We start from the raw sequence: 57,457 nt of genomic DNA, 5'->3' as shown, positions 1-57,457 counted from the left end.
AGGACGTTGGCGGCAATGTTGCCGCCCATCAGGCGCAGCGCCCATTTAAGGCCGACAGTGCCCTTGTTGCGCAGATAGAGCGGATTGGCGACCTGTGAGTAGCCGAAGCGTAGGCCCGAGGTACGGCCGCGCTTGTTGCCGAGATGGACGCCGCGGAGCGCAGGCGATTTCACGATCCGGCCGTGCGAAGCCAGACGCCGGCAGAAGTCGACGTCCTCTTGCCAGCCATAGAGCGGCAGCCGCTCGTCGAAGCGAGTGCGTTCGGCGGCGATCGCCGAAACGCGGAAGACCATGTTGCAGCCATAGGCGTTAAAGGCCGGCTGCGCGATATCGTCCGGCCGAGCGCCGGGATCCGCGTCGAGGATCGCTCTGGCATCGGCAATCGATATGCCCGGGCCATGAATGCCGTCGGCGAGAACCAGGCCGGTCGCCACGACGACATCCGCCTCGCGCTCGAACAGTCCTGCCGCCTCGGCGAGAAAATCGCTGCGCGGCAGGAAATCGTCGTCGAAAAAGACGATCAGGTCGGCGGTTTTCGCATGGTCGAGGATGGCGTTGCGCTGTGCGCTTGAGCCCTTGTTGCCGGCGACGATACGGATCTCCAAAGACAGCGCGCCGATGCCGGCTTCGTCGACGTCCTCCGCCGTGCTTGGGCAGATGAGGATGGCGTCCGGCAGCCGCGTCTGCCGCGTAAGGTGCAGCAGGGTTTCGGAGAGGACCTCGCGGCGGCCCGCGGTCGCTATGCCGACGACGATGTTCATGGGACGCTCTCCGCTCTTTTCGGCGCGATCTAACCGGAAATTCGTGCAGTTTTTCTTAGCGCCTATCTTCTAGGCGGCTAGGCTGCGCTGGGTCCCGGCGCCCGCATCATCAGCCGCAACTGGTTGAGCGCGAGCAGGCAGAGCAGGCCGCCGGAGACAATGCCGGCACCGATCGTGACGTAGCCGGTTTCACCGGAGAGGGAGAAGGCCAGAACGGCCGCACCAAGTCCTGCGGCGGCGAAGAGCACGGGTGGCCAGGAGAAGTCGAATGCGAGCGAGGACATCAGGCGGAGGCCGAGCAGAGCGGCGAGGACCGCGCCGACGGCGCTGCCCCAGGCGAGTGCCGCATCGTCTGCCCCCGCGAGCATCAGGGCTGCCAGTGCTCCAAGGCTCAGAAGCACGCAGTCGGCAACGGCGAGCAGCAGGATCAGCGCCAGACGTTGCCTTAGATGCAATGGCGTCGGCAGCATGATCTGCGTCAGTGTGCGAACAAGCGAAAGCACGATGATGGCCGGTGCGGTGGCGAGGAAACCTCGCTGCAGATCCGGGCTGACGACAAGCCAGGCAGCGGGCAGAAGGACGGCGAAGATGCCGGCTGCCATCATCAGCGCGAAGCTCGTCAGCAGCGCGTAATATCGCCCGAGTTGTCGGGCCAGGCCCGAGCCGTCGCCGGCGCGGTCATGCGCGGCGACGATCTCCGGATACTGGATCGCCTGGAGGGCTGAAACGATGAGCACGAATGGGCGTTGCAGCAGGTCGAGCGCGAGCAGGGCGCCGGCGGCGCCTGTCGCGCCGAGCGCCGAGGTGAGGATCGCCTTCAGCGCCAGGGGCGCGAACATGGCGGCGGTGGCGGCCCCGGCGGAGACGCTGCCATAGACAAGATGCTTGCGGAAACGGCCACCGTCGAGCGCGGCCGCCGGGCGCATGACCGCGCGGCGCGAGAGCAGGAATGCAAGCAACCCATAGGCAGCGTAGCCGGCGAAAAGACCGGTAACGGTCGAAAGGAAGCTTGGCGAAATCAGCGCTCCGGCCACGGTGCCCGCGGCAAGAATGGTGGCGCGGGATCCCTGCAGCACCGAGAAGGCGCGAAAGTCCTGACGGAAACGCAGCATGGTCAGGTGCAGGTCGCTGCCGCCTTGCGCAATCGAGACCAGACCGCCGACAAGCGCCACGACGGGCGGCACACCGAAGAGCAGGGACGTGCCCGCCGCGATCAGGCACAGGGCGGCGCAGGCCACGGCCTCGATCAGGATTGTGTGTCGTTCCGCCGCTTCGCTCTCCGCGTCTGGTCCCGGGTAGAAGCGTGTGCAGGCAAAGCGCACCCATTCGAAGGCGGCGATCGCCGCGAACTGGCAGATGGAGATAAACAGCGAGTAGCTGGCATAGTCGGCCGGCGCCAGCCAATGGGCGACGACGATCAGCAGCCCGAAGGCGATGACGGCCTGGTAGAAATAGGCGCCGAGCGCAACGATCTTCGCCATGGGGTTCTGCCCTTCCGTTTCGCGCTCGTGATAACGCAAAACCGCAAACAAAGTGTTTGCCGGACCGCCGCCTTCGTCCTCAGTCGAGGTCGACCGGATCGAAATCCCTCATGTCTTCCAGCAGTTCGATAAAGCCTTTGACCGCATGGGCGATCAAGACATCACCCCGTGCTGCCGTGGCGGCGGCGGCATTTCCGGCAACACCCGCTGCGTTGAGGTCGCGCATCTTCCAGCCGAAGGCATGCGGGCCGTAGGCGCGCAGATGCTTGAAGCGCTCTGCAAATTCCTCCTGGCGGGAGCGGAAATCGGACGCCTTCGCCATGTCGACCTTGTCCGGATGAAGCGCCAGCATGGCCGACGTCTCGATATCGCCGCCGTGGATGTCCAGCGCCTTGTCCTCCGGCCTGATCCAGCCGTCCGGTTGACCGAAACGGGTCCAGCTCGTTGCGACGGCCAGCATATTGAAGCGCATGCGCGCTTCGGTGGCGACGATCGTCATCAACGGCGAGTTGCCGCCATGGGCGTTCAGCATCGCGAATTTGCGGATGCCTTGCCTATGAAGAGCGCCGGCAATGCCGAGCCAGCGCTCGACCGCTTCGCCATAGGCAAGGGTTCGGCTGCCGGCCACATCCATGTGTTCGATCGAGTAGCCGACCGGTTCGGTCGGCAGGAAAGTCACGGGCAGGTCGGCGGGGAGCGCCGCGATCGTGCGGGAGACGATGCCCTCGGCAATCAGCGTGTCGGTTTCGAAGGGCAGGTGAGGGCCATGCTGTTCATGGGCGCCGAGCGGCAGCACGGCAATCCAGTCACGGCGGGCGCCCTCCGGAAGGTCGGCCGGATTGTCCTGCCATCGCGGTTCAGGCATCGACATTTCTCTTCGATCCTCCACGTCAATTGTCGTAAAATTGTTATTTGAGTCATACAGTTCGTAATCGCAAGCTGTATTGTTATAAGTGTTCGACGCAGAGATTCGGCAGGAGGTCCAATGGGCAAGAAGAACAAGGCCGAAAAGAAAGGCAAGAACGGCAAGAAGAAGGACGAGCTCCTGGCAGAGCCGCATGATCTTGCCGCTATCCTTGTCCAGGCTGCGCGGTCCATGCGCACCGTACTTTCCCGTAATTTGCTCGAAAGTGGTCTCTACGCCGGACAGGACGGCGTGATGCTGGCGCTGGCCGAAACCGACGGCATGACCGCGGGTGGCCTTGCCGCCAGGCTCGGGGTCAAGGCGCCGACCATGACCCGCACGATCGGCCGCATGGAGGCGCAGGGCTTCCTCGAGCGCCGGCCGGACGAGGACGATGCGCGGCTCACCAAGGTCTATCTCACCGAACCCGGCCGCAACCGTCTGCAGATCATCGCCGAAGCCGGCCAGCATTCGGAGAAGCTCGCGACACGCGGCCTGACGGAGAAGCAGGTGCGTACCCTGATGAAACTGCTGCGCGCAGTCGACAGCAATCTCCAGGCCGCCCGGGCCGCCGACTGACCCACCTTGTTCGCCGCATATTGCCGTGGCGATTTAAACAGTTTAAATAGGGATTTAAATTTATGGCACGCGTGCGTCCACTGAGACGTACGAAAGAGTGCCGCAAGGCATGCCGCAACAACCTCATTCGGATTGGATTGTGGGGTTGATGTGGCCGGGGGCGAAACAGGGCTTACAGGGGGCATCGTGGCGCAAAAGGTCAAGCTTTCGACGATCGCTGAAACACTTGGTCTATCGACGGCAACGGTATCCCTGGCCCTGCGCGACAGTCCTTTGGTCGCCACCGTCACTCGCGACAAGATCAAGGAACAGGCGCGCGCGCTCGGCTATATCTACAACCGCCGCGCCGCCAGTCTCAGAACATCCCGCTCAGGCATTATCGGCGTCGTCGTGCACGACATCATGAACCCGTTCTACGGGGAAATCCTGAAAGCGATCGAGGCCGAGCTCGACCGTGACAAGCAGACCTTCATTCTCTCCAACCACTATGACTCGGTCGAAAAGCAACGCGACTTCATCGAGACGCTGCTGCAGCTCGGCGGAGACGGCGTGATCATGTCGCCGGCGATCGGCACGCCATTGGAGGACATCCAGCTTGCCGAGGACAACGGCATGCCGGCAATCCTGATCGCCCGCTCGATCGAGGGCGTGGACGTGCCGATTTTCCGCGGCGACGACGCCTACGGCATCTCGCTTGCCACCAACCACCTGATCGGCCTCGGCCATCGCTGCATCGCCATGGTCGGTGGCACCGACCAGACCTCGACCGGGCGCGACCGCTATCAGGGCTATGTCAACGCGCTGCGCAAGGCCAATATCGAGGTCGATCCGGAACTGCGCATTCCCGGCCCCCGCACGAAGCAGGGCGGTTTCGAGGCGGCGGTGCATCTGCTCTCCCTGCCGCAAAAACCGACGGCGGTCGTGTGCTGGAACGATCTGGTGGCGATCGGCATGATGAACGGCATCGCCCGCGCCGGCCTCGTGCCCGGCGTCGATATTTCGGTTACCGGCTACGACGATCTCGAAGAAGCGTCGATCGCCACGCCGGCGCTCACCACCGTCTGGAACGGCCAGGCCGATGTCGGCCGCAGTGCTGCCCGCGCGCTCCTCGACAAGCTTTCCGGCAGCCACGAACCCGACGGCATCCATCTGATCAAGCCGGAAATGCGCATCCGCCAATCGACGGGCCCGTTGCGCGTCATCGCCTGAGACCCTCCCGACAGGAGTTGCCCATGTCCAAGAGCCGCACGCGCGTTCTCGTGCCCGGAAAGATGCATCAACGGGTGATCGATCGATTGGCCGGGCAGTTCGAAGTCGTCAGGATCGAGAGCGCCGATCCGGCATTGGTGACGCCGGATATGCAGGACGTGAAGGCGGTTGCCGTCACCGGCCGGCTGCCGGGAGCCCTGATGGACGCTCTGCCGCAGCTCGAGATCATCGCCAATTTCGGCGTCGGCTATGACGGCGTCGACGTCGCACATGCCGCCGCCAAGGGCATTGCCGTCAGCAATACACCGGATGTTCTGACCGAGGAGGTGGCCGATACTGCGATTGGCCTGCTGCTGAACACGCTCCGGCAATTGCCTCAGGCAGAACAATGGTTGCGCCAGGGACGCTGGAGCCGCGAGGGCGCGTTTCCTCTGTCGCCGCTGTCCCTGCGCGGCCGAAGCGTCGGTCTTTATGGCCTCGGACGCATCGGTCTTTCGATCGCCAGGCGGCTCGAAGCCTTCGATGTGTCGATTGCCTACCACACGCGCAGCCCGCGCGAAGGCCTGCCCTATGCCTACCATTCGACGCTCGTCGGCCTCGCGACGGCCGTCGATACGCTCATTGTCATCGTGCCCGGCACCGAGGCGACGCGGCGGACGGTGAATGCCGAGGTGCTTGCCGCGCTGGGCAGCAATGGCGTGCTGGTCAATGTCGGCCGAGGCTCGACGGTCGACGAACCGGCGCTGATCGCGGCGCTTCAGGGCGGGGTGATTGCCGGTGCCGGACTCGACGTCTTCGAGAACGAGCCACACGTGCCGGACGCGCTGATGGCGCTGCCGAACGTTTCGCTCCTGCCGCATGTGGCCTCGGCCTCGGTGTTCACACGCAACGCCATGGCCGATCTCGTCGTCGACAATATCGAAGCCTGGTTTGCGACCGGAAAGGCATTGACGCCGGTGCCGGAAACGCCGTTCACGCGACGCGCGGTGTGACACCCGCATCGTTGCCTCAGGCGGCGATAGGGAAACAGAAGCGTCAGGCGGCCAGGCGACCAGCGGCGTAGGCCCGCACGGCGTCGCCGAAGGCCTTGAACAGGCTGGCCGAGGGGGCGTCGGTGCGCACCCAATATTCCGGATGCCATTGCACGCCGACGGCAAAGGCCTTGGCGCCGATCACCGAAACCGCTTCAATCGTACCGTCGTCAGCGACCGCCTCGACTGCCAGGCGCGGAGCCGCGGCACCGATCGCCTGCCGGTGCAACGAGTTGACGCGGATGCGGCCGGCGCCAAGCACCGGAGCGAGGCAGCTTCCTTCCTTGACGATGACGTCCTGGCGGATGCCATAGGCAACGTCGAGTTCCTTCACGTCGGGCTTGCGGTGATCCCAGATCCCCGGCTGGTCTTGGATTTCGGTTGCCAGCGTGCCGCCGAGCGCGACGTTCAGTTCCTGAATGCCGCGACAGATAGCGAGCAGCGGCACGCCGCGCTCCAGCGCCCGGCGGATCAGCGGCAGGCTGGTCGCGTCGCGGCCGGGATCGAAGGGACCATCGGTGTTCTTGGCCTCCCGGCCATAGAGCGATGGATGAACGTTCGAACGGGCTCCGCTTGCAAGCACGCCGTCGACGCGGTCGAGGATTTCGTCGATGTCGTTCCCGGTTTCGAGCGCCGGAACGAGGAAGGGCATGACGCCGGCGCCTTCGACGGCGGCGCGCACATATTGATGGGCAACGACATGCCAGACATTGCCGTCGAATTCGCGGAAATCGCAGGGGATGGCAACGACAGGTTTCGACATCGTCAGGCTCCGTAACAGGCTCGAGAAAAGCCTTGCCGTCAGATGTGGATGAAAGTCAACTGGGAAGGTGACGAGCTGGATCGCTGCGCCGATCCAGGGCTGATCGCCAGGGAAACACCCTCTGAAAAGGGCAGGAAATCGCAGGTAATTCTTTAAGTTCGAGTAACCATTCCGCACGCAAGTTTGGGATCGTCCGTCATTATCGTAGAATTGCCAAAGTTGCAGCCGAGCCCTTTTATTGCGCGGATACTATGTTTGGTTGCAGAAACCGACTATTGTTCAGCGCGCTTCGCACTGTTGAGTTGAACTCTTGGGTCTTACCGGCGCGGACCGGCGATTTTTCTGGGATTCGATACTTTTTTCGGGGCGTTAGGCGAAATCATTCGTTAAGTCATCACCCTTAACAATCCGGTAAACCGGAGCTTGGTTCATGATGCGACCTGGACAGAGCGCTCTTCCGACTGACGTGTATCTGTCATCCGTGAGCTCGCTCTACGAACATCGCAAGACGTTGCTGATCGGCATGTTGTCGCATGTCGTGACGTTTCTGCTCGTCTATCTCAAGACCAGCGATCCCTTTTATCTTGCCTGTTCCGGCGTGATCTTCGTGCTCTGGGCGCTGCGCAATCTCGATATGGCGCGGTTCGACCGGCAGGATTTCTCCAATGCCGACCGGGCGATGGTGCGCAAATGGGAGAACCGCTACATCGTCGGCGGGGTCAGCGTCACGCTCACCTGCGGCATCGCCTGCGGTTACGCCATTGCCGTCAGCCGGGATTCCTTTTCCGAGCTTGCCACCATTTCGGTGACGCTGGCCTCGATGATCTCGCTCGTTGGGCGCAATTACGGCTCGGAGCGGGCCGTGCTTCTCCTGTCGTCGTCCGCGTGCCTGCCGATCGTGATCGGCCTGATCACGTTGCAGGACGTGTTCATGCTGGCGCTCGCCTTGCTGATCCTGCCGTTCATCCTTTCCACCTGGATGATGGCCAACAATGTGCGCGCCTTCCTCTATGAAAACGTGTTGGCGGCGCGCGAGATTGCGACCATTGCCGGCCAGTTCGACGCCGCGCTCAACAATATGACGCATGGTCTGTTCATGCTGGACGGCGACGGCCGCGTGGTGGTGGCCAACGAGCGTGCGAGCGAATTGCTGGCGCTTGGCGACAGGACCGAACTCAAGGACTGGCTGCTTGACGACGTAATCCGCCGCGGCGCGCGGCGCATGCGGCTCGATGCCGAAAAGACCAAGGCGATCTCGCGCCAGCTCGACCTTCTGGTCAAGGGCAAGCGCCCGCAGGTATTGATCCCGGTCAGCGAGGAACTGCATCTCGAGTTTTCGGCCAGCCGCCGCGACAATGGCGATATCGTGCTGATTTTCGAGGACGTGACGGCGCGCGTGCAGGCGGACAAGCAGATTCTGCACATGGTGCGTTTCGACAAGCTGACGGAACTGCCGAGCCGCGACTATTTCGCGGAACTGGTCGTGGCCGCAACCAGCGGCGACGAGATGGAGGACCGACTCGTCGGCCTGATGGTCCTCGACGTCACCGAGTTCAAGCATGTCAACGACATGCGCGGCCACATCATCGGCGACAAGCTGCTGCAGGCGATCGCCGGCCGGCTCAGGGCGCTCGCCGGCGACGATGCGATTGCGGCGCGGCTGATGGGCGACGAGTTCGTCGTGTTCTTTCCGAACAAGGCCGGCGTGGCCGATCTGGAAGAACGGATACGTGGGCTTCACACGGATCTGCGCGGCACTTACGTTGCCGGCGGCTTCACCTTCAACATGACCGTGAGCGCGGGCTTCGTCATCGCATCGAGCGTGGATTTGAAGCTCGAAGACCTGCAGATCAAGGCGGATCTCGCGCTTTCGGAAACCAAGCTGCGCAACCGGGGCGGCTGCACCGCGTTCGAAGCCGAGATGGACGCCCGCTATGTCGACCGCCAGAAGCTCAAGGCCGACCTGCGCGAGGCGATCAATGCGCGCAGCCTGACACTCTCCTACCAGCCGATGTTCGCGCCGGGCGGCGGTCGGGTCGAGTGCTGCGAAGCGCTGGCCCGCTGGACGCATCCGGAGCGCGGGCCGGTGCCGCCGAACGTCTTCATCCAGCTCGCCGAGGAATTGGGGCTGGTCACGGAGATCACGCGTTTCGTGCTCGATCAGGGCTGCCGGGATTGCATGGACTGGCCGAACGATGTGTCCGTCTCCGTCAACCTCTCGGTTCTCGACCTTCGCAGCAGCGAGATCGTCACGATGGTCACGGATGCCCTTCAGGCAACCGGCCTCGATGCTTCGCGGCTGCATCTGGAAGTGACTGAAAGCTGCCTGATGGACGAGCCCCTCAAGGTGCAGGCTATCCTGCGCGAGCTGCGTGGCCTCGGCATCACCATTGCCATCGACGATTTCGGCACCGGTTATTCGAGCCTCAGCTATCTCGATGTTCTCCCGGTCGACATCATCAAGATCGACCGCTCCTTCGTGCGCAACATCCGTGAGGATTCGCGCCGCTTCAAGCTCCTGCGCGGGACGGCAGATCTTGCCCGTGCCCTCGGCCTGCGCATTGTTGTCGAAGGCGTCGAGACGGCCGATCAGCTACAGCTCATCACCGAGCACAATTGTGCCGATTTGATACAGGGCTTTGTCTTCGCTGCCCCCATGCCGGCCTCTGCCATTGCGACGCTTTGCAAGAACGGTGTGCCAAAACGAGGCACGAAACCCAGCAGCAAGCGCATCGCCTGACGCTGCGCCCCCAGATTCCGTCCTGTTTTGACGCTGCTAATTCTGCAGCAAGTCGTTGATTAGAAAAGATAAATACATTCCCATTTTGGCGCGCATCGCTCCAAGTTGATCAATTTAATTTACGAATTTTTAGGGTTAACAAAAAGTTAACGGTGAACTGTTCCGTTTTGCGGTTGCCGCCCCATCTTCCGTCAATAGGTTAACGATTTGTTAACCATGAGGTTTGGAATATGGGTGAGACGGTTCACCAGGCGGAGCCTGGGCGTTTTTCGGAAAAGCTGATGCAATTGCTCGATCGTGTCGAATACCGGCGGGTCGAAACCGGCGAGGACATGGAGGACATCGCGCGGTTGCGCTACAAGGCCTACAAGTCCGTCAATCTGATGGAGTTGACGGGCTCGACGCTGATCGACGATCTCGACTTCGACAGCCACGCCTATGTCTTCGGCATCTATCTCGACGAGAGCCTCGTCAGCACAGTGCGCGTACATCACGTAACGCCGGCGCATCGGGCCAGCACATCGGGCCTGATCTTCGGCTCGGAGATCGACGCCTTCCTCGATGCCGGCATGGTCCTTGTCGATCCGGGCCGATTGGCCGTCGATCCCGACGTCATCGGCGACGAGATGCGGGCGCTTCCCTACCTGACGCTCCGCCCGGTCGCCATGGCCTGCGAATACTTTTCCGCCGACCGTTGCCTGACGGCCTGCCGGCCGCGCCATACCGCCTTCTACAAGCGCATTTTCGCCTCGGAGACCGTGGTCGCCAAGCGCGAGAATCTGGGGGTCTACAATGCCGACGGCGCCCTGCTCGTGGCGCAGGTGAGGGGGCAGCGGCCTTCGATCCTCGACCGGTACCCGATCTTCGATTCGGAGCCTTTCGAACGCCGCATGATGTTTGCCGATCGCAGCGAGGTGCCGTTCGCGCCGCTGACGATCCTGCCGACCGCGCGCATGGCGCAAACCGGCTATGGTCGCTCCTACCGAACTTCCGTCTTCCGCTGACAGTCTTCGATATCGACATCGGAAGGTGGGGCGCGCCCGTGTGCGTCGCCCTTGCTGCTGGCCGCGACATATCGCCCCATCAGATACTGCTAAAGGACGGGTTTTCGTTGCGCCCGGCCCAAGCATTGTGTAAGGGCAGCTATAAGGGTTTTCGCGACTTTTCGCGGGAGCCATGCTTCGATTAGGAGCGGCGATGACCAAGGGTCGCGCCGTGGCATTCAGGGAGAATTTGGACGATGGCTGAGCATCATTCTGGACCGGTCGATGTGGGAGCCCCGATGGACTATTCGGAGCACGAGAAAACCTACCGCATGTTCCTGAGCGCATCGAAGTACGGCACGCTGTTTTGCGTGGCGCTGCTGATTGCGATGGCTGCCGCATTCTTCACGACGATGGGCTTCTTCTCCTCGCTCGTGCTCTTCATTCTGCTCAACGTCGCAGGTTTCTTCTTCCTGCGTTAATCCGCGTCATCGGACTGATTGCCGAGGGGCTCGACGCTTCCTCGGCGACCGGGCGCGAGCCCGGACGAAGTTGCATGCCGTCGACTGGAGGCGTCGACGCTGCACGGCACTTCAAAATGCTGCAGCGACCTTGCGCACCCAATAGGATGCGCGGCGCTGCAAAGCTTGGAGATCTCCATGTCCCGGGCATTCGCTGCAACGGGACGTGTATCCTCACTGCGTGAGGGGGGAGTGGAAAGCAGACCCGCGATGCCGGGCGAGACTCGGGCGTCGATCGGCGGTCGGACCGCCTGCGGTTCGAACACTCGGGTGTCTGTTTCCAGAAAATATGTGCTTGGCACCCCAGTGCCTCGCATATGGGGGCGTGCAGGCTCGATTGGCCGCACGCTTTGCAGTCGGAGAGAATGCCCGCATTCCGGCCTTGGCTCGATTGCGGCCAAGGAGGGGGATTTGTGAGCGAGATTGTCTTTGTCGCCAAGGAAACGGACCCGAACGAGGGTCGCGTTGCCGCATCGCCGGACACAGTGAAGAAACTGAAAAGCCTGGGGTTCGACGTCGTCGTCGAGGCGGGCGCCGGATTGCTGTCGCGCATTCCGGACACTGAGTTCGAAAAGGTCGGGGCCCGGATCGGGGCGATTGCCGACGCCAAGACGGCCGACGTGGTGTTGAAGGTGCGCCGGCCGACGACTGCCGAAATCGGCGGCTACAAGTCGGGCGCCATCGTGCTGGCCATCATGGATCCCTATGGCAACGAGGCGGCGATCGCCGAGATGGCCAAGGCAGGCTTGACTGCTTTCGCGATGGAGTTGATGCCGCGCATCACTCGGGCGCAGTCGATGGACGTGCTCTCGAGCCAGGCGAACCTCGCCGGTTACCAGGCGGTGATCGACGCCGCTTGCGAATATGACCGGGCGCTGCCGATGATGATGACCGCGGCCGGCACCGTTCCTGCCGCCAAGGTCTTCGTCATGGGGGCGGGCGTTGCCGGCCTGCAGGCGATCGCGACGGCCCGCCGTCTCGGCGCCGTGGTTTCGGCGACGGACGTGCGTCCGGCCGCCAAGGAACAGGTCGCTTCGCTCGGCGCCAAGTTCATCGCCGTCGAGGACGAGGAGTTCAAGGCGGCCGAAACGGCTGGCGGCTACGCCAAGGAGATGTCCAAGGAGTATCAGGCCAAGCAGGCCGCACTCGTTGCCGAGCATATCGCCAAGCAGGACATCGTCATCACCACGGCACTGATCCCGGGGCGCCCGGCGCCGCGGCTCGTCACCCGTGAGATGCTGAAGAGCATGAAGCCCGGCTCGATCGCGGTCGACCTTGCGGTCGAGCGCGGCGGCAACGTCGAGGGCGCCGAGCCCGGCAAGGTCGCGCAGGTCGAGGACGTCAAGGTCATCGGCCATCTCAACGTGCCGGGCCGCATCGCGGCTTCCGCGTCCGGTCTCTACGCCAAGAACCTCGTCACCTTCCTGGAGACCATGGTCTCCAAGGAAACCAAGGCGCTCGCGCTCAACATGGAGGACGAGCTCGTCAAGGCGACGGCGCTCACCCATGGCGGTGAGGTCGTGCATCCGAACTTCGGCGCCAGCAAGGGGGACAAGTGATGGCGAATGAACTTCTCGACAAGGCGCTCGCCGATCTCGACCGGGCAGTGGAAGCGGTCCGCACCGCTGCGGAATACGTGCCCGAAACGGCCGGCGCCATCGCCCATGGTGCCACCGGCGGCGCGATCGATCCCTTCGTCTTTCGCTTGGCGATCTTCGTCCTGGCGATCTTCGTCGGCTACTACGTGGTGTGGTCGGTGACGCCGGCGCTGCACACGCCGCTGATGGCGGTCACCAACGCGATTTCCTCGGTCATCGTCGTTGGTGCTCTGCTTGCCGTCGGCATCTCGGCGTCGGGGCTTGCGACGGGCTTCGGCTTCGTGGCGCTGGTGCTTGCCGCCGTCAACATCTTCGGCGGCTTCCTCGTCACCCAGCGCATGCTGGCCATGTACAAGAAAAAAGACAAGTGAGGCGGGCCCGATGAACGCTAACTTCGCAGCCTTCCTCTACCTCGTCTCCGGCGTCCTGTTCATCATGGCGCTGCGCGGCCTCTCGCACCCGACCACCAGCCGCAAGGGCAATACCTACGGCATGATCGGCATGGGCATTGCGATCGTCACGACGCTGCTGCTCGCCAAGCCGAGCTTCGGCGGCCTGACGCTGATCGTGCTCGGCCTTGCCATCGGCGGCGGCGTCGGCGCGGTGATTGCGCGTCGCATCGCCATGACCTCGATGCCGCAGCTCGTCGCGGCCTTCCACTCGCTGGTCGGTCTCGCCGCCGTCATGGTGGCTGCTGCCGCCATGTACGCGCCGGAGAGCTTCGGTATCGGCACCGTCGGCGACATCCATGCGCAGGCGCTGGTCGAGATGTCGCTCGGCGTCGCGATCGGTGCGATCACCTTCACCGGTTCGGTCATCGCCTTCCTGAAGCTCGACGGGCGCATGTCCGGCAAGCCGATCATGCTTGCGGGACGCCACGTCATCAACGCCGGTCTCGCTACCGGGCTGATCGTGCTGGTGGTCTTGCTGGTGCTGACGCAGAGCACGACGGTCTTCTGGCTGATCGTTGCGCTTTCCCTGGCGCTTGGCGTGCTGATCATCATCCCGATCGGCGGCGCCGACATGCCGGTGGTCGTGTCGATGCTCAACTCCTATTCGGGTTGGGCCGCGGCCGGCATCGGCTTCACGCTCGGCAACCTGGCGCTGATCATCACCGGCGCGCTCGTCGGCTCCTCCGGTGCGATCCTGTCCTACATCATGTGCAAGGGCATGAACCGCTCGTTCATCTCCGTCATCCTCGGCGGCTTCGGCGGCGAGAACGGGGCCGCAGCCGCTGACGACGGCATCCAGCGCACGGTCAAGCAGGGCTCGGCCGACGACGCGGCCTTCCTGATGGCGAACGCCTCCAAGGTGATCATCGTGCCGGGCTACGGCATGGCGGTTGCCCAGGCGCAGCATGCGCTGCGTGAAATGGGCGACCAGTTGAAGGCGGCCGGCGTCGAGGTCAAATACGCGATCCATCCGGTCGCGGGGCGCATGCCCGGCCATATGAACGTGCTGCTCGCGGAAGCGAACGTCCCCTATGACGAAGTGTTCGAGCTCGAGGACATCAACTCCGAGTTCGCCCAGGCCGATGTCGCCTATGTCATCGGTGCCAACGACGTCACCAACCCGGCAGCCCGCGACGACAAGTCCTCGCCGATCTACGGCATGCCGATCCTCGACGTCGACAAGGCCAAGACCTGCCTCTTCGTCAAGCGCTCGCTCGGCTCCGGCTATGCCGGCATCGATAACACGCTGTTCTACAAGGATGGCACGATGATGCTGCTCGGCGACGCCAAGAAGGTGACGGAAGACATCGTCAAGGCATTGCACGCCTAAACGCGGTTTGCAGAAGCCGACAACGAAACGCCCGCCTTTCGGCGGGCGTTTTGCGTTGGAAGGTGTTTTGCTGCGCGTTCCAGAAGAATTGCCCTTGCTTATCTGGAATTGACTTAGCCGGCCGGTGCCAGCGTCAGGGCGTCGACGCCGATGGCGACGTTCAGGCCCTCCTGGACTTGGACATTGACCGGCTGCAGCATGAAGGCCTTATTGGTACCGCCGCCGATCACCTTGGCGCCGCCGCCGACAGCGAGGCTCGCATCGGCGCCGACCCCGTAATATTCGCCGGCAAGCGCGAATTCGCTGATCGGCGTTCCGGTCTTGGCAAAGACGTCCCAGACCATCGTGCTCTTGCCCGTCTTGCCGATGTCGACGCCGATCTTGCGGATCGTGCCGGCATAGACGGCCTTCGGTCCGCCATTGGTTGGCGTGAAGGTGCACATCAGGTTCTTGGTCGAGGTCACGATCAGGCCGGTACCGCCTTCCGAACCGCAGACGAGACGGCCGAGCGCGACATAGTTCTGTGCGGCGGCAGGGCCCGTGGCAAGCGCGGCCAGTGCCAGCGCAGTGACGAGGGTTCGTTTGATCATGGCGTGGTCTCCGTTCTTACTGCGCCGCGCGTGCCTCGGCGCGCTGGGGTCGCGGTAGCACTACGAATGGCTGGATGTTTTGTCCTTGGATCGGAGACGATCCAAGGAAACACGCAGCGACACCTCTGGCAAACGGATGATGGCCGGGAAGGTTCCGCTTGGCGGAGAGGCGAGGTGGCAGCGGCCCAAACGAAAACGCCCGCGAGATGTCGCGGGCGTTTCGAGAAACATGACGAGTGGGGGGCTCAGGAGGCCTTGACGCGCGCAAGGCCGGCGCGCGCCGGTTCATATTTCGGGTCAAGCTGCAATGCGTGCGCGTAGGACTTCGACGCCTTGACCTTGTCGCCCTTGCGCTCGTAGATCAGCGCCTGGTTGGCCCAGGACTCGGCAACCTTGCCGTTGAGGTTGATCGCGGTGTTGAAGTCCGAGAAGGCGTTGTCGTCGTCGCCCTGGGCGACATAGGAAATGCCGCGGCCGTTGTAGGGTTCCGGCGAGCTCGGCGACAGCGAGATCGCGGTCGAGAAGTCTTCGATCGCCTGGCCGTGCTGGTTGCGTGCCTGATAGATCAGGCCGCGATTGTGATAGGCACGGGGATCGGTCGTGTCGAGCTGGATCGCCTTGTTGAAATCATTGAAGGCGGAATCGAGCTGGCCGGCCTGGCGATAGAGATTGCCGCGGCCGATATAGGCGACGTCGTAGTTGGCGTTGAGCTGCAGCGCCATGTTGTAGTCGGCAAGTGCTGCCTGAGTGTTGCCCATGTTGCGATGGACGAGCGCCCGGTTGGCATAGGCCTGGTAGAAGCGCGGGTTGAGCTGGATCGCCTGGTCGAAATCGGCGATCGCCCGGCGGTATTCGCCGGCACGGCCGTAGGCTGAACCGCGGACGTTGTAGCCTTCCGGGTCGCTCGGGTTCGAGGCGATCACGCTCGAAAGCGAGGCGATATTTTCCTGCGAGCCCTGTTCGCGCTCGACCTTGTTGGTCATCGAGTCCGGGCCGTCGGTCGTGCAGCCTGCGAGAAGAAGGGCCGAACCGAGGAGCAGCATGGCGGCAAGCCTCGGCTTGCGCTGGTGGCGGCGAGACGCCTCATGGACAGTAAAACCGGAGACGTCCGCAGTCATGGCAGCAAGTGTCAAAGGTTGATCCCTCAAATCGACAAGGTCTCGAAAGCCATCGGCTTTCCGTTCCTTACAGCGCCGCGTGTCTTTCCAGGACGCGCCGAAGTCGCTGTAATACGTTGAGTTTCTGCATAATTTTGTCCTTAAATCGATGCCGATTTAAGGAATTATGCAGCAGAGCCGCTGAAACTCCCCGCGGGCTCCGCAGCCGGGCTTCATCGTGCCTCGGCAAGCCGTCCGGTCAAACGCTCCGGTCGGCCATCCGTCACCGGCAGCGTCGATCACGCTAACCTGTCGTCGGAAAAGATGTCCATACCAAAAAAAGGCGGTGGCGATATTTCGCCCCCGCCACGACTTACATCGGAAAGCGTCGAAAAAACGACAAATCAGCGGGCCAGGAGGCCTTCGCGCTGTGCACGCTTGCGTGCCAGCTTGCGGACGCGGCGAACGGCTTCAGCCTTTTCGCGGGCGCGCTTCTGGGACGGCTTTTCATAGTAATCGCGCATCTTCATTTCGCGGAAAATGCCTTCGCGCTGCATCTTCTTCTTGAGAGCGCGGAGCGCCTGATCGACATTGTTATCGCGGACAAGTACCTGCACGTGAAATCCCGTTCCTTTGGTTCGAGTTGTTTGTGACTCCGTCAGGTGCCGGAGGCAAAAGAATGACATTCGCTAAGCTGGAAGCTTTACGATTAGACGAGCGGATACCAGATCATCGGGCGAAAGTCCAGCGACGACATGAGGACGCGCTGAAAAATCCTCGGATGCGGGGGTCGCGTCCGTTTCCGCGCCGAAAGCAACCGATCCGGGGCCATGTCGCAACTGCGCGCAAGTCCACTCAATTGCGTCGCAAAAGAAACGTTGCGCAGGTCTCGGATTTGCGATTTCTAACGCCAATGAGATCGGGGTTCATGGAGTAGAGGCCGATGCGCAAATATTCAGTTTTCGCCGTGGCGCGCGAGGCGTTGCGCGGCCACAAGGGGTGGGGCCCGCACTGGGCGTCGCCGGAGCCGCGCAAGGAATATGATGTGATCATCATCGGCGGCGGCGGCCACGGCCTCGGCGCTGCCTATTACCTTGCCAAGGAACACGGCATCACCAATGTCGCGGTGCTCGAAAAGGGTTGGATCGGCGGCGGCAATACCGGCCGCAACACGACGATCATCCGGTCCAACTATCTCTATGAAGAGAGCATGGACATCTACGAGCATTCGCTGAAGCTCTGGGAGAACCTGTCGCAGGATCTGAACTACAACGTCATGTATTCGCCGCGCGGCGTCATGATGCTGTCGCACAACATCCACGACCAGCAGTCGTTCAAGCGCCACATCAATGCCAACCGTCTCTACGGCATCGATAACGAGTGGCTGACGCCGGAGCAGGCCAAGGCCTATTGCCCGCCGCTTGATATCGCCAAGACGGCGCGCTACCCGATCAATGGTGCAGCCCTCCAGCGCCGCGGCGGCACGGCACGCCACGATGCGGTTGCCTGGGGCTATGCGCGTGCGGCCTCCGACCGTGGCGTGCATATCATCCAGAACTGCGAAGTGACCGGCATCCGTCGCGACGAAACCGGCCGGGTCGTCGGCGTCGACACCAACCGCGGCTACATCGGCGCCAAGAAGGTCGGCATTTCCGCCGCCGGCCATACCTCGGTGCTGATGCAGATGGCGGATGTCCGCGTGCCGCTGCAGAGCCAGCCGCTGCAGGCGCTCGTCTCCGAGCCGCTGAAGCCGATCTTCCCCTGCGTCGTCATGTCGAACTCGGTGCACGCCTACATCTCGCAGTCCGACAAGGGCGAGTTCGTCATCGGCGCCGGTACCGACCAGTACAATTCCTATTCGCAGACCGGCGGCCTGCAGATCATCACCCATACGCTGGATGCGATCTGCGAGCTCTTTCCGATGTTCCGCCGCGTCAAGATGATGCGTCAGTGGGGCGGCATCGTCGACGTCACCCAGGACCGCTCGCCGATCCAGGGCGTCACGCCGGTACCCGGCCTGTTCCTGAACGCGGGCTGGGGTACGGGCGGCTTCAAGGCGACGCCGGGTTCGGCCAACCTCTTCGCCCATCTGATCGCAAGGGGCGAGCCGCATCGTCTGGCTGCCGGGCTGACGCTCGAGCGGTTCCGCACCGGCCGGCTCATCGACGAAGCGGCTGCCGCCGCTGTTGCGCACTGAGGATTTCGAGATGCTTCTGATCTATTGCCCCTATTGCGAGGAAGAGCGCTCCGAGCTCGAATTCCGCGGCGCCGGCGACGCCCATATCGCCCGCCCGGCCAATATCGCCGACATCACCGACGAGGAATTCGAGGAATACTTCTTCCTGCGTCAGAACCCGAAGGGTCTGATCTTCGAGCGCTGGCGCCATATCCATGGCTGCGGCCGTTTCTTCAACGCCGCCCGCGACACGGTCAGCGACCGCTTCTACACCACCTACAAGGCTGGCGAGCCGAAGCCTGACATCGCCGCCATTCTTCAGAGCGAGCAGGACAAGAACGGTCAAGATAAGGGAGCCGCGAAATGATGGGGGCCAATCGCATTCCAGGCGTCGGCCGCCTGACACCGGCACGCACCGCGCGCTTCACCTTCGACGGCCGCACGCTGACGGCGCTCGAGGGCGATACCGTCGCCTCCGCGCTTCTCGCCAACGGCATTCATCTGGTCGGCCGTTCGTTCAAGTATCACCGTCCGCGCGGCATTCTTTCGGCCGGTGCCGAGGAGCCGAATGCGCTGATCGACGTCGCGCGTGATGCCGCCCGTCGCCAGCCCAACGTGCGCGCCACGGTGCAGGAAGTCTTCGACGGCATGAAGGTGGAATCGCAGAACCGCTGGCCGTCGCTCGCCTTCGACGTCGGTGGCTTCAACGATCTGCTGTCGCCGTTCTTCGCCGCCGGCTTCTACTACAAGACCTTCATGTGGCCGAAGGCTGCCTGGCACGCGATCTACGAACCCTTCATTCGTCGTGCCGCCGGCCTCGGCGTCGCACCGACGGAAGCCGATCCGGATCATTATGCCAGCCGCTATGCCCATTGCGACGTGCTCGTCATCGGTGGCGGCGTCGCCGGCCTCTCGGCTGCACTCGCTGCCGCCAAGGCCGGTGCCAAGGTGATCATCTGCGACGAGCAGCCGGAAATGGGTGGCGCGCTTCGTTATGAAAGCGGCACGACGATCGACGGCAAGGACGGTTGGGACTGGGCGCAGGAGACCGCGAGGACGCTGGCCGAGATGGACAACGTCACCGTGCTTACCCGCACGACGGGCTTCGGCTACTACAACCATAATTTCGTCGGCCTCGTCGAACGCGTGACCGATCATCTGGCGGCCCTCGACAAGTCGCTGCCGCGCGAGCGGCTGTGGCAGGTGCGCGCCAAGAAGGTGATCCTCGCCAACGGCCAGATCGAGCGGCATATGGTATTCGCCAACAACGACCGTCCGGGCATCATGCTCGCTTCGGCCGGCCGCACCTATCTCAACCATTTCGGCGTCGCCGTCGGCTCGAAGGTCGGCGTCTACACCGCCCATGACTCGGCTTACGAAGCCGCCTTCGACCTGAAGCGCGCCGGCGTTTCGGTGGCGGCCATCGTTGACTGCCGCGAAAATCCGGGTGAGGCAGTGCTTGCCGAAGCGCGCAAACTCGGCATCGAAGTGCTGACCGGGCACTCCGTGATCAAGGCCGGCGGCAAGCTGCGGGTGAACTCGATCAGCGTCGCCCGCAATGGCGGCGGCTCGGCGCGCAAGATCGCCGTCGACGCGCTGCTGGTCTCGGCCGGCTGGACGCCGTCGGTGCACCTCTTCTCGCAATCGCGCGGCAAGGTGAAGTTCGATGCGGCGACGCAGCGCTTCCTGCCCGGCACCTACCTGCAGGATTGCCTTTCGATCGGCGCCTGCAATGGTACCGACGACCTTCAGGCAACGATCGACGAGGCGCTTGCCGCGGGCGAACTGACGGCCCGCGCCGCCGGTGCGGAAGGCGGAACGCAGGTGACGCTTTCCGGTGAAAACCGCTTCGGCTGGACCGGCGGCATGATCGGCGCTGCGGAAGGCGCAGGGCCGGACACGACGGTCAAGGCCTTCATCGACTTCCAGCACGACGTCTGCGCCAAGGACATTCGCCTGGCGGTGCGTGAAGGCATGCACTCGATCGAGCACATCAAGCGCTTCACCACCAACGGCATGGCGTCCGACCAGGGCAAGCTTTCCAACATGCATGGCCTGGCGATTGCCGCGGAAGCGCTCGGCAAGGACATCCCGCAGGTGGGTCTCACCACCTTCCGCCAGCCCTACACGCCGGTGACCTTCGGTGCGATCGTCAACCATTCGCGTGGGCCCCTCTTCGATCCGGCGCGCAAGACGCCGATGCATGCCTGGGAGGAGGCGCATGGCGCCGAGTTCGAGGATGTCGGCAACTGGAAGCGCGCCTGGTTCTACCCGCGCTCCGGCGAAGGCATGCACGAGGCGGTCGCGCGCGAATGCAAGACGGTGCGCGATGTCGCGGGTATCTTCGATGCCTCGACGCTTGGCAAGATCGAGGTCGTCGGCCCGGACGCCGCCCAGTTCCTCAATCTGATGTACACCAACGCCTGGGACAATCTGAAGCCCGGCCGCTGCCGTTACGGCATCATGCTGCGCGACGACGGCTTCGTTTATGACGACGGCGTGGTCGGCCGCATGGCGGAGGACCGCTTCCACGTGACGACGACGACCGGCGGTGCGCCGCGCGTCATGAACCACATGGAAGACTATCTGCAGACCGAGTTCCCGCATCTGAAGGTCTGGCTGACCTCGACGACCGAGCAATGGGCCGTCATCGCCGTGCAGGGTCCGAAGGCGCGCGAGATCATCGCGCCACTCGTCGAAGGCATCGACCTTTCCAACGAGGCCTTCCCGCATATGAGCGTTGCCGAGGGCAAGATCTGCGGCGTGCCGACCCGGCTCTTCCGCATGTCGTTCACCGGCGAGCTCGGCTTTGAAGTCAACGTGCCGGCCGATTACGGCCAGGCGGTCTGGGAAGCGATCTGGGCGCGGGCCGAACCGATGGGCGCCTGCGCCTATGGCACGGAAACCATGCACGTGCTGCGCGCCGAGAAGGGCTACATCATCGTCGGCCAGGACACCGACGGGACGCTGACGCCCGACGATGCCGGCCTCTCCTGGGCGGTCTCGAAGAAGAAACCCGACTTCGTCGGCATTCGCGGCCTGAAGCGGCCGGATCTCGTCAAGTCCGGGCGCAAGCAACTGGTCGGCCTTCTCACCAAGGATCCGAAGGTGGTTCTGGAGGAAGGCGCGCAGATTGTTGCCGATCCCAACCAGCCGAAGCCGATGACCATGCTCGGTCACGTAACGTCGTCGTACTGGTCGGAAAATTGCGGCCGCTCGATCGCGCTGGCCATGGTTGCCGGCGGCCGCGAGCGGCTCGGCCAGACGCTCTACGTGCCGATGACCGATCGCACCATCGCCGTCGAAGTGAGCGACATGGTGTTCTTTGACAAGGAAGGGGGCCGCCTCCATGGCTGACCAGGCAATTGCAAGCCGCAGGGCGGCGCTTACCTCGCGCGGCGGTTCGGCCGAGGCGATCCTGACGCCGACACCGGCGGCAACACGCATCTCGCTCAGGGCCGGCGCCGATGCGCTGCCGGCACTCTCGGCAGCGCTCGGCGTGACACTTCCGACGCGGCCGAAGACCTCGGCCTCGAGCGGCCAGCGCCATGCGCTGTGGATCGGTCCGGACGAGTGGCTGGTGATCGACGAGAGCGAGGCCGACCTGATGGCGGCCGCTGCCTCAAGCGGTACGCTGCACTCGGCGGTCGACATCTCGCACCGCAACGTTGCCGTCATCGTCAGCGGTCCGGGCGCGGATGTGGCGATCAACAGCGGCTGCCCGCAGGATCTGTCGCCGGCGATCTTTCCGGTCGGCGCCTGCTCGCGCACGATCTTCGGCAAGGCGGAGATCATCCTCTTCCGTACAGCCGAGGATCAGTTCCGTGTCGAGTGCTGGCGATCGTTCTCGCCCTTCGTCTTCGGGCTGCTTTCCGAAGGCGCTGCCGACGCGAGCCATTGAATGAAAAGGCCGGGAGGTGCTTACAAGCGCTTCCCGGCCTTCGATTTTTCAGGCGAAACGTAAGTACCAGTAGGGCGTTCCGGATCGGGCGATCCGGTCACGCTGCTCAGGCATCGGCGGGGCGGTCCTTGGGATCGAACTGGATGATCGTCTGCCAGGTGGCGGTGAGCGCCGGCTTGCGTTCGCCTTCGATCTCAACGCTGACGTCGTAGGTGATCATCAGCATGCTGGCGCCGCGGAAACGGGCATCGGCCATGGTGAAGTGGCCGCGCACCTTGGCGCCACTCTTCACCGGCGCGACGAAGCGCACCTTCTCGAAGCCGTAATTGATGCCCATCGTCTGTTCGCGGATCTTCGGCAGGCAATTGTAGTTCATCGCCGAGAGCAGCGAGAGCGACAGGAAGCCGTGCGCGATGGTGCCGCCGAACGGTGTCTCGGCGGCGGCGCGAACCGGGTCGACATGGATGTACTGATAGTCGCCGGTTGCCTCGGCAAATTTGTCGATCGTTTCCTGCGTGACCGTGATCCAGTCGGAAACGCCGACCTCCTTGCCGACGAGTTCCTTGATCTCAGAAAGTGAAATGTCCTGCAGCATGTGAACGCCTCGAAACAAGCCCCCGAGCGTTCTATAGGCTCGCCCGCTGCAACCTGCAAGTGGTGGAAAAGCTTTAGAAAACCTCGACGAGGACGGAGACCGAGCGCGGCGCGGCATGATCGGCCGGGAACGAGGACGTCAGCGCATCCTGCCACTTTCCGTCGATGCTGTCGGGCAGGCGGAAGGGATGCGGCGCATGGCTGCGATTGACGATCACGGCAAGGCGCGTCGCCCGCTTCTGGAGACGGTCGCGGGTGGTCAGCACCATCATCAGATTGTCCGTTGCCGGGTGTTCCCAGTCGCTGGTCGTCATCGGTTGCCCGTCGAGGCGCCGCCATTCGACATCGCCGTTCCCGGTCAGGAACGTGGTCTGATCGAACACGTCGAAGCGTCGGCGCATCGCCGACAGCGCCGCCGTGTGGGCGACGATCTCGTCATCCATCGCCGTCCAGTCGAGCCAGGTGATGGCGTTGTCCTGGCAATAGGCGTTGTTGTTGCCGCTCTGGCTTCGGCCGCCTTCGTCGCCGGCCGTCAGCATGATCGTTCCGCGTGAGGAAAACAGCGTGCCGATGAGCGCCATCACGTCATGGCGTCGGGCTGCCAGAATTTCCGGATCGTCTGTCGGGCCTTCGGCGCCATTGTTCCAGGAGTGGTTCTCGTTGTGGCCGTCGCGGTTCTCCTCGCCGTTGGCCTCGTTGTGCTTGCCGGCATAGGAAACGATATCGGCGAGCGTGAAGCCATCATGGGCGGCGATGAAATTGACCGTGCGCGTGCCGCTCTCGCCCCAGCGGGCGAAACTCTCCGACGAGCCGGCAAGTGCCGTAGCCAGAGCGCCGATCGCATGGCGGTCGCCGCGCCAGTAGATGCGGATGTCGTCGCGGGCCCGATCGTTCCATTCGAGGAAGGGAGAGGGGAAGTTGCCGAGCTGGTAACCGCCGGGGCCGACGTCCCACGGCTCGGCGATCAGCACACGGTCGGCAAGCAGCGGATCGGCTGATATCGCCTGGAAGAGCCTGGCATCGCGGTGGAAACCGCCCATATCGCGCCCGAGGATCGAGGCGAGATCGAAGCGGAAGCCATCGACACCGGCGGCACGAACGAAATGGCGCAGGCTGTCGAGGATCAGCGTCTCGACGGTCGGGTGGTCGCAGGCAATCGTATTGCCGCAGCCGGTGTCGTTGATGAGTTCCCCGGGCTGGTCGGTGACGTGACGGTAATAGGTGAGGTTGTCGAGGCCACGCATCGACAGCGTGGTGCCGAAGCGATCGCTTTCGCCGGAGTGGTTGAAGACCAGATCGAGGATGACGCCGATGCCTTCCTTGCGCAGCGTTTCGACCGTCTTGCGCAATTCCTTGATGCCGCCCGGCACCAGGCGCGGGTCGAGCGCCATCGGCGCGATCGGATTGTAGCCCCAGCCGTTCTTCAGCCCGAGCGGCGGCAGGTGGCGCTCGTCGATCCAGGCGACGATCGGCATCAATTCGACCGCAGAGACGCCGAGGCGCTTCAGATGTTCGATGATGGCGGGCTCGGCGAGCGCCGCCACGGTGCCGCGCTTCGCCTTCGGGACTTCCGGATGGAGAATGGTGAAGGGCTTGACGGCGATCTCGTAGATGAGGCCGCCGGCGCGAAAGAGCGGCGCCTTGGGCTTGACCGTCTTCACCTCTGTGACAACGGCCTTCGGCACCAGATCGGCGGTATCCTCGCCAAAAATCGTCAGGCGCGGATCGTGCCGGAAAGGCCGGTCGAGTTCGACGGCATAGGGGTCGACCAGCAGCTTGGCGGGATCGAACCAGAGACCGTGATCGGGCGAATAGACGCCGTCGGCGCGAAAGCCGTAGCGCGTGCCCTTAGGGGCGTCGGCAACCGTCAGGCTGTGGACGTCGCCGCTCCGCAGCATGGGTAACTGCCGCAATTGCCGGGCGCCGGTCTTGTCGAAAAGGCAGAGGTCGATGCGGGCGGCATTGCGCGACCAGACGGCAAACTGCGTGCCTTCTGCGGTGATCGTGGCACCGAGGGGTGGCAATCCGGTGGTCGGCATGAAGGCGGCCCTCTGTGTCGAAGGTGTGGCGGGATACCCCCTCCGCCCTGCCGGGCAGAAGGGGTATTCGGTCAACAGAAAGAAAAAGGGCCGCATGAAGCGGCCCGATCGTTCAGTATCTCAGGTAATGACGCTCGGCTCGGTGCGGCCGGTGCGCGTCTTGATCCCCGCGATCTCGTCGGCAACGGCGATGAGATCGGCGAGCGCTTCCTGCGTCTCGATGCCGTGACGTGCCGGATCCGGCTCGAAGCGCTCGATGTAGACGCGTAGCGTCGCGCCCGAAGTGCCGGTGCCGGAGAGGCGGAAGACGACGCGGGAGCCGCCCTCGAAGAGGATGCGGATGCCCTGGTTCTTGCTGACCGAATGGTCGACCGGATCGTTGTAGGCGAAGTCGTCGGCGGTTGCGACCTTGAGCGCGCCGAAGGACTTTCCGGGCAGGCCGGCAAGCTGGTCGCGCAGGTTGGCGATCAGGCCGTTGGCCGCGTCGGAATCGACCTCCTCGTAGTCATGGCGCGAGTAATAGTTGCGGCCGTAGGTCGCCCAGTGGTTCTTGACGATGTCGAGGGCGCTTTCCTTGCGCACAGCCAGGATGTTGAGCCAGAGCAAGACTGCCCAGAGGCCGTCCTTCTCGCGCACGTGGTTGGAACCGGTGCCGGCGCTTTCTTCGCCGCAGATCGTCGCCATGCCCTCGTCGAGCAGGTTGCCGAAGAATTTCCAGCCGGTCGGCGTCTCGTAGAGGCCGATGCCGAGCTTCTCGGCGACGCGGTCGGCCGCACCGCTGGTCGGCATGGAGCGGGCGATGCCGGCGAGGCCCTTGGCGTAACCGGGTGCCAGATGCGCGTTGGCGGCGAGCATCGCCAGGCTGTCCGAAGGGGTGATGAAGATGCCGCGGCCGATGATCAGGTTGCGGTCGCCGTCGCCATCCGACGCGGCACCGAAGTCCGGCGCGTCGGGCGCCATCATCGTTTCGTAGAGCGCGCGGGCATGAACCAGGTTCGGGTCCGGATGGTGGCCGCCGAAGTCCGGCAGCGGCATGAAGTTCATCACCGAGCCCTTGGGCGCGCCGAGGCGTTTCTCGATGATCTCCTTGGCATAGGGGCCTGTGACCGCGCTCATCGCGTCGAATACGACGCGGAAGCCGCCGCCGATCAGCTTGCGGATGGCCGCGAAATCGAACAGGCTCTCCATCAGTTCGGCATAGTCGGCGACGGGATCGATGACCGTCACGGTCATGCCTTCGATCTCCTGCGTGCCTTCGAGGTCGAGGTTGATGTCCCTGACGTCGGCGATCTTGTAGCTGTCGATCACCTTGCTGCGGGCAAAGATCGCGTCGGTGACCTTTTCCGGTGCCGGGCCGCCATTGCCGATATTGTACTTGATGCCGAAATCTTCGGTCGGGCCGCCGGGATTGTGGCTGGCCGAAAGGACGATGCCGCCGAAGGCCTTGTACTTGCGGATGACGTTGGAGGCAGCCGGCGTCGACAGGATGCCGCCGCGGCCGACGAGTACGCGGCCGAAGCCGTTGGCCGCCGCCATCTTGATGGCGATCTGGATGACTTCGCGGTTGTAGTAGCGGCCGTCGCCGCCGATCACCAGTGTTTCGCCCTGAAAGCCTTCGAGCGAATCGAAGATCGACTGGATGAAGTTCTCGGCATAGTTCTTCTGCTGGAAGACCGGGACCTTCTTGCGCAGCCCTGACGTGCCAGGCTTCTGGTCGCCATAGGGGGTTGTGGTAACCGTTCTTATCATGCTGACTTAACCTTTCCCGAGAAGACCGGAATATAAAGAGACGTAGCGCTCGGCACTTGTGGCCCACGAAACGTCCGATTTCATGCCCTGGGTCTGAATTCGCGCCCAGACCTTGGGCTCGTTGTATGCGCGCAATACGCGCCTCACCGCAAGTCGCAACCCGTCGGCGGTGACCGGGGTGAACTGGAAGCCGGTGGCGACCTTGGCCGAAAGCCCGGCCTCGTTGGCGTCGATGATCGTATCGGCCAGTCCGCCCGTGCGGGCGACGACCGGCACGCAGCCGTAGCGCAGGCCGTAGAGCTGGGTCAGGCCACAGGGTTCGAAGCGCGACGGAATGAGTATCGCGTCCGAGCCTGCCTGCATCAAATGCGACAGCGGCTCGTTGTAGCCGGTGACCATGCCGATATGGCCGCGGTGACGGGAGGCGGCCGCCAGAAGCGCACCCTCGAGCGCCGCATCGCCGGAGCCGAGCACGACGAGTTTGCCGCCCATCGCGACGATGTCATCCGCGACCTCGGCGACGAGGTCCATGCCCTTCTGCCAGGTGAGCCGGCTGACGACGCAGAAGATCGGACCGTTGCCCTTCTCGAGACCGAAGCGTTCTTCCAGCGCTCGACGATTGCCGACGCGCTGCTTCAAGGTCGTCGCGCTGAAATGCTGCGCAATATGCGGGTCGGTCTGCGGGTTCCATATGTCGGCGTCGATGCCGTTGACGATGCCGCTCAAGTCGGAAACGCGGCTTTTCAACAGACCCTCGAGGCCCATGCCGAATTCGGGGGTCAGGATCTCCTGGGCATAGGAGGGGCTGACGGTGGTGATCGCGCTTGCCGTCTGCATCCCGCCCTTCAGGAAGCCGACATCGCCATAATACTCGACGAATTGCATCGAGAAGGCTTCCGGAGGAAGAGCCAGCTCGGGGAAGACCGAGGCGCCGAACTGGCCTTGAAAGGCGATATTGTGGATGGTCATGACCGTCGGCGTCGCGGGGGCGCGGCCAAAATGCATGTAAACCGGCGTCAGCGCCGTCTGCCAGTCATGGGCGTGGACGACGTCGGGTTTCCAGCCGGGGACGACATCGCCGGCGGCGACCTCGGCCGCTGCAAGCGAGAGCGCGGCGAAGCGACGGAAGTTGTCGGCATAGTCGCGGCCGGTCGCGTCGACATAGGGACCGCCGTCTCGCTGGTAGAGCGCCGGCTGGTCGAGAACCAGGAGGTCCAGCCCATCGATCTCAGCCGCGAGGATCGTGGCCGGATCACCGAACAGGTTCTCGAGAGCGCCGACCTTCTTTTTTTTCTTCAGCTTCTGCAGCACGGCGGGATAGCCGGGCAGGAGGGTGCGGGTCTTGATGCCGTGCGGCGCAAGCGCTGTCGGGAGCGCGCCGGCGACATCGGCGAGCCCCCCGGTCTTGACCAGCGGATAGACTTCGGACGCAACGGACAGGACGTTCATGGAAGGCAGACCTACATCCCCAGCTTGTCGATCATCGTTTGCGTGATCAGGCAGACACCGTTTTCCGAGCGTCGGAAACGCTTGGCATCGAGCTCCGGATCGTCGCCGACCACGAGGCCCTCCGGGATCACGACACGGCTGTCGATGACCACGTTGCGCAGCGTCGCATGGCGACCGATCTTCACATCGGGAAGAACTACGGCATTCTCCAGACGGGAATATGAATTTACTCTGACGCCTGTGAATAACAGGCTGCGGTTGAGTGCTGCGCCTGAGATGATGCAGTCGCCGGAGATGAGCGACGAGGTCGCCGAGCCGCGGCGGTTTTCATCGTCATGCACGAACTTTGCCGGCGGCTTGATCTCCGCGAAGGTCCAGATCGGCCAGGTGCTGTCGTAGATGTCGAGTTCCGGCGTCACATGGGTCAGGTCGATATTGGCCTGCCAATAGGCGTCGATGGTGCCGACGTCGCGCCAATAGGCCTCGCGCTCGAAATCCGAACGCACGCAGGACTGGGTAAACCGGTGCGCGACCGCTTTGCCGTTGTCGACGATGTAGGGGATGATGTCCTTGCCGAAGTCGCGGCTCGATTTCGGATCGGCGGCGTCGCGGCGCAGAAGATCCATCAGGAACTTCGTGTGGAAGACATAGATGCCCATCGAGGCAAGCGCCATATCGGGATTGCCGGGAATGGCGGGCGGATCGGCCGGTTTCTCGACGAAGGCGATGATGCGATCCTTGTCGTCGACATGCATGACGCCGAAGCCGGTCGCCTCCATGCGCGGCACTTCGAGGCAGCCGATGGTGACGTCGGCGCCGGAATCGACGTGCTGCTGCAGCATCAATTCATAGTCCATCTTGTAGATGTGGTCGCCGGCGAGAATGACCATGTATTCGACGCCGTGGTCTTCGATGATGTCGATGTTCTGATAGACGGCGTCGGCGGTGCCTTCGTACCATTGCGTCTCGGAAACGCGCTGGCTGGCGGGCAGGATGTCGAAGCTTTCGTTTCGTTCCGGACGGAAGAAGTTCCAGCCGCGCTGCAGGTGGCGAATCAGCGAGTGCGCCTTGTACTGGGTGGCGACGCCGATACGGCGGATACCGGAATTCAGCGCGTTCGAAAGCGCGAAGTCGATGATACGGGCCTTGCCGCCGAAATAGACCGCCGGCTTCGCCCGTCGGTCGGTCAGCTCCTTCAGGCGACTGCCGCGACCGCCAGCGAGAACATAGGCCATGGCATCACGTGCCAGAGGTTGCGTACGCTTTTCCACCATTTGTCCTCCCCAATCATTGACTTCCGGGGTCGTCACGGCGGCTTTTGGTGACGCCTTGCGACCCTCGAATCTTACAGTCTCATGCCGCCTGCCGATTTCGGCTGGCGGACCGAATGAAATCTACTCCTGCTCCAGCATCAGTGTCGCCAGGGGCGGCAGCGTGATGTTGGCCATTATCGCTCCCGTGGTACTCTTCTCGGCGTAGACGGCGCCGCCGTTGCCCTTGCCGCTTCCTCCGTAGATTTCCGCGTCGGTATTGAGGATCTCCTTCCAGCGACCCTGGACCGGCAGCGGGATGGCGTAGCTCTCCCGGTAGACGGGCGTAAAATTGGTGATGACGGCGACGAGCTTTTCACCGGGCGCCTTGCGCAGCCAGGCAAAGACCGAATTGTCGCGGTCGTCGGCAAGCAGCCACTCGAAGCCATCGCCTTCGCAATCGCGCGCATGCAGGGCCGGCTTGGCGCGATAGGTGCCGTTGAGGTCACGCACCAGCCGGCGCATGCCTTCGTGCAGGTGGTATTCGAGCAGGTTCCAGTCGAGCGCGCGGTCCTCGGACCACTCGCGCCACTGCGCGAATTCCTGGCCCATGAACAAAAGCTTCTTGCCGGGATAGCCCCACATGAAGGCGTAATAGGCCCGGAGATTGGCGAACTTCTGCCAGTCGTCGCCGGCCATCTTGGCGATCAGCGAGCCTTTGCCATGCACCACTTCGTCATGGGACAGCGGCAGCACGAAGTTCTCGCTGAAGGCGTAGAGCAGGCCGAAGGTCAGGTCGTTGTGGTGGAACTTGCGGTGCACCGGCTCGCGCGACAGGTATTGCAGCGTGTCGTGCATGAAGCCCATGTTCCACTTGAAGCCGAAACCCAGGCCGCCAGCATGAACCGGGTGGGATACCTTCGGCCAGGAGGTCAATTCCTCGGCGATCGTCAGGATGCCCTGGTGGATGCCGTAGATCTGGGTGTTCATCGTCTGCAGGAAGCGAACCGCCTCGAGGTTTTCGTTGCCGCCATACTCGTTCGGCACCCATTCGCCATGCTTGCGCGAATAGTCGAGGTAGAGCATCGAGGCGACCGCGTCGACGCGCAGTCCGTCGACATGGAACTTCTCGGCCCAGTAGAGCGCGTTGTTGACGAGGTAGGAAAGCACCTCCTGGCGGCCGAAATTGTAGATCGCCGTGTTCCAGTCGGGGTGGAAGCCTTGGCGCGGGTCTTCGTGCTCGTAGAGCGCGGTGCCGTCGAACCAGCGAAGCCCGTGCTCGTCCGTCGGGAAATGCGCCGGCACCCAGTCGAGGATGACGCCGATGCCGACCTTGTGGCAGCCGTTCACGAAACGGGCAAAGCCCTCGGGCTCGCCGAAGCGGGCGGTCGGTGCGTAGAGGCCGGTCGTCTGGTAGCCCCAGGACGGATCGAAGGGAAACTCCGAGATCGGCAGGAACTCGATATGGGTGAAGCCCATATCGACGCAATAGGGGATCAGCCGGTCGGCGAGTTCGTCCCAGGAGAGCATCTCGCCATTGTCGCGGCGCTGCCAGGAGCCGGCATGGACCTCGTAGATCGAGATCGGTTGGCGCCGCGCGTCGACCGTCGCCCAGTGCTTGCGGTGCGCCTCGTCCTCCCAGGTTTGCGCGATCTCCGGCGTCGTCACCGAAGCGGTGTTGGGACGAAGCTCGGACCTGCGGGCAAAAGGATCGGCCTTGAGCGGTAGCAGCGTGCCATTGCGGTCGAGGATCTCGTACTTGTAGGCAAGACCGGCCTCGACGCCGGGAATGAATATCTCCCAGATTCCGGTGTCGGCGCGCAGCCGCATGACGTGGCGCCGGCCATCCCAATTGTTGAATTGGCCGACGACGGAAACGCGCTTGGCATTGGGCGCCCAGACGGCAAAATGATAGCCATCGGCGCCATCGTGATGGATCGGATGTGCGCCCATTTTGTCGAAGAGCCGGAGGTGTGAACCTTCACGGATGTAATAGTCGTCCATCGGCCCGAGGACCGGGCCGAAGCTGTAGGGGTCGATGACGATCCATTCGCCGCCCTGGTTGCGGGCGCAATAGCGCACGGGCTGGGGTTTCTTCAGAGAGATGGGACCTTCGAAGAAACCGGCATCGTCACGGCGTTCGAGCGTGCCGAGCTCCTTGCCCGAGAGCGTTTCCACCGCCACGGTCTCGGCATCGGGGATGAAGCAGCGGGCAAGAATGGCCTTGCCAGCGGGGTGTACGCCGAGGACCGCGAAAGGATCATCGTGCGTACCCGAAAGAATGGCCGCGATTTCCGGCGCTGACAGCAGACCTGAAGCTGCGGGTTCCGGGTCCTTGCCGGCCGAAGGCGTCATCCAGCTCTCCAGATTTCCCCGGCATATTGCCGGATGGTGCGATCGGACGAGAACCAGCCCATCCGTGCGGTGTTGCGGATCGCCTGCGCATACCAGTCGGAAGGGTTCGTCCAGAGCTGGTCGATCTCCCGCTGCGCTTTGGCATAGGCTTCGAAATCGGCGGCAACCATGAACCAGTCGTGATTGTAGATGCCGTCGATGAGGCCGGAGAAGCGGTTGCGGTCGTCGGGCGAGAAGACGCCCGAGGCGATCGCCTGGAGCGCCTGCGACAGTTCGGGCGAGCCTTCGATGATGGCGCGCGGATTATGGCCCTCGGCACGCGCCTTCGCCACTTCCTCGGCGGTCATGCCGAAGATCTTGATGTTTTCCTCGCCGATCCAGTCGCGCATCTCGACATTGGCGCCGTCGAGCGTGCCGATTGTCAGCGCGCCGTTCAGCGCGAATTTCATGTTGCCGGTGCCCGAGGCTTCCATGCCCGCGGTCGAGATCTGCTCGGACAGATCGGCGGCCGGAACCATGATCTCGGCGAGCGAGACGTTGTAGTTCGGCACGAAGACGATCTTGAGCAGGCCGCGCACCGAAGGATCGTTGTTGACGACGCGGGCGACATCATTGGCGAGTTTGATGATCAGCTTGGCGTTGTGATAGCTCGGCGCCGCCTTGCCGGCAAAGAGCTTGACGCGCGGCACCCAGTCCAGCTCCGGATGCGAGCGGATCTGGTCGTAGAGCGCGACGGCTTCGACGATGTTGAGGAGCTGGCGCTTGTATTCGTGGATGCGCTTGATCTGGATGTCGAACATCGCCGACGGATCGAGCCTGATACCGAGCCGGCTCTGGACGAGCTGGGAAAGGCGGACCTTGTTCGCACGCTTGACGGCAGCGAAATGCTCCTGGAAATCCGCCTTGTCGGCGAAGGCGTCGAGCGCCTGCAGTGCCTCGGTATTGTCCATGAACTCATCGCCGATCGCGTCACGGATCAGCCCGAAGAGCCCCGGATTGCACTGCATCAGCCAGCGGCGCGGGGTGATGCCGTTGGTCTTGTTGTTGATGCGTTCAGGGTAGAGCTTGTGCAGGTCGGCAAAGACCGTTTCCTTCATCAGCTCCGTATGCAGCGCCGAAACGCCATTGATCGAGTGCGAGCCGACGAAGGCGAGGTTGCCCATGCGCACCCGGCGCTCACCGCTCTCGTCGATCAGCGAGATGTTGCGGATCTCGTCATCGGTGGCGCCCTTCTGCTTGCGCGCCTCGATCAGGATCTTGGCGTTGATCGCATAGACGATCTGCATGTGGCGCGGCAGCAGCCGTTCGATGAGCGGCACCGGCCAGCTTTCGAGCGCTTCCGGCAGAAGCGTATGGTTGGTGTAGGAGATCGTGCGGCGGGTGATGTCCCAGGCCTGCTCGAAATCAAGGCCGTGCACGTCGGTGAGCAACCGCACCAGCTCGGCCACGGAAATGGCCGGGTGCGTGTCGTTCAACTGAATGGCAACGGCGTCCGGCAGCGAGTCGAAGTCCGGATATTGCTGCAGGTGCCGGCGCAGGATGTCCTGCAGCGAGGCGGATGAGAAGAAATATTCCTGGCGCAGCCGCAGTTCCTGACCAGCCGGCGTCGCGTCGGCAGGATAGAGCACGCGGGTCAGGCTTTCCGCCTTGTTGCTCTCGCGCAGTGCGCCGATGTGGTCGCCGGCGTTGAAGGCCGCGAGCAGGATCGGGTCGATCGGCTGCGCCGTCCAGAGGCGAAGCGTGTTGACGCGCTTTGCCCGCCAGCCGACGGCGGGCGTGTCGAAGGCGGTGGCGATGACGCGCTCGGCCGGCTTCCACACGAAGCGCTGGATCTCCTCGTCGATGTTGGCCGTTTCGACCACGCCACCGAAGCCGATCTCGTAGGAGCTTTCACGCCGCTCGAATTCCCAGGGATTGCCGTGGGCGAGCCAGGTCTCCGGCAGTTCCACCTGCCAGCCGTCGGCCATCTGCTGGCGGAACAGGCCGTGCATATAGCGGATGCCGTAGCCATAGGCGGGCACGTCGACGGTGGCCATCGATTCCATGAAACAGGCGGCGAGACGGCCGAGACCGCCGTTGCCGAGCGCTGCGTCCGGCTCGAGCTCGGCGATGACGTCGATATCGACGCCGAGAGAAGCGAGTGCGTCGCGCATCTCGTCCATCAGGCCGATATTGGTCATGGCGTCGCGCATCAGCCGGCCAATGAGGAATTCGAGCGACAGGTAATAGACGCGCTTGGCACCGGTCGCGTAGGTCTTGCGGGTGGAATCCATCCACTTGTCGGTGATGCGGTCGCGGGCGACCAGGATCGCCGCCGTCAGCCAGTCATGGGGCTTCGCGACCTTCGGATCCTTGCCGATGCGATACTTCAGACGTTCGAGGATTTCGACGGCGAGCTGGCCAGGTTCAGACGACCTTGGGGCGGGCTGCGGCACTTCGTTGGTGGAGAGCCTGTTCATCATGAAACTGTCTATACCCTTTTGCGTTGGGAGGTCGCAGGCCGGATCCGACCGGGGATAGGGCAATTTATGCATCGATCCGAAGCGCTTGCAACAGATGTTTTTAAATGGATTAGAATTGTCTCAAGCTACGGAACTCGCTGACGGAACGGACCGCAATACCTGAACGCAAAAGCCGCCCGGCGTGACCGGGCGGCTTGAAGGATGCAGGTCCTGGCGTTACTTCGTCAGGCGGGTAGCCATGGCCGAGGCTTTTTCGCCGATCGCCTTGAAGGCTGCGATCAGATCGGCGGCTTCTTCCGCCTGGAAGTAATTTGCCTCAGTTGTGGCGCAGGCCTTCAGCAAGGCCTTGCCGCGGTCGGGCGCCATGAAGGCCACGGTGTAGACCTGCACGTTGTTCTTTCGAGCGGTGTCGCACCACGCCAGGGTTGTCGTGTCGTCGCTCGTGTTGTTGTTGTCGCCATCCGTCATGAAGACGATGTACTTGGTGGGAACCTGTCCGTTCTTAGCCTTGTGAGCCGTATCCTCGGTCGCCGCGGTTACGCGGCTGTAGGCAGTCTTGAACGCGTTACCTGACGCGGTGCCGCCTGTTGCAACAAGGGCGTTCACATAGGTTGACGTGCCGGCGGTGCCCCAGTCGAGATTGCCGGGCGTGTCCTGTGCGGAATTGTAGGAGATGGCCGCTGTGCGGACATACAAATTATTGGGATCGGCGGTCTTCAATTGCGTGAGCAAATCGCTGACCGCGGTTTTGAGCGCGTCGACCTTGGTTACGTAGCAAGGGCTACTTGCCCTTAGGTTCGGATACTTGCCCCAATTCGATTCTGTGTAGTTCGGGCAGGATGTCTTCGTGGCGTTCAGCGTGTTGGTTTTCCAGGCCATCGACCCGGAACGATCGAGCACCAGATACATCGACAGGGCGTTCTTACTCTCGGTGGCGCTTTCGGCCTTGGCGAGGGTTTCAATGTCGATTGATGTCTTCCCGAGCAGGCGTGTCAGCGCGTTGAACTGGAACGTCTGCTTGTTCAGGACGGTGACGTTGTAGGCCTTGCCGGTAGGACCATTGCTGCTTTCAATGATGTCAATGGTCGGCTGGCTGCCCGTCGACGCTTCCGCCGAAGCGGTCTTGGCCAACGAGCTCGTGCCGCTTTGATCGTTTCCGCCGGGAACGTCGACGGCGCTGCCGCCCGACTGCGTCTTGAGGAAGGCCGCGGCAATTTCCTTTGCCTTGGCAATCGTTGGCGGATCCTTTGAGACCAGAGAAGAGGCCGCCGCGAGCGCCGCCGCATCGGCTGCATCCTGCATCTGGTTCTTGGTCGTCATCATGCTGGCCAAGTCGATGGCGACGCCGCCGGCCGCCAACAGCAATGGCGTCGCAAGCGCTGCCATAATACCGAAATTACCACCCCGGTCCTTGAGCATCACCACAAGGGACCGGCCTACAGTGTATCGTCTTCCCATCTTTGCACACCCCAGAGGAACACGTTGCAAGCTTGGGGGCACAAATAGCGTCGATGGCTTACGATATCGTTCCGACAATTGCTGCAATTTTAACGGAATTCAGGAAAACCAGTGCTTACAGAGGGTTCCGCAATTGCGGCCCTGTCCGGAAACGGGAAACGGCCTGTACCAAATCGGATCAGGGCACCGGAATGACGTCCACGGCCTGCTTCGTCGTCTGACTGCCATAGCTCTTCAGGACCCCGATGACGGGGGCGACGTCGCCGTAATCACGACCGTGGCCGACAACAATATGGTCGGTTCCCGCCGGAATATTGTTGGTGGGGTCGAGTTCGAGCCAGCCGCCTGTGGTACCGCACCAGATCCGCACCCAGGCATGCATGGCATCGGCACCCTCGAGGCGTTCCTTGCCGGGCGGAGGGATTGTCCGCAGGAAGCCGCTGACATAACCGGCGGGGATGCCGAGGCTTCTCAGCGCCACGATCATAACATGGGCGAAGTCCTGGCAGACGCCGCGCTTCAGGTTGAACGCCTCGCCCGGTGTCGTGTTCACCGTGGTTGCCTCGCCGTCATAGGTGAAATCGCGATGGATGCGCTCGCACACGGCGATGGCGATCTGTCGGACGGTCATGGCGTCGGTGACAATATCCTGCGCGTAGGCGGCAATTTCGGGGACTTCCGGCAGGAATGGGCTTGGCCCTGTGAAGTGGTGTGGCGCTTCGGCGTCGACCGACCAGCAGGCGGCGAGTTCGGCCGGCAGGCCGGTGAGATGAGGCGAAAAATCCGCTGTCAGCGGCTGCGGCTCCACCTGCACGCGCGCCTGCATGCGGATCGTCAGATCGGCGTGCGAGGAGCGGAAGAGGATCGACGTGAACGGGTTGGCAAAGAAATCGATGCCTTCGGCGCGCTCGGCCGGCATCGGCTGGCAGCTCAACGAACCGACGATGAGACGCTGGCGGCCGTGAAGGGTTGCCGGCATGACGCGCACGAGGTGGCGACCGCCGGAGACCGGCACTTCGTAGTCATAGGTGATCTTCAGGCTGATATCGTAAAGCAATGGTCGCGCCCCTTAGCCGAGATAGGTTCGCGCGAGCAGGTCAGACAGGCTTTCGAGATCGCGCTCCAACCGGTTGTAGACGCCGAGGGTCATGGCTTCCGGCGTCATCACGGCGAGGCCAGAATGCAGGCGCATCGCCTCGCGATAGAAGGGCGACATCTGTCCATTGACGAAGGCGTTCGGCAGCAGTTCCACTTCGGTCTTGATCTCGTTCAACTGGTAGAGCACCGAGCGCGGGTTGAGCGGGTCGAGCGCCAAGAGGTCCGTTACGGTCAATGCGGCGGTGCTGACATTGTAACGCCGGCGGTGGGTCATGACGCTGTCGCCGATCTCGAGCAGCATGTCGTAGGCGCCGTCGGGCGCATCCGGTCCCGACATATGGCCGAGCAGCCGCGTCATGTGCAGGCCACGCTCGAGATAGCGGCCGATCGAAAGAAAGCGCCAGCCGGTGAAGCGGTACATGTTTTCGTGCACGAGACCGGCAAAGCCGGCGAGCTTGCGCAGAAGCACGGTCATCGCGCGGGTGGCATCGTCGCCGGCCTGCACCGTCGCGTGGAACTTGCGCGCCGTCTGCGACAGGTCGTTCAGCGCCAGCCAGCCGTCCGGCGAGAACCGGTCGCGGATGTTGCCGGCGCTGAAGAGAGCGCTGGCAATATTGGCAAGCAGGCTGTCGGGCACTGGCTGGCGCGTGTCGATCTCGAGCGCGGCGAGATAATCGCTGACATCCCTCAGGAGCGGCAGGTCCGGATCGGCGGTTTCGGCGAAGCGGCCGTGCCAGGCGCGCAGGATGCGCAGCGCCCCTTCGGCGCGCTCGATGTAACGGCCGAGCCAGAAGAGGTTGTCGGCCGCCCGGCTCGGCAGGCTCCCGGGCATGTTGCGGGTGAAGCTCTCCTCGGCCGGAAGCAATGTCGTGCGTTCCACCGGACGGTCGCTGACGATCCAGACGTCGGCCGCAGTGCCACCCGCCTGCATCGCAATGGCGGCCACATCGTCGCCGGAGCCGATGCGGGCGAAGCCGCCGGGCATGATCTGCCAGCCGTCGCGGGTCCGTGCCGCGAAGACGCGCAGGCTCATCGGGCGTGGCGTCAACCGGCCGCGAACCCAGGCCGGGGTGGTCGAAAGCGTGACGACCTCCTGGCCGACGAGCTTGCCGCCTTCCGCGCCAAGCCAATCGGCAATCGAGGCGCGGGCCTCCTCGCCGAGCGTTGCGCCGAGCACGGACCGGCCGTTGTCATCGAAGAAGGGGCGCGTCGCATAGGCCGGACCGATGACCATGCGATCGAGATTGGCAGCGACCTGCTCTCGCTCGGCCGGCTGCCCGCACCACCAGGTGGCGATCGAGGGCAGCTTCTGCTCCTCGCCGAGCAGGTGGCGGCAGATCGCCGGCATGAAGGCGAGGAAGGCGCGTGTCTCGACGATGCCGGTTCCGAGCGCGTTGACGATCGAAACGGAGCCGGCGCGAAGCGCCTCGACGATGCCGGGGGTGCCGATATGCGAGGACTGGTTCAGCTCAAGCGGGTCGGCGAAGGCGGCGTCAAGGCGGCGCCAGAGCACGCCCACGGGTTTGAGACCGGCGACGGTGCGTACCATCACCCGGCCGCCGACGACCGTCAGGTCTTCGCCTTCGAGCAGCATGAAGCCCAGATAGCGGGCGATATAAGCGTGCTCGAAATAGGTCTCGTTCGCGATGCCGGGCGAAAGCACGGCGATGCGGTCGTCCGGATGCAGCTTGCCATTCTGGAGCGCATCGCGGAATTCGCCGAAGAAGCCGGCCAATCGGTGCACGTGGGTTTCGGCATAGAGATTGGAGAAGGCGCGCGTGGTCGCGACCCGGTTCTCCAGCGCGAAGCCGGCGCCGGAGGGCGCTTCGGTGCGGTCCGAAAGGACCCACCAGTTGCCATCGGGGCCGCGGCCGATCTCGAAGGAGACGAAGTGCAGAAAGTGACCATCGGCCGGCTTCACGCCGACGAGCGGCCGCAGAAATTGCGGATTGGAGGCGATCAGCGCCGGCGGCAGCAAGCCTTCGCGCACCAGCCGGTTCTCGCCGTAAATGTCGGCAACCACCTTCTCCAGAAGCTCGGCGCGCTGGACCAGCCCTTGCGAAACCGTCGCCCATTCCTTCTCGTCGATCAGGACCGGGATATGGGACAATGGCCAGCTTCGGTCGGTACTCTCCTTGGCGCCGTAGACCCGGTAGAAGACGCCGGCGTCGCGCAGGTAGCGGTCGGCGCGGGCGAAGCGGTTGGCGAGTTCCGTTTCGTCGAGCCGTCCGAGCGTCGCGAGCAGCCGCTGCCAGACCGGGCGGACATTGCCCTCCCGGTCGAGCATCTCGTCGGCGATACCAGGAAGGGCGCGGTAGCCGAAGACCGGATCGTCGTCGGTGCCCCGATGGTTCGCGGCGGCTGTCTGCTTTTTCGCCATTTACGCTCCTGGCGGACGCCTGAGATCAAGCGTCATCGGGAATTCCATAGACGGGCTTTCCGGGCGAAGCGGGTAACCTCCTGGCGTATGACCCCAGGGCTCGAACCGCGACAGGCGCCGCGCTTCGGCCTCGTTGCCGTTGACCGGAAACGTGTCGTAGTTGCGCCCACCCGGATGGGCGACATGGTAGACGCATCCGCCAATCGCCCGATTCGACCATGTATCATAAATGTCGAATGTGAGGGGAGTATTGACTGGCAGGACCGGATGCAGGCCCGAGGCCGGCTGCCAGGCCTTGTAGCGCACGCCGGCAATGGCCGAGCCGTTGGAGCCGGTGCGCGTCAACGGCACCGGTCGACCATTGCAGGCAACCGCATAGCGCTCGGGATTGGCGGTATCGAGCTTGACCTGCAGGCGCTCGACCGAGCTGTCGACATAGCGCACGGTGCCGCCGATCGCGCCCTGTTCGCCCATCACGTGCCAGGGTTCGAGCGCTTGGCGCAGTTCGAGCCTGGCGTCCTGATATTCGACCTCGCCGCAGAAGGGGAAGCGAAACTCGAGCTGGGCCTCGAACCATTCTGGCTTCAGGTCGAAGCCGTGAGCGCGAAGATCGGCGAGCACTTCGAGAAAATCCTGCCAGACATGGTGCGGCAGCATGAAGCGGTCGTGCAGCGCCGTGCCCCAGCGCACGAACCGGCCGTCGATCGGATGCTTCCAGAAGCGGGCGATGAGGGCGCGCACCAGCAATTGCTGGGCAAGCGACATGCGGGCGTTCGGCGGCATCTCGAAGCCGCGGAACTCGACGAGGCCGAGACGCCCGGTCGGCCCGTCCGGCGAAAACAGCTTGTCGATGCAGATCTCCGCCCGGTGCGTGTTCCCGGTCACGTCGACGAGCAGGTTGCGGAACAACCGGTCGACGAGCCAGGGCAGCGGCGGCGCAGCCGCCGAGCCCGGCATCGGCACCTGGGCGAGCGCGATTTCGAGCTCGTAGAGCTGATCGTGCCGGGCCTCGTCGATGCGCGGCGCCTGCGAGGTCGGGCCGATGAAGAGGCCCGAAAACAGGTAGGAGAGCGACGGGTGCCGTTGCCAGTGCAGCACGACGCTCTTCAGCAGATCCGGACGGCGCAGGAACGGGCTGTCGTTGGGATTGGCGCCGCCAACGACCACGTGGTTGCCGCCGCCGGTGCCGGTGTGGCGCCCGTCGATCATGAACTTGTCGGCGCCGAGCCGGCTCTGGCGCGCCTCTTCGTAGATCGCGGTGGTGATGTCGACGCAATCGCGCCAATGCGATGCGGGATGAATGTTGACCTCGATCACGCCGGGGTCCGGCGCAACGCGGATGACGTTGATGCGTTCATCCTGCGGCGGGGCATAGCCCTCGATATGGACGGGCAGGCCGATGTTGGCGGCAGCCCGTTCCGCAGACGCGATCAGGTCGAGATATTCCTCGATGCTCGTCGTCGGCGGCATGAAGACGCAGAGCCGGCCGTCGCGCGGCTCGACGCTGATGGCAGTGCGCACCAGGCCGGCGATCTCGTCGCGCGCCACCGGTAGCGGGGTCTCCGGAACCTCCGAGGGCTGGAAACGCGCCTGCTGCGGCCGGCTGATCTCTTCGGCGAAATCCGGCAGGCCGTCGCGCGGCACGGTCGGATCGACCGGGTTGATATAGGGGAACCAGGAGGGCGCGATATAGGGCAGGGCGCCGAGCGGCAGGCGATAGCCGACGGGACTGTCGCCGGGCACGAGGAAGAGCCGGCCGCGGCGGGTGCTCCACTTTTCACTCATCCACTTCCGTCCCGATGCGCGGGCGTTCCAGGCCTGCACCGGCAGAACGTAACCCGTGGGCGTCGTCAGCCCGCGCTCGAAGACACGCGCCATGCGGCTGCGTTCTTCCGGGTCCTTGAGCTTGGAGTTGGCCGGGTCGACATTGTCGGGGAGGTTCGCCTCCTTCAACAACCATTCGGCCGGGTCTTCGAAGGCGGGCACGACCATGTCGGCGGTAAGGTCCAACTCGCCGGCGATTGCCTGGAGCAGGCGTTCGGCGTCCTTTTCGGTGACATCGTGGCTGCCCGCTTCCTCGGCGATGAGATCGGGCCGGCGCCAGATCGGTACGCCGTCCTTGCGCCAGTAGAGCGAGAAGGTCCAGCGCGGCAGGCTTTCGCCCGGATACCATTTGCCCTGGCCGTAATGCAGGAAGCCACCGGGGGCAAAGCGCTCGCGCAGGCGCCGGATCAAGGCGTCTGCCTTTTCGCGCTTGGTCGGCCCGACGGCGGCGGTGTTCCATTCCTCGGACTCGAAATCGTCGATCGAGACGAAGGTCGGCTCGCCGCCCATCGTCAGCCGGACGTCGTTTTCCTGGAGCATCTGATCGACCTTCTCACCGAGCGCATTCAGCGCGTCCCAGCTTTCGTCGGAGAAGGGCTTGGTGATGCGCGGATGTTCGGCGACCCGCGCCACCTTCATATCGAAGGCGAAATCGGTATGGGTTTCGGGGTCGCCGAAGAAGCCGCCGGAGATCGGCGCGGCATTGCGGAAATGCGGGGTCGCGGCAAGCGGGATGTGGCTTTCGCCGGTCAGGAGGCCGGAGGTCGGGTCGAGCCCGACCCAGCCGGCGCCCGGCAGGTAAACCTCGGCCCAGGCATGCAGGTCGGTAAAGTCGTGGTCGGTGCCGGAGGGGCCGTCGAGTGCCTTGAGATCGGGCGTGAGCTGGATGAGATAGCCGGAGACGAAGCGCGCGGCGAAACCGAGATTGCGCAGGATCTGGACCAACAGCCAGCTCGAATCGCGACAGGACCCGCGGGCCGAAGTCAGCGTGTCCTCCGGCGTCTGCACGCCGGGCTCCATGCGGATGACGTACCCGATCTCCTGCTGCAGGCGCGTGTTGAGCCCGACGACCATGTCGACGGTGCGTTGCCGCGAGCGGTCGACCGTCGCGAGGAAAGCGCCAAGCGCCGGACCGACCGGCTCCGGCGTCATGTAGATCCTGAGGTCGTCGCTGAGGTCTTCCGGATAGGGGAAGGGCCAGTGCTCCGCCTCCTCTTCGACAAAGAAGTCGAAGGGATTGTAGACGGTCATGTCGGCGACGAGATCGACCTCGATCTTCAATTCGCTGACCGGATCGGGAAAGACGAACCGGGCAAGATAGTTGCCGTAGGGATCCTGCTGCAGGTTGACGAAATGGTTGGCGGGCGAAACCTTCAGCGAGTGACTGATGACCTTGGTCTTTGAATGGGCCGCAGGCTTCAGCCGGATGATCTGCGGCGACAGCCTTACGGGACGGTCATAGGTGTAGTGGGTCAGGTGATAGATGCTGGCCTTGATCGACATGCCGGATTTGGTCCCCTTCGTGGGAGGTCTGCGCCCCCATCGTCACGAAGTTTGTGCAATGCAAATCGAGAATGCAAGCGCGAAAGCGCGTAAGGAAAATCGAGGCGCCGCAATGCTTTCGCACGCCCGGGCGGGGCGTGCGAAAGCCGGGCGTTATGCCGATCAGACGATCGGCGGGTTGAGCCGCGCAAAGCCCTCCTGGCGATAATAGGGGAAATAAGGATAGGCCGGCGTCGTCTTGCTTGCCTCATCGAGGCGGGCGATCTGTTCCGGCGACAGCGACCAGCCGACGGCGCCGAGATTCTGGCGGAGCTGCTCCTCGTTGCGGGCGCCGATGATCACGCTCGAGACGGTCGGGCGCTGCAGCAGCCAGTTGATGGCGATCTGCGGCATCGTATTGCCGGTCTCCTCGGTGAGTTGGTCGAGCACATCGACGACGTCGTAGAGCTTTTCGTCGTCGACCGGCGGGCCGAAGGCCGCGGTATCGTGCAGGCGGCTGCCTTCCGGCCAGGGCTGGCCGCGCCTGATCTTGCCGGTAAGGCGGCCCCAGCCGAGCGGGCTCCAGACAAGCGCGCCGACGCCCTGATCGGCCGCAAGCGGCATCAGTTCCCACTCGTAGTCGCGTCCGACGAGCGAATAGTAGACCTGGTGGGCGACATGGCGGACGAGGCCGTGCTTCTCCGAGACGGCCAGCGATTTCATCAACTGCCAGCCGGCGAAGTTGGAGGCGCCGACATAGCGCAGCTTGCCGGCGGCAACGAGGCCATCGAGCGTTGAGAGCACCTCTTCGACCGGTGTCCCCGCGTCGAAGGCGTGAAGTTGCAGGAGGTCGATATAGTCGGTGCCGAGCCGTTTGAGCGCGTCGTCGACGCCCTTCGTCAGGCGCGAACGCGATGTGCCGGCATCGTTCGGGCCATCGCCCATCGGCAGCGCGATCTTGGTGGAGAGCAGGACGGCATCCCGCTTTCCCTTGATGGCGGCACCGAGCACGGTCTCGGAGGCCCCATCGGAGTAGACGTCGGCCGTGTCGAAGAGATTGACGCCGGCCTCCAGTGAAATGTCGATCAGGCGTCGCGCTTCGGCTGCGTCGCTGTTGCCCCAGGCGCTGAAGAGCGGACCCTTGCCGCCGAAAGTTCCTGCGCCGAAACTCAAGGCCGGCACCTTCAGTCCCGATGATCCAAGCCGTCTGTATTCCATCTCTCCAAGCTCCTCGTTGGCTTCGTTCGCGCGAGACACCGGGCACCGGCGCTCGCTTCAGGGAGAAGGTGGTGTCGGGCTCATTGGCGATGTAGACCTTATGAAGGAACATCATTTGTGAGTTGAAGTCACATGTCGCGCTTGACGATCAATCGGTCGGGGGAGATGGCGGTCTTTGCCAAGGTGGTGGAGCTTGGCGGCTTCTCGGCCGCGGCCAAGGTCTGCTGCATGACACCATCGGCCGTCAGCAAACTCGTCCAGCGACTGGAGGAAAGGCTTGGTGTCCGGCTCGTCAACCGGTCGACGCGGCGGCTGCAATTGACGGCGGAAGGCTGCGCCTTTTATGAGCGGGCCGTACGGATTCTCGCCGACATCGACGAAGCGGAGCGCTCGGCCGGTGCCGGCGAGACGCCGGAGGGCCGGGTCCGCCTCAATGCCAGCGCTTCCTACGCGACGCATGCCCTGATGCCGGTGCTGCCCGAATTCCTGGCGGAGTTTCCGTCGGTCTCCCTCGATATCCTGCAGACGGACGCCGTCGTCGATCTGATGGCGGAGCGGGTTGATATCGCCGTGCGCGCCGGCCCGCTGAAGACATCGAGCCTGATCGCCCGCAAGCTCGGCAGCACGTCGATGACGATCGTCGGCGCCCCGTCCTATCTCGATCGTTTTGGCGTGCCTCAGACCATCGGGGATATCGAGGCGCATAACCGGCTGAGCCATAGCTACGCCCGGGCGTTCGATGGCTGGCCGCTCCTTTCGAATGCAGAACAGATCGTTCTGCCGCCGACGGAACGGGTGCGGGTGAGCGATGGCGAGGGCTTGCGCAGGCTCGCGCTTGCGGGCGTGGGCCTTGCCCGCCTTCCGACCTTCACCGTCAGAGAGGATATCCAGGCCGGCCGGCTGCTGCCGCTCGTCGAGCACCTGAACCCCGGCGACACCGAAGTCTTCCACGCCGTGTTCCACGGTCAGGGCGGGGCTCTGCCTGCTCGCGTGCGGGTCGTGCTCGACTTTCTGGCTACGCGCGCGCGGATTTCGTCTTTGTGAAGGAGGCAAGCTCCGCAGGACGGCCGCAGACGCGATTGCGACCCTCCGATTTGGCGCGATAGAGTTCCGTATCGGCGCCCTCGATCAGATGCTTCCATCCGCCGTTTGCGGTTCGTCCCTCCGCCACGCCGAAGCTGGCGGTGACGTTCAGCTTCTGTCCGCCCGCAACGACGATCGGTTCATGGGCGAGATTGGCCCTGATCCGTTCCGCAAGCGTAAGGGCCGACTCGATGCTGTCGCCCGGGGTGATGATCGCGAACTCTTCGCCGCCGAAGCGGGCGACGAGATCAGAATTGCGCACGGAGTTGCGGATGATGCGGGCGGTTTCCTTGAGCACGATGTCGCCGACCAAGTGACCGTGGGTATCGTTGATCTGCTTGAAATGGTCGATGTCCATCAGGATCAGACAGGCATCCTGGTTGCTGCCGGCCGCGTCTTCAGCGCCACCGATGAGCTCCAGGGCCCGGCGGTTGAGCAAGCCGGTCAGTTCATCGGTTTCGGCCTGGCGTTCGAGATGCCGCATCAGCAGCGCGCGTTCGTCGAGGCGTTTGCGCAGAACGTCGATCGCGTCGAACAAGCGCCCCATCTCGCCTTCACCGCCCTTGCCTTGAAGACGCGCGATCGGGCGGTCGTTGGCGAGTTCGATGATGCTGTGGCGTGCAATGAGCAGCGGCTCGAAGACCAGCGAGCGAGCGCGGCGCATCAGAACCAGCAGGACCAGGAACAGGGCGAAGGTCGCGAGGCTGGCGACCGCCAGCTTGACCGAAGCCCGCGTCTTGTTCACCGCGAGCCGCTCGACGGTCGCATCCATGAAGGCGCGGCGAAGATCCTCGAGCGGCTTCATCTTCGGGACGAAGCGGTCGGTCAGTTGCTCGGCGGTCATCGGGTAGGCGCCCGATTGTCTGCCGATCGCGACGATGCCGTCGATGATCGCAAATCCTTCGCCGAAGAACTCGTGGTCGATCCTGGCGAGATCTGCGATATTGGCCGGTTCCAGGCCGGGAAGGGCGCCGGGCTTGCCGACAATGGACCAGATCTCCTGCAGCCTGCCGCGCGTACGTTCGCTGTCGGCGATGTTCTTCGCTTCGAGCGGCTGGCCGACGGCAACCGGGGCCATGACCTGGGATCCGAGGCGGCCGCCGTCTTCGCGCAGATTGGCGAGCATCTGCGCCGCAAGCGCGATGCCGGCAAGGTTCGGGTCGGTGTTGGTCAGGCGTTGAACGTTCCAGTCGATCGCCGGGCGAATGGCATCGATGACGCTGAACATCGCCTCGATCGTTGCCTGGATTTCTGTCAGGTCCCGTCGTTCGGGCGGGAGTGCGGCAATGCGATCGACCTCGGCGCGTGCCAGCATCAGGCGGCGGCGGACTTCGACGAGAATGGGGGAGAGGGCACCGGCCGGCTCCGTGCGGCTGGCATTGTCGATGTCTTCGGTGAGCTTGGCGAGCGCCTCGTCGCTGCGGGCGCGAAACGCGGCAAGGCGGGCCTGGACCGGCGAACCGGGCGCCACGCCGATGCCGAGCACGCCATTGGAAGGTCCGCGTTCGGCCGAGAGATAGTTTGCCGCGTTGAGCACGCGGCAGAAGGCCATGACTTCGATCAGGTTGCGGCGGGCGATGACGAAATCGCTATAGGAGGCGGCAATGATCTCGGTCGCGAGCACACCGGTACAGGCGACGACGATGGCGAGCAGCCATTGGAGCTTGTGGCGCAGCGCCGTTGCGGTACGCGCTTTCGCAACGCCCGTCTCTGGGGGCGTATAGCTGCCGCCTTTGCTCTTCATTTACGCGAAGTTGCTCCACCCATGTCGCCGCTCATCGCTTTGGCTGTCGGCGACAATTCTTGTCGTGCGACAAGAAACCCATCCGAAATCAGTGTGCTCGTTGCTCCTGCTATCGTATAAGGTGTTAAATAAGCTTGAAATACCCTGAGATACTAGGGGTCTCGCCGCAACCGAGGGATGCGTACGGCCAGGGCGGCAGTTGGCCAGTGCGCTCCATCCATCGGATCGAAAGAAACCCGCCTCCATGGGAGGCGGGCCTTGTTTCCCGCGAACGCTAGTCGGTTGGCGATACGTACGGCCGGTTCAACGCTTCGGCGCGACCAGCGCGAAAAGCGCGCCTTGCGGGTCGAGCGCCTGAACGATCCAGGCGCCGCCGGGCACCTCCATCGGCTCGAGCACGACCTTTCCTCCACCGGCCTTGACCCGCTCGATCGATGTGTCAAGCGTCGGCACGTTGATGTAGTAGAGCCAATAGGGCGCGGGTACTTCCTTTGGTTTGGTCATCATCCCGCCGATCGGGGCGCCGCCATGGGCAAAGATCTGGTAGGTGCCCATCTCGCCCATGTCCATGCCCTGGTCCTTCGTCCAGCCGAAGAGCTCGACGTAGAAGGGGAAGGCGGTGTCGAGGTCGCCAGACGCGAGCTCATGCCAGCCGACAAAGCCCGGCGTCATCGGATCGGTGGCCGGCGGCGGATCGCCCGTTCCCTTGAAAATGGCGAACACGGCGCCGTGCGGGTCGGTAACGACCGCGAAACGCCCGATGCCCGGGATATCGTCCGGCGCGCGGTGAACCTTCCCGCCCTTGGCCGCAATCTTGGCGGCGGTCGCATCGACGTCGTCGACGCCGACATAACCGAGCCAGGCGGGGGGCACCTTCATTTCGAGCGCGCCTTCCGGCATGGTCATCAGTCCGGCAACCGGCAGTTCGCCGACGCTGAACAGCGTGTAGCTGATACCGGCCATGTCGGAATCGCGGGCACTCCAGCCGACGACGTCCTTGTAGAACGTTTCCGCCGCGGCCATGTCCGTCGTCATCAATTCATACCAAACGAATTTGCCGTGATCTGCCATTGCCTTGCTCCAGTTTGCCTTGGCGCGGCGCGTCTTGCGCCGCTTGGTTGCATGCTCGAATGGACCGTCGTCGGATGAGGTTCTAGCGGCGTGGCAGGAAGACCATGGACAGATCGCCCAACCCGCGTTCAATCCCGGCGAACGTATTCCGCCGTCATCATCTCTTTCCAGCTTCCGTCCGGTGCCTGCACCTGCGCAGTCAGCAGGCGCCGGGATTGATCGATGAGCGTGATGATGTCCCGGTACCGCGCGGTCTTGCCGGGAGTCTCGAAATCCGGTCCCTCGCAATAGAGGGACAGGGACCTGCCGTCCGCATCCAGTTCGCCGTCATAGACCCACATCTGGGTCAGCATGGAGCCGACCCAGGTGCCGACATAGCGTTTTGTCTCGGGATTGTAGCCGAGCGTCATGAGCGTCTCGCCAAAGCTGCCGCTCGGCATCGTTCCCTGACCTTCGCAGACGATCCAGAGGCCCTGAAGCGAGCGAACATGTTCGCTCCAGGGACCGCTTCCATCGGGTTCGTTGTCCGGCCCGGAGGTGCGAACCTGCCAGTCGCCCAGCATTTGTTCGAGCCAGCGATGCGCTTCTTCCGGTTCTGCTCTCACAGTTTTGCTTGTCCTTTTTGGCGGGCGCAGATCATTTTTGGCGGGCGCAGATCATCGCTTGACGCGCGAACGCTCGTGAAACGCTTGCGCTAGCGAAAGGTTCCGCCGCGCGGATGTTGTACGTCTAGCCTGCCTTGCGTTCCTGTTCGTACTCGTCGTGGCGCCGGACGAAGCTCATCGTCCGGTCTTCGTTGCGGCCCTTCGGCGCGCGATCGAGCAGCATCAACGTGCCGATCAGTTCCTCGAGACCGCGGGCATAGGACGAGTAGGTGTGATAGATCGCGCCGCCTTCGCCTTTCTGGAAGGCGCTCAGCCCCGGCAGTTCTTCATGCGCCTTGGCACTGTCGATCTCGGTGAAATTGTAGGCGACCTTGCCGCTTGCGAGTTCGTCCGGAGAAAAGGCGACGTGGAAGTCATGGTTGAATCCATTGCCCGCCGCCGAGACCCATGGGAAGTGCCAGTCCATGCGCTTCCTGTAGGCTTCGATCTTCGCAAGCGGTGCATTCGATGCGGCGATCAGCGTCACGTCGTGGTGGTTGAGATGCGGCAGCATGCCGGCGAAGTGATCGGCCAGGAAGGAGCAGCCGGGGCAGCCGGCCTCCCAGGTAGGCCCGAACATGAAATGGTAGACGATGAGCTGGCTGCGGCCGTCGAAGAGTTCGGACAGCGACTTGCGCCCGGAGAGCGTGTCGAAAACGTAGGTCTTTTCCATCTTCACCCAGGGCAGCGCCAGCCGGGCAGCATTGACCTTGTCGCGTGCGTGGGTGTGTTCCTTTTCCAGCGCGAGCAGTTCCTTGCGCGCTTTCAACCACTCCTGAGGCGATACGACTGCGTGCTCCTGTCTCATGCCCGTTCCTCCTTCCAACGTTGCACTTGACTAATTACGTTGATATCAACATTAATCAGTCATGTCAAAGATGCCGTCAATTCCGTTCGAGACCACCCTGCATGTGAAGGATACCTGCCTCTGTCTGCATGTGCAGCGTGCCGCTCGCGCCATAGCCCGCCGGTTCGATGAGGCGCTTCGGCCTCTCGATATCACCAACGGGCAGTTTTCCCTGCTGATGTCGCTCAATCGTCCGGCGCCGCCGAACATGGGATCGGTTGCGTCGCTGCTTGCCATGGATCGGACGACGCTGACCGCGGCGCTGAAGCCGCTGGAACGGCGCGGCCTGGTCGAGAGCTTTCCTGACCCGGAGGATCGGCGGTCACGGCGATTGCGGCTGACACAGGAAGGCGAAGTACTGCTGGCGCGGGCCCTTCCCATCTGGAAGGCATTGCATGAGGCGTTCGATCCGGTCCTTGGCGAAGGAGGGCCGGACCGGCTGCGCGCGGATCTGCTGATGCTGGCTTGAACGGTATTGCTGAGTGGCTAATCTGCCGCTGAGGATCGTTCCCTGAGGACTTCGGTGATCTCCGCCATCAGGGCCGAGGCTTGTCGCAGGCGTCTTTCGCCCAACTCGGCACCGAGCCGGTCGGCCCAGGCCGCCTGCCGCTCCTTGATCTCGCGCAGTGCCGTTTCGCCGGCCGCCGTCAGGACCATGAGCTTCGCCCTCTGGTGGGTCGGATTGTCCCTGTAGGCGATCAGGCCGTCCGCTTCCAACAGGTCGGCAATGCGCTGCACGCCCTGGCGCGCGAGGCCGAGTGCGCGTGCCGCATCGGCGACCGACATGGGTGCGTGGTTTGCTGCGGCCAGCACCTGCCAGCGCGCGCTTGTCTGTCCGGAAGGTTTGGCAAGCGCGTCGCCCGCTTGCGTCAGCGGACCGGCAAGCCGCAGCGCCGTTATCGAAAACTCCGCAAAGGCGTCGCCGGCGGGCGTCCGTTCAGGGTCCTTCATGTTGACGCGCTACCTCTTTCTGGATGCTTTTACATGACATCATATTGTCAGTTTGCGTTGATTTCGACAAGGCGTCTTAGCAAGATAGAGGTGAGTGCAAGCGGACCCGGAAGGGAATGGGTCATAGATATGCAATGGATGTAGATCTGCGGTCAATAGAGGCTTGCTATTGCTGACCGGCGGACCAGAATCTCATTCTTTATTGACAACATATTGTCAATATGGCAAATGCATTGAGCAAGCCCGTCATGGCAATATGCTGTCATTGTGGGCAGACGATAAACAGATCCGTCGGGGTTCGGCAAGCAGGAGGAACAGCGATGAAACTGACCTACAGGGGAAGCTGCCACTGTGGAAATATCCGCTATGAGGCCGATGTCGACCTCGACGCCGGCACCGGCAAATGCAACTGCTCGATCTGCTGGAAGCGGCGCTATTGGGGCGCGGTCGTCAAGCCCGACGATTTTCGCCTGCAATGCGACGAGGCCAATATCGCCGACTACCAGTTCGGCAGCGACAGCGTCCATCACCGCTTCTGCAAGACCTGCGGCGTTGCCGCCTTCGGTCACGGCTATATCGAGGAAATCGGTGGTGCCTACTACTCGGTCAACGTCGCCTGCCTCGACGACCTCGATCCGGCGGTGCTCGCCGAGGCGCCGGTGCGATACATGGACGGACGCAACAACAACTGGTTCCACGCGCCCGCTGAGACGCGCCATCTCTGACGCCTGGAGTTGGACTGTCGGTCAAAGCCGGCGAAATTCCAGATGGTATGTGACCTCCTCGCCGGTCCTGGGGTCGATGGCCGGTGCGCCGTAGATCACCAGCTTGTCGCCCTCCACGAAAAAGGGGCGGATGAGATCGGACACGCCCCATGCCGGATTCCAGCTCGCATCCAGGTGGTGGATGATCCGGCCGTCTTCCAGCGCGTAGGTTCCCGCATAGGCGAGCATCGTATCGAAGAGCGCCGCCTTTTCGTCGTCCGTCGGCACGGGGCCCTTCAGTTTCGGGCGGTCGCGCTTCACCACGACGGCGCTGACGCGGCCATCCCGGTTGTAGGAGAGATAGCCGATCGGATCGGCGCCCATGGCATCGCTGGTTTCGCCGGTGGCGACAACCTCGCGCTTCCAGGAGAGCATCTTCCACGTACCGAGCAGTTCGGATGTGTTTGCCATGACCCGCCCTCTTAATCTTAGGGTCAGCTAAAATAACAGATGCCCCTCATTCGGCAAAGAAGGCCACGGGTGTGGAACGCGGCCGGGTGGGCGCAAACCGGCCCAAGAAATCGCCCAAGAAAAAAGGCTCCCGGAGCGCGGGAGCCTTTTATCGTCCTAGCTTGCTTACGGCTCAGTGCTCGCCGAGATCGCGCACAGCGCCGCGGTCGGCCGAGGTGGCGAAGGCGGCATAGGCCTTCAGCGCCGTCGTCACCTTGCGCTTGCGCTGCTCGGCCGGCTTCCAGCCTTTGGCATCCTGTTCGGCGCGGCGGCTGACAAGCTCCGCCTCGTCGACGCGCAGGCTGATCGTGCGGTTCGGGATGTCGATGTCGATCATGTCGCCTTCACGCACCAGGCCGATCGTGCCGCCATTGGCCGCTTCCGGCGAAACGTGGCCGATCGAAAGACCGGAGGTGCCGCCGGAGAAGCGGCCGTCGGTGATCAGGGCGCAAGCCTTACCGAGGCCCTTCGATTTCAGGTAGCTCGTCGGATAGAGCATTTCCTGCATGCCCGGGCCGCCCTTGGGTCCTTCGTAGCGGATGACCACGACGTCGCCGGCCTTGATCTCGTTGCCGAGGATTGCCTTGACCGAAGCGTCCTGGCTCTCGAACACGCGGGCCGGGCCGGAGAATTTGAGGATGCTTTCGTCGACGCCGGCGGTCTTCACGATGCAGCCGTCGATCGCGATGTTGCCCTTGAGGACGGCGAGGCCGCCGTCCTTGGAGAAGGGATGTTCGACGGAGCGGATGACGCCCTTCTCGCGGTCGGTGTCGAGCTCATCCCAGCGCGCCTCCTGGCTGAAGGCGACCTGAGTCGGAATGCCGCCGGGGGCCGCGCGGAAGAAGTTGCGCACCGTTTCGCTCGTCGTACGAGTGATGTCCCAGCGGTCGATGGCGTCGCCGATCGTGGCGCTGTGAACCGTCGGGCAATCGCGGTTGATGAGCCCGCCCTTGTCCAGTTCACCGAGGATCGACATGATGCCGCCGGCGCGGTGCACGTCTTCCATATGCACATCGCTCTTGGCCGGCGCGACCTTCGACAGGCACGGAACCTTGCGCGACAGCCGGTCGATATCCTCCATGGTGAAATCGACCTCGCCTTCGTAGGCGGCGGCGAGGATATGCAGCACGGTGTTGGTCGAGCCGCCCATGGCGATGTCGAGCGCCATGGCGTTTTCGAACGCCTGCTTGGAGGCGATCCTGCGCGGCAGGACGTTTTCATCCTCCTGCTCGTAGTAGCGGCGGGCGATATCGACGATCAGATGGCCGGCTTCGACGAAGAGGCGCTTGCGGTCGGCATGGGTTGCCAGCGTCGAGCCGTTGCCGGGCAGCGACAGGCCCAGTGCTTCGGTGAGACAGTTCATCGAATTGGCGGTGAACATGCCGGAGCAGGAGCCGCAGGTTGGGCAGGCGGAACGCTCGATGACCTTGACGTCCTCGTCTGTGACGTTGTCGTCGGCGGCGGCGACCATGGCATCGACCAGATCGAGCGCATGCGTCTTGCCATGCAGCACGACCTTGCCGGCTTCCATCGGGCCGCCGGAGACGAAGACCGCGGGGATGTTGAGGCGGAGCGCCGCCATCAGCATGCCGGGCGTGATCTTGTCGCAGTTCGAGATGCAGACCATGGCGTCGGCGCAGTGAGCATTCACCATGTACTCGACCGAGTCGGCGATGATCTCGCGCGACGGCAGCGAATACAGCATGCCGTCGTGCCCCATGGCGATGCCGTCGTCGACGGCGATCGTGTTGAATTCCTTGGCGACGCCACCGGCCGCCTCGATCTCGCGGGCGACGAGCTGGCCGAGATCCTTGAGGTGCACGTGGCCCGGCACGAACTGCGTGAACGAGTTCACCACCGCAATAATCGGCTTGCCAAAATCGCTGTCCTTCATGCCCGTCGCGCGCCAGAGGCCGCGGGCACCGGCCATGTTACGGCCGTGGGTGGTGGTACGTGAGCGATAGGCAGGCATGGCATGTTCCTTCACGGACAGGGGGCATTGCTCGAAACATGGCGATCCTTATCGCCACAGAAGGGGCTACCTAGCGCAAAATTGCGTGCACGTCATCTTTTGCGTCAGATTATTTCGACGCCGCGCACCTGCGTTTCGCGGGGGTTATCTGTCCCTTCGAAGGTCAATCTAGCCGCGCATGGAGGCCTTGGACAGCGGCAATCGGGAGGCTTTACGGAAATCTTACGCCGGGCGCCCGAACTCGGAATCGAATCCGGACGGCCGATGGAGCTAGGCTCTCCTCATCGAATGCGGATGAGTTCCATGTCTCTTCACGATTTCAGCTTGCGCCGTCATGCCCGGGGTCTCCTGCCAGAGATCGGTCCGCGGCAGCGGTCCGATACTGTCGAGGCGAATGCAGATGCCCTGGAAGTGCTGCTGCGGCGGCTGATGGCCGTTCGCCGGCTGCGCGAACATCACGTCTGGGAGGCTGTCCGCCTGATCCGGGAACTGCCCGATCTCGGCGTGGACGAGTGGCCGTCGCGCCGGTTCCGCGATTTGATGGCGGCCGATGCCCTGGTCGACGCGGTCATCCACCTGACGTCCACGACCGAGGCAAAACTTTGCCTGCGTACGCTCAGCCACGAGCGCGGCCTCTGGACCTGCACGCTGCGCTATCAGCAATCGGGTGCCGGCCGGGTCACGTTCAAGGCACGGCATGCCGATCTGGCGGCTGCGATCCTTGGCGCCTTCCTGCGTTCCTGCCGCGGCTGCCAGCTTGCCGCCGGTGCCGCCGGGCGCGGCCAATTTCCCACCTGAAGGATATATCCATGAGCATGCATTCGCTGCGCCTCGAAGGGGCGATCACGGCGCTCGTCACTCCGTTTCGCGACGGCAAGATCGATATCGTCGGCCTGATGTCGCTGGTCGAATGGCAGATTCGCCACGGCATCTCCGGCCTCGTCGCCTGCGGCACCACCGGGGAGGCACCGACGCTGTCGCGCACCGAACGGACAATCGTGATCGAACGCTGCGTCGAGGTCGCCGAGCGGAAGGTGCCGGTCATTGCCGGAACCGGCACCAACAGCACCGAGGCGACGATCGCGCTGACGGCGGAAGCCAAGGCGCTTGGCGCCGACGCGGCGCTCATTGTTGCGCCCTATTACAGCAAGCCGTCGCAGGAGGGGCTCTATCGCCACTTCGAGGCGATCGCGAAGGCTGTCGACATACCCGTCATCGTCTATAACGTGCCTTCGCGCACGGGCGTCGATCTCACGCCGCGCACCCTCGAACGGCTGGCGGAGCTTCCGGGCATTGTCGGCATCAAGGATGCGACCGGCGACATCGGGCGGATCCTGTCCCTGCCTGCTGCTCTGAAGAGCCGCCTTCGCCCGTTCTCCGGCCATGACCAGACGGCGCTGCCCTTCAATCTCTGTGGCGGTCACGGCACCATTTCGGTCGCGTCCAATGTCGTTCCGCGGCTGGTGGTGGCGATGCATCAGGCGATCACCACCGGCAACGCAGGTGCTGCGCTTGCCATCCATGAACGGCTAAGGCCGTTGCTGGTGGCGCTGGAGCGCGAGACCAATCCGGGACCGATCAAATATGTGCTGCATCTGGTGCGTGCGCTCCGCCCGGACGTGCGCTTGCCGCTGACCCCAGTTGCGCCCGAGACGGCCGCCGAGATTCGTGCGGCTCTCGAGCCGCTCACCGAACTTCCGTCCTCCACTCATGTCGGTCGTGGCGTCCGTATCACGCTCGCGAGCTGAGTTCCCTGAACAATTTCCGTCCCGGCCGCGTCCCTTCGTCCGTGGGGTCAGCGCGCGGCCGGACCTTAGGTCCAAAAGGAGATAGATGATGTCACGCTTGCCGCATCTTGCCGCTCAAGCCGAACCGCGCCGACGCGCCCAAGCCAACGAAAACTTCGAGAGCCGCCGCGATAACAACAGCGCGGTTCGCGATGCCTTTCTCGGCATCGGCATCCGCCTCGGTATCGTTCTTGGCCTCGCCTATGGCATTCAGGCCGCCATTTCGTGGATTGCCGGTTAAGTCTTCCTTCCCATCAACAAGGATCATTCCATCATGGGCAGTACGCAGCAGATCCGGCGCGGTTTTCGCGCACGCGCACGTTTCGTCGTCGGCCGTGACCGCCATGGCTGGTGGGTCGTTTCCGACCGCAAAGGCGTCGTCGGCGGCCTCTTCACCAGCGAAACGGCGGCCATCCGCTTCGCGGTCGAGGCCAGCGACAGGCAGCCGGAAGAGGTATGCCGCGCGCCGGAAGGTGCAGCCATCGATCTCGATACGTTTTCACACCAAAGGCGGGCGGCGTCCACTCCTGACCGCGCTCGAGACGGACATTGCGGATGATGCATCGTCGCTCGTCCGTAAGCCTCAACTGACCGATCGAGAAATTGCCGTCGGAGACGAGGCTCGGCAGAGCCTTGGACGAGGCGGCATCGGTAATCCCCTATCCAGATTCTTGCTGTGCTTGCAAAGCGGTTGGCGCGGGTTCATTCTTTTGAAGCCACCATGCCCCGGCTGGCCCAGCATTCGCCGTGCGATCCGGGGCTCATCCGAAGGTTCGCCCTCGATGAACTGCCACGAGTGCGGTTGTGAGATTCAAGACGGGTTTGCGTTTTGCCCGAATTGCGGTGCCAAGCAGCATAGCCCGTGCCCCGGTTGCGGCGCACTCTGTCCGCCACACTTCTCGTTTTGCCCCACCTGCGGCACCAGGCTTGCAGCCCCGGCCCCGATAAAGCCGACCGTTTCGCGACCCGCGACCGCGCAGACGCTTCCGGGGCGATCCGGCAGAGAGGCGCTCGCACCGCTTTTGCCGGAGGAGGCGGGCGCCGACCGCCGCACGGCCACCATTCTCTTCGCCGACCTCTGCGGCTTTACCGGTCTCAGCGAACAGGTGGACCCGGAAGTCCTCAGGGCATTCCAGAACGAACTCTTTGAAGAACTGACCGAGGCGGTCGAGGCTTACGGTGGTTTCGTCGACAAATTTATCGGCGACGCGCTGCTTGCCCTCTTCGGCGCGCCGGTGGCGCACGAGGACGACCCCGAGAGGGCGCTTCGTGCCGCGCTCGACATGGCCGGCCGGGCAAGGCGGGTCGGCGAGCGCTGGCAGCGGCGGATAGGCGAACCACTGGACCTCCATATCGGGCTGAACACCGGAACGGTCGTGGCGGGGCATTTGGGCGCCGGCGACGGCAAGGGCTATTCGGTGACCGGCGACGCAGTCAACACGGCGCAGCGGCTGCAGTCGCTGGCGGGCCCCGGGGAGATCCTCGTCGGACCGGTGACCTATCGGTTGACCTGCCACGCCTTTGTCTACGAGGCGCTTGGCGCGATGACGCTGCGCGGCAAGGCAGGCAGCGTCGAGGTCTACAGGCTGACGCAGTCGCTGGAGGCGCCGCGCCGGGCACGTGGCCTCGAGGCGCTGGGGCTCGGCGCGCCGCTGATCGGGCGTGAGACGGAGATGAAGCGCCTCGGTGATTGCCTGGAGCTCGCCTGCGGCGGGGCGGCGCAGCTCGTGCGCCTGACGGGGGAGGCCGGGCTCGGAAAGTCGCGGCTGGTCAACGAATTTCTCGAACGGGTGGCCGCCGATCCGCGCTTTTCGAATGTCGTCGTTCGCCGCGCCGGCAGTTCCTCGCTCGGAGAACCGTCCTATGGCGTTCTCGCGGCGGTGTTGCGCGGTGCCTATGGGATTTCGATGAGCGACAGCCTGCAGCGGACGACGGAGTTGCTTGCCGCCGGACTGGCCGAGATCGGCTTTGCCCAGGACAAGCTCGAACAGTTGGTGCCGTTGTTCCTGCGGATCCTGGGCGTGGATTCCCAGGATGAGCTGTTGCGCCATGTGGAGCCGGAACAGATGCGCCGGCAGCTTTTCGCGGCGGTGAGGGCGATATTTGAACGGCGCCTGTCACGAACGCCCTTGCTGCTCGTCATCGAGGACTTGCACTGGGCCGACGCTGCCTCGCTGGAGGCCGTGTCCTTCGTCCTCGACCGGACGGAAGCCAGCCCGTTGATGCTGTTGACCACCCAGCGGCCCGACGCCGATGCCGATCGGCTGAAGCCGGGCCGTACAAGCTTGACCGCGCTGCGCCTCGCGCCGCTTTCAGAAGCCGACGGGCGACGGCTGCTTGCGGCCTTCTTCGGCGAGGATGGGCTGCATCAGGCGCTTGCCGGCCGCATATTGGCGCGAGCCGGCGGCAATCCCCTGTTCATCGAGGAAATCGTGCGCGGCCTGATCGATGTTTCCGCCATGCAGCAGGTCGGCTCGTCCTGGCGGGTGGTGGAGCGCGAGGCGGCCGCCGAGATTCCGGTGACCATCGAGGCGATGCTGCTCGGCCGCGTCGACCGGCTGCCGCCGGACGCCCGCCGATTGCTGCATCACGCTGCGATGATCGGATCGCGCTTCGATGCGGATCTGCTGCAAGCGGTTTCGGGGCGGACGTCTGTGGACGCGGTTCTCG

General features: G+C 63.7%; 47 protein-coding genes (2 of these 47 only partly in view). 21 read left to right on the top strand and 26 right to left on the bottom strand.

The annotated features are described in order from the left end of the window. From AC1Z3V_RS14940 to AC1Z3V_RS14930, 3 genes are all read right to left on the bottom strand, one after another. On the bottom strand, positions 1-761 hold the 5' portion of the coding sequence (locus AC1Z3V_RS14940; protein ID WP_483500051.1) for a glycosyltransferase family 2 protein. Its footprint begins 118 nt before the window's first position; the window shows 761 of its 879 coding nt (coding positions 1-761); the start codon lies at positions 759-761; its stop codon lies beyond the left edge, outside the window. Between the two features lie 77 nt (positions 762-838). Then, on the bottom strand, positions 839-2,242 hold the full coding sequence (locus tag AC1Z3V_RS14935) for a polysaccharide biosynthesis protein (protein ID WP_483500049.1): 1,404 nt from the start codon (positions 2,240-2,242) through the stop codon (positions 839-841). Between the two features lie 79 nt (positions 2,243-2,321). Further along, positions 2,322-3,113: a creatininase family protein gene (locus tag AC1Z3V_RS14930; protein WP_483500047.1), complete on the bottom strand. Its 792-nt coding sequence runs from the start codon at positions 3,111-3,113 to the stop codon at positions 2,322-2,324. A 114-nt stretch (positions 3,114-3,227) separates the two neighbouring features. Here AC1Z3V_RS14930 and AC1Z3V_RS14925 point away from each other — a divergent pair, with 114 nt between their 5' ends. The 3 genes from AC1Z3V_RS14925 to AC1Z3V_RS14915 all read left to right on the top strand — a co-directional run bounded on the left by AC1Z3V_RS14925 (position 3,228) and on the right by AC1Z3V_RS14915 (position 5,926). Continuing rightward, the gene (locus tag AC1Z3V_RS14925; RefSeq protein ID WP_483500045.1) at positions 3,228-3,725 is read left to right on the top strand and encodes a MarR family winged helix-turn-helix transcriptional regulator; all 498 of its coding nucleotides are present in this window, start codon (positions 3,228-3,230) and stop codon (positions 3,723-3,725) included. A 186-nt stretch (positions 3,726-3,911) separates the two neighbouring features. Then, entirely contained in the window at positions 3,912-4,934 is a 1,023-nt protein-coding gene (locus tag AC1Z3V_RS14920) for a LacI family DNA-binding transcriptional regulator (protein ID WP_065375395.1), read from the top strand. A gap of 23 nt (positions 4,935-4,957) precedes the next feature. Then, positions 4,958-5,926 (top strand): 2-hydroxyacid dehydrogenase, encoded by a 969-nt coding sequence (locus tag AC1Z3V_RS14915; RefSeq protein ID WP_483500043.1) that lies wholly within the window; start codon positions 4,958-4,960, stop codon positions 5,924-5,926. A gap of 43 nt (positions 5,927-5,969) precedes the next feature. On the opposite strand, the gene AC1Z3V_RS14910 is transcribed toward AC1Z3V_RS14915, so the two are convergent. Next, positions 5,970-6,728, bottom strand: a complete 759-nt coding sequence (locus AC1Z3V_RS14910) for a gamma-glutamyl-gamma-aminobutyrate hydrolase family protein (protein ID WP_483500041.1) — start codon at positions 6,726-6,728, stop codon at positions 5,970-5,972. A 430-nt stretch (positions 6,729-7,158) separates the two neighbouring features. On the opposite strand from AC1Z3V_RS14910, the gene AC1Z3V_RS14905 reads away from it, so the two are divergent. The 6 genes from AC1Z3V_RS14905 to AC1Z3V_RS14880 all read left to right on the top strand — a co-directional run bounded on the left by AC1Z3V_RS14905 (position 7,159) and on the right by AC1Z3V_RS14880 (position 14,352). Beyond that, positions 7,159-9,468, top strand: coding sequence for a putative bifunctional diguanylate cyclase/phosphodiesterase (locus AC1Z3V_RS14905; RefSeq protein ID WP_483500039.1), 2,310 nt, complete (start codon positions 7,159-7,161; stop codon positions 9,466-9,468). A 230-nt stretch (positions 9,469-9,698) separates the two neighbouring features. Continuing rightward, positions 9,699-10,472: an N-acyl amino acid synthase FeeM domain-containing protein gene (locus AC1Z3V_RS14900; protein ID WP_429813160.1), complete on the top strand. Its 774-nt coding sequence runs from the start codon at positions 9,699-9,701 to the stop codon at positions 10,470-10,472. Positions 10,473-10,708: 236 nt separating this feature from the next. Beyond that, positions 10,709-10,933, top strand: coding sequence for an aa3-type cytochrome c oxidase subunit IV (locus AC1Z3V_RS14895; RefSeq protein WP_429813163.1), 225 nt, complete (start codon positions 10,709-10,711; stop codon positions 10,931-10,933). Positions 10,934-11,385: 452 nt separating this feature from the next. Continuing rightward, positions 11,386-12,531 (top strand): Re/Si-specific NAD(P)(+) transhydrogenase subunit alpha, encoded by a 1,146-nt coding sequence (locus AC1Z3V_RS14890; RefSeq protein WP_429813166.1) that lies wholly within the window; start codon positions 11,386-11,388, stop codon positions 12,529-12,531. Next, positions 12,531-12,941, top strand: a complete 411-nt coding sequence (locus AC1Z3V_RS14885; RefSeq protein ID WP_429813169.1) for an NAD(P) transhydrogenase subunit alpha part 2 — start codon at positions 12,531-12,533, stop codon at positions 12,939-12,941. Before AC1Z3V_RS14890 ends, AC1Z3V_RS14885 begins: the two co-directional genes overlap by 1 nt. 10 nt (positions 12,942-12,951) lie before the next feature. After that, a complete protein-coding gene (locus AC1Z3V_RS14880) occupies positions 12,952-14,352 on the top strand; it encodes an NAD(P)(+) transhydrogenase (Re/Si-specific) subunit beta (RefSeq protein ID WP_483500036.1) in 1,401 nt (466 codons plus the stop codon). Positions 14,353-14,465: 113 nt separating this feature from the next. On the opposite strand, the gene AC1Z3V_RS14875 is transcribed toward AC1Z3V_RS14880, so the two are convergent. From AC1Z3V_RS14875 to rpsU, 3 genes are all read right to left on the bottom strand, one after another. Continuing rightward, complete coding sequence (locus AC1Z3V_RS14875) at positions 14,466-14,942, bottom strand: DUF992 domain-containing protein (protein ID WP_429813174.1); 477 nt, start codon at positions 14,940-14,942, stop codon at positions 14,466-14,468. Positions 14,943-15,187: 245 nt separating this feature from the next. Then, positions 15,188-16,075, bottom strand: a complete 888-nt coding sequence (locus tag AC1Z3V_RS14870; RefSeq protein ID WP_173520340.1) for a tetratricopeptide repeat protein — start codon at positions 16,073-16,075, stop codon at positions 15,188-15,190. A 368-nt stretch (positions 16,076-16,443) separates the two neighbouring features. Beyond that, on the bottom strand, positions 16,444-16,656 hold the full coding sequence (gene rpsU / locus AC1Z3V_RS14865; protein ID WP_034786884.1) for a 30S ribosomal protein S21: 213 nt from the start codon (positions 16,654-16,656) through the stop codon (positions 16,444-16,446). Positions 16,657-16,982: 326 nt separating this feature from the next. Here rpsU and AC1Z3V_RS14860 point away from each other — a divergent pair, with 326 nt between their 5' ends. The 4 genes from AC1Z3V_RS14860 to soxG are packed head-to-tail and all read left to right on the top strand — an operon-like array spanning position 16,983 to position 22,116. Then, positions 16,983-18,236, top strand: a complete 1,254-nt coding sequence (locus AC1Z3V_RS14860) for a sarcosine oxidase subunit beta family protein (protein ID WP_483500034.1) — start codon at positions 16,983-16,985, stop codon at positions 18,234-18,236. A gap of 10 nt (positions 18,237-18,246) precedes the next feature. Next, positions 18,247-18,582 (top strand): sarcosine oxidase subunit delta, encoded by a 336-nt coding sequence (locus tag AC1Z3V_RS14855; protein ID WP_483500033.1) that lies wholly within the window; start codon positions 18,247-18,249, stop codon positions 18,580-18,582. Further along, positions 18,579-21,572 carry a sarcosine oxidase subunit alpha gene (locus tag AC1Z3V_RS14850; RefSeq protein ID WP_483500031.1) on the top strand — a complete coding sequence of 998 codons (2,994 nt, stop codon included), beginning with the start codon at positions 18,579-18,581 and terminating at the stop codon, positions 21,570-21,572. Before AC1Z3V_RS14855 ends, AC1Z3V_RS14850 begins: the two co-directional genes overlap by 4 nt. Further along, positions 21,565-22,116: a sarcosine oxidase subunit gamma family protein gene (gene soxG, locus AC1Z3V_RS14845; RefSeq protein WP_483500029.1), complete on the top strand. Its 552-nt coding sequence runs from the start codon at positions 21,565-21,567 to the stop codon at positions 22,114-22,116. The genes AC1Z3V_RS14850 and soxG overlap by 8 nt, the downstream gene beginning before the upstream one ends. A 106-nt stretch (positions 22,117-22,222) precedes the next feature. Here the strand turns inward: soxG and AC1Z3V_RS14840 are convergent, their stop codons facing one another. The 12 genes from AC1Z3V_RS14840 to AC1Z3V_RS14785 form a co-directional block, all read right to left on the bottom strand. Then, a complete protein-coding gene (locus AC1Z3V_RS14840) occupies positions 22,223-22,711 on the bottom strand; it encodes a MaoC family dehydratase (protein WP_429813186.1) in 489 nt (162 codons plus the stop codon). Between the two features lie 73 nt (positions 22,712-22,784). Next, on the bottom strand, positions 22,785-24,749 hold the full coding sequence (gene glgX, locus AC1Z3V_RS14835; RefSeq protein WP_483500027.1) for a glycogen debranching protein GlgX: 1,965 nt from the start codon (positions 24,747-24,749) through the stop codon (positions 22,785-22,787). Positions 24,750-24,869: 120 nt separating this feature from the next. Next, on the bottom strand, positions 24,870-26,498 hold the full coding sequence (locus AC1Z3V_RS14830) for an alpha-D-glucose phosphate-specific phosphoglucomutase (protein ID WP_483500025.1): 1,629 nt from the start codon (positions 26,496-26,498) through the stop codon (positions 24,870-24,872). A 6-nt stretch (positions 26,499-26,504) separates the two neighbouring features. Beyond that, positions 26,505-27,947, bottom strand: a complete 1,443-nt coding sequence (glgA, locus tag AC1Z3V_RS14825; RefSeq protein ID WP_483500023.1) for a glycogen synthase GlgA — start codon at positions 27,945-27,947, stop codon at positions 26,505-26,507. A gap of 11 nt (positions 27,948-27,958) precedes the next feature. Further along, a complete protein-coding gene (glgC, locus tag AC1Z3V_RS14820; RefSeq protein ID WP_429813195.1) occupies positions 27,959-29,221 on the bottom strand; it encodes a glucose-1-phosphate adenylyltransferase in 1,263 nt (420 codons plus the stop codon). A gap of 120 nt (positions 29,222-29,341) precedes the next feature. Then, positions 29,342-31,552: a 1,4-alpha-glucan branching protein GlgB gene (gene glgB / locus AC1Z3V_RS14815; protein ID WP_483500021.1), complete on the bottom strand. Its 2,211-nt coding sequence runs from the start codon at positions 31,550-31,552 to the stop codon at positions 29,342-29,344. Further along, entirely contained in the window at positions 31,549-34,011 is a 2,463-nt protein-coding gene (locus AC1Z3V_RS14810; RefSeq protein ID WP_483504087.1) for a glycogen/starch/alpha-glucan phosphorylase, read from the bottom strand. The genes glgB and AC1Z3V_RS14810 overlap by 4 nt, the downstream gene beginning before the upstream one ends. A gap of 219 nt (positions 34,012-34,230) precedes the next feature. Further along, the gene (locus AC1Z3V_RS14805) at positions 34,231-35,472 is read right to left on the bottom strand and encodes a vWA domain-containing protein (protein WP_483500019.1); all 1,242 of its coding nucleotides are present in this window, start codon (positions 35,470-35,472) and stop codon (positions 34,231-34,233) included. Between the two features lie 178 nt (positions 35,473-35,650). Then, a complete protein-coding gene (locus tag AC1Z3V_RS14800) occupies positions 35,651-36,529 on the bottom strand; it encodes a transglutaminase family protein (RefSeq protein WP_483500018.1) in 879 nt (292 codons plus the stop codon). Between the two features lie 12 nt (positions 36,530-36,541). Beyond that, positions 36,542-38,950, bottom strand: a complete 2,409-nt coding sequence (locus tag AC1Z3V_RS14795; protein ID WP_429813206.1) for a circularly permuted type 2 ATP-grasp protein — start codon at positions 38,948-38,950, stop codon at positions 36,542-36,544. Next, the gene (locus AC1Z3V_RS14790) at positions 38,951-42,277 is read right to left on the bottom strand and encodes a transglutaminase family protein (protein ID WP_483500016.1); all 3,327 of its coding nucleotides are present in this window, start codon (positions 42,275-42,277) and stop codon (positions 38,951-38,953) included. A gap of 162 nt (positions 42,278-42,439) precedes the next feature. Next, positions 42,440-43,474, bottom strand: coding sequence for an aldo/keto reductase (locus AC1Z3V_RS14785; protein WP_483500014.1), 1,035 nt, complete (start codon positions 43,472-43,474; stop codon positions 42,440-42,442). Positions 43,475-43,606: 132 nt separating this feature from the next. Between AC1Z3V_RS14785 and AC1Z3V_RS14780 the strand changes: the two genes are divergently transcribed. Beyond that, positions 43,607-44,518, top strand: coding sequence for a LysR family transcriptional regulator (locus AC1Z3V_RS14780; protein ID WP_483500012.1), 912 nt, complete (start codon positions 43,607-43,609; stop codon positions 44,516-44,518). Here the strand turns inward: AC1Z3V_RS14780 and AC1Z3V_RS14775 are convergent. The 4 genes from AC1Z3V_RS14775 to AC1Z3V_RS14760 all read right to left on the bottom strand — a co-directional run bounded on the left by AC1Z3V_RS14775 (position 44,490) and on the right by AC1Z3V_RS14760 (position 48,824). Further along, positions 44,490-46,301, bottom strand: a complete 1,812-nt coding sequence (locus AC1Z3V_RS14775) for a diguanylate cyclase (protein ID WP_483500010.1) — start codon at positions 46,299-46,301, stop codon at positions 44,490-44,492. The two genes, AC1Z3V_RS14780 and AC1Z3V_RS14775, sit on opposite strands and share 29 nt — an antisense overlap. 303 nt (positions 46,302-46,604) lie before the next feature. Then, positions 46,605-47,372 carry a VOC family protein gene (locus tag AC1Z3V_RS14770; protein ID WP_483500008.1) on the bottom strand — a complete coding sequence of 256 codons (768 nt, stop codon included), beginning with the start codon at positions 47,370-47,372 and terminating at the stop codon, positions 46,605-46,607. A 128-nt stretch (positions 47,373-47,500) separates the two neighbouring features. Continuing rightward, positions 47,501-47,977, bottom strand: coding sequence for a DUF1579 domain-containing protein (locus tag AC1Z3V_RS14765; RefSeq protein ID WP_483500006.1), 477 nt, complete (start codon positions 47,975-47,977; stop codon positions 47,501-47,503). 124 nt (positions 47,978-48,101) lie between these two features. Then, the gene (locus AC1Z3V_RS14760; protein WP_483500004.1) at positions 48,102-48,824 is read right to left on the bottom strand and encodes a DUF899 domain-containing protein; all 723 of its coding nucleotides are present in this window, start codon (positions 48,822-48,824) and stop codon (positions 48,102-48,104) included. A gap of 61 nt (positions 48,825-48,885) precedes the next feature. On the opposite strand from AC1Z3V_RS14760, the gene AC1Z3V_RS14755 reads away from it, so the two are divergent. Beyond that, complete coding sequence (locus tag AC1Z3V_RS14755; RefSeq protein ID WP_483500002.1) at positions 48,886-49,332, top strand: MarR family transcriptional regulator; 447 nt, start codon at positions 48,886-48,888, stop codon at positions 49,330-49,332. Between the two features lie 17 nt (positions 49,333-49,349). Here the strand turns inward: AC1Z3V_RS14755 and AC1Z3V_RS14750 are convergent, their stop codons facing one another. Next, positions 49,350-49,814, bottom strand: coding sequence for a MarR family winged helix-turn-helix transcriptional regulator (locus AC1Z3V_RS14750; RefSeq protein WP_483500000.1), 465 nt, complete (start codon positions 49,812-49,814; stop codon positions 49,350-49,352). A gap of 320 nt (positions 49,815-50,134) precedes the next feature. Here AC1Z3V_RS14750 and AC1Z3V_RS14745 point away from each other — a divergent pair, with 320 nt between their 5' ends. Further along, entirely contained in the window at positions 50,135-50,539 is a 405-nt protein-coding gene (locus AC1Z3V_RS14745; protein ID WP_483499999.1) for a GFA family protein, read from the top strand. A gap of 21 nt (positions 50,540-50,560) precedes the next feature. Here the strand turns inward: AC1Z3V_RS14745 and AC1Z3V_RS14740 are convergent, their stop codons facing one another. Both AC1Z3V_RS14740 and ilvD read right to left on the bottom strand, forming a co-directional pair. After that, positions 50,561-50,989 (bottom strand): lipocalin-like domain-containing protein, encoded by a 429-nt coding sequence (locus AC1Z3V_RS14740; protein WP_483499997.1) that lies wholly within the window; start codon positions 50,987-50,989, stop codon positions 50,561-50,563. Between the two features lie 172 nt (positions 50,990-51,161). Next, entirely contained in the window at positions 51,162-53,000 is a 1,839-nt protein-coding gene (gene ilvD, locus AC1Z3V_RS14735; RefSeq protein WP_483499996.1) for a dihydroxy-acid dehydratase, read from the bottom strand. A gap of 303 nt (positions 53,001-53,303) precedes the next feature. Between ilvD and AC1Z3V_RS14730 the strand changes: the two genes are divergently transcribed. The 5 genes from AC1Z3V_RS14730 to AC1Z3V_RS14710 all read left to right on the top strand — a co-directional run. After that, complete coding sequence (locus AC1Z3V_RS14730) at positions 53,304-53,798, top strand: hypothetical protein (protein WP_483499994.1); 495 nt, start codon at positions 53,304-53,306, stop codon at positions 53,796-53,798. Between the two features lie 11 nt (positions 53,799-53,809). After that, positions 53,810-54,748, top strand: coding sequence for a 4-hydroxy-tetrahydrodipicolinate synthase (gene dapA, locus AC1Z3V_RS14725; RefSeq protein ID WP_483499993.1), 939 nt, complete (start codon positions 53,810-53,812; stop codon positions 54,746-54,748). Between the two features lie 88 nt (positions 54,749-54,836). After that, positions 54,837-55,028, top strand: coding sequence for a hypothetical protein (locus tag AC1Z3V_RS14720; RefSeq protein WP_483499991.1), 192 nt, complete (start codon positions 54,837-54,839; stop codon positions 55,026-55,028). A 33-nt stretch (positions 55,029-55,061) separates the two neighbouring features. Continuing rightward, positions 55,062-55,346 (top strand): hypothetical protein, encoded by a 285-nt coding sequence (locus AC1Z3V_RS14715; protein ID WP_483499990.1) that lies wholly within the window; start codon positions 55,062-55,064, stop codon positions 55,344-55,346. A 223-nt stretch (positions 55,347-55,569) separates the two neighbouring features. Continuing rightward, on the top strand, positions 55,570-57,457 hold the 5' portion of the coding sequence (locus tag AC1Z3V_RS14710) for an adenylate/guanylate cyclase domain-containing protein (RefSeq protein ID WP_483499988.1). Its footprint extends 1,394 nt past the window's final position; only the first 1,888 of its 3,282 coding nucleotides appear in the window; its start codon is at positions 55,570-55,572; the stop codon falls past the right edge of the window.

Source organism: Ensifer sp. 38_S197 (assembly GCF_056924495.1).
Note: the sequence above shows the minus strand (reverse complement) of the source record. Positions and strands in the feature narration are given on the sequence as shown.

Excerpts from the sequence above, each read along its gene's own strand:
- glgB (WP_483500021.1), bottom strand. The coding sequence starts at position 31,552 with ATGACGCCTTCGGCCGGCAAGGACCCGGAACCCGCAGCTTCAGGTCTG.
- AC1Z3V_RS14750 (WP_483500000.1), bottom strand. The coding sequence starts at position 49,814 with ATGAAGGACCCTGAACGGACGCCCGCCGGCGACGCCTTTGCGGAGTTT.
- AC1Z3V_RS14930 (WP_483500047.1), bottom strand. The coding sequence starts at position 3,113 with ATGTCGATGCCTGAACCGCGATGGCAGGACAATCCGGCCGACCTTCCG.
- AC1Z3V_RS14745 (WP_483499999.1), top strand. The coding sequence starts at position 50,135 with ATGAAACTGACCTACAGGGGAAGCTGCCACTGTGGAAATATCCGCTAT.
- soxG (WP_483500029.1), top strand. The coding sequence starts at position 21,565 with ATGGCTGACCAGGCAATTGCAAGCCGCAGGGCGGCGCTTACCTCGCGC.
- AC1Z3V_RS14830 (WP_483500025.1), bottom strand. The coding sequence starts at position 26,498 with ATGATAAGAACGGTTACCACAACCCCCTATGGCGACCAGAAGCCTGGC.
- AC1Z3V_RS14935 (WP_483500049.1), bottom strand. The coding sequence starts at position 2,242 with ATGGCGAAGATCGTTGCGCTCGGCGCCTATTTCTACCAGGCCGTCATC.
- AC1Z3V_RS14910 (WP_483500041.1), bottom strand. The coding sequence starts at position 6,728 with ATGTCGAAACCTGTCGTTGCCATCCCCTGCGATTTCCGCGAATTCGAC.
- AC1Z3V_RS14805 (WP_483500019.1), bottom strand. The coding sequence starts at position 35,472 with ATGGGAAGACGATACACTGTAGGCCGGTCCCTTGTGGTGATGCTCAAG.
- AC1Z3V_RS14840 (WP_429813186.1), bottom strand. The coding sequence starts at position 22,711 with ATGCTGCAGGACATTTCACTTTCTGAGATCAAGGAACTCGTCGGCAAG.
- AC1Z3V_RS14810 (WP_483504087.1), bottom strand. The coding sequence starts at position 34,011 with ATGAACAGGCTCTCCACCAACGAAGTGCCGCAGCCCGCCCCAAGGTCG.
- AC1Z3V_RS14785 (WP_483500014.1), bottom strand. The coding sequence starts at position 43,474 with ATGGAATACAGACGGCTTGGATCATCGGGACTGAAGGTGCCGGCCTTG.
- glgX (WP_483500027.1), bottom strand. The coding sequence starts at position 24,749 with ATGCCGACCACCGGATTGCCACCCCTCGGTGCCACGATCACCGCAGAA.
- AC1Z3V_RS14905 (WP_483500039.1), top strand. The coding sequence starts at position 7,159 with ATGATGCGACCTGGACAGAGCGCTCTTCCGACTGACGTGTATCTGTCA.
- AC1Z3V_RS14875 (WP_429813174.1), bottom strand. The coding sequence starts at position 14,942 with ATGATCAAACGAACCCTCGTCACTGCGCTGGCACTGGCCGCGCTTGCC.
- AC1Z3V_RS14740 (WP_483499997.1), bottom strand. The coding sequence starts at position 50,989 with ATGGCAAACACATCCGAACTGCTCGGTACGTGGAAGATGCTCTCCTGG.
- AC1Z3V_RS14780 (WP_483500012.1), top strand. The coding sequence starts at position 43,607 with ATGTCGCGCTTGACGATCAATCGGTCGGGGGAGATGGCGGTCTTTGCC.
- AC1Z3V_RS14900 (WP_429813160.1), top strand. The coding sequence starts at position 9,699 with ATGGGTGAGACGGTTCACCAGGCGGAGCCTGGGCGTTTTTCGGAAAAG.
- glgC (WP_429813195.1), bottom strand. The coding sequence starts at position 29,221 with ATGGTGGAAAAGCGTACGCAACCTCTGGCACGTGATGCCATGGCCTAT.
- AC1Z3V_RS14860 (WP_483500034.1), top strand. The coding sequence starts at position 16,983 with ATGCGCAAATATTCAGTTTTCGCCGTGGCGCGCGAGGCGTTGCGCGGC.
- AC1Z3V_RS14885 (WP_429813169.1), top strand. The coding sequence starts at position 12,531 with ATGGCGAATGAACTTCTCGACAAGGCGCTCGCCGATCTCGACCGGGCA.
- AC1Z3V_RS14925 (WP_483500045.1), top strand. The coding sequence starts at position 3,228 with ATGGGCAAGAAGAACAAGGCCGAAAAGAAAGGCAAGAACGGCAAGAAG.
- AC1Z3V_RS14915 (WP_483500043.1), top strand. The coding sequence starts at position 4,958 with ATGTCCAAGAGCCGCACGCGCGTTCTCGTGCCCGGAAAGATGCATCAA.
- AC1Z3V_RS14880 (WP_483500036.1), top strand. The coding sequence starts at position 12,952 with ATGAACGCTAACTTCGCAGCCTTCCTCTACCTCGTCTCCGGCGTCCTG.
- ilvD (WP_483499996.1), bottom strand. The coding sequence starts at position 53,000 with ATGCCTGCCTATCGCTCACGTACCACCACCCACGGCCGTAACATGGCC.
- AC1Z3V_RS14730 (WP_483499994.1), top strand. The coding sequence starts at position 53,304 with ATGTCTCTTCACGATTTCAGCTTGCGCCGTCATGCCCGGGGTCTCCTG.
- AC1Z3V_RS14775 (WP_483500010.1), bottom strand. The coding sequence starts at position 46,301 with ATGAAGAGCAAAGGCGGCAGCTATACGCCCCCAGAGACGGGCGTTGCG.
- AC1Z3V_RS14755 (WP_483500002.1), top strand. The coding sequence starts at position 48,886 with ATGTCAAAGATGCCGTCAATTCCGTTCGAGACCACCCTGCATGTGAAG.
- AC1Z3V_RS14715 (WP_483499990.1), top strand. The coding sequence starts at position 55,062 with ATGGGCAGTACGCAGCAGATCCGGCGCGGTTTTCGCGCACGCGCACGT.
- AC1Z3V_RS14795 (WP_429813206.1), bottom strand. The coding sequence starts at position 38,950 with ATGGCGAAAAAGCAGACAGCCGCCGCGAACCATCGGGGCACCGACGAC.
- AC1Z3V_RS14770 (WP_483500008.1), bottom strand. The coding sequence starts at position 47,372 with ATGGCAGATCACGGCAAATTCGTTTGGTATGAATTGATGACGACGGAC.
- AC1Z3V_RS14895 (WP_429813163.1), top strand. The coding sequence starts at position 10,709 with ATGGCTGAGCATCATTCTGGACCGGTCGATGTGGGAGCCCCGATGGAC.
- dapA (WP_483499993.1), top strand. The coding sequence starts at position 53,810 with ATGAGCATGCATTCGCTGCGCCTCGAAGGGGCGATCACGGCGCTCGTC.
- AC1Z3V_RS14850 (WP_483500031.1), top strand. The coding sequence starts at position 18,579 with ATGATGGGGGCCAATCGCATTCCAGGCGTCGGCCGCCTGACACCGGCA.
- AC1Z3V_RS14760 (WP_483500004.1), bottom strand. The coding sequence starts at position 48,824 with ATGAGACAGGAGCACGCAGTCGTATCGCCTCAGGAGTGGTTGAAAGCG.
- AC1Z3V_RS14855 (WP_483500033.1), top strand. The coding sequence starts at position 18,247 with ATGCTTCTGATCTATTGCCCCTATTGCGAGGAAGAGCGCTCCGAGCTC.
- glgA (WP_483500023.1), bottom strand. The coding sequence starts at position 27,947 with ATGAACGTCCTGTCCGTTGCGTCCGAAGTCTATCCGCTGGTCAAGACC.
- AC1Z3V_RS14720 (WP_483499991.1), top strand. The coding sequence starts at position 54,837 with ATGTCACGCTTGCCGCATCTTGCCGCTCAAGCCGAACCGCGCCGACGC.
- AC1Z3V_RS14790 (WP_483500016.1), bottom strand. The coding sequence starts at position 42,277 with ATGTCGATCAAGGCCAGCATCTATCACCTGACCCACTACACCTATGAC.